Origin of the sequence: Citrobacter sp. Colony219 (genome assembly GCF_019382635.1) — a bacterium.
Lineage (GTDB): Bacteria > Pseudomonadota > Gammaproteobacteria > Enterobacterales > Enterobacteriaceae > Citrobacter > Citrobacter youngae.
The window spans coordinates 3,542,915-3,585,197 of the sequence record NZ_CP080033.1 but is presented as its reverse complement, the minus strand read 5'-3'; the positions used below and the strand labels follow the sequence as shown (position 1 = coordinate 3,585,197).

Genomic DNA, 42,283 nt, shown 5'->3' with positions numbered 1-42,283 from the left:
GCGGTCTACCAACTGCTTTCCGGAGCGCATTATCGCACCTCGCCATTAGACCTGCGGCGAATGATGGATGCACCAGGTCAGCATTTTCTGCATGCTTCGGCTGCTGGCTCGGTCGCGGGAGCCGTCTGGCTGGTCGATGAAGGGGGACTATCCGCAGAATTAAGCCAGGCCGTTTGGGCAGGATATCGCCGGCCAAGAGGCAATCTGGTTGCGCAGTCACTGGCGGCGCATGGTGGTGACCCGTTGGCGGCGACGCTCGTCGGGAGACGAGTTAGTCGAATTGCGGTTCATCCCGCTCGCCAGCGGGAAGGTATCGGGCAGCAACTGATTATGCAGGCCCATCAGTATTCCTCGCAGTGTGACTATCTTTCCGTCAGTTTTGGTTATACGGCCGAATTGTGGCGTTTTTGGCAGCGATGCGGTTTTGTCATGGTGCGAATGGGGAATCATCGTGAAGCCAGCAGCGGGTGCTATACGGCAATGGCGTTGCTTCCCATAAGTGATGCCGGGCAGCGTCTGGCTGAGCGGGAGCATCAGCGATTGCGTCGCGATGCGGCGATCCTCGCACAATGGAATGATGAGTGTATCCCGGTCGTCCCACTGAAAGATTCTACGCTTAATGATGATGACTGGGATGAGCTGGCAGGGTTTGCCTTCGCGCATCGGCCGTTACTCACCTCACTCGGTTGCTTAAGCCGTCTTCTCCAGCACTGTGAACAGCCTCTCCCGGCGCTGCGTGGGCGTTTACAGGAAAAATGCAGTGACGCAGAACTGTGCAAGCGGCTGAAGGTCTCGGGGCGCAAAGCATTGCTGCTGGTTCAGCGTGAGGAGGCGGCACAGGCGTTAGCGCAATTGGATACCGAACGTCAGCAACGGTTACGTAATCGCATTATGCAATGGCAATTTTTTCACTAACTTCTTCAATTTCCTGGCATGGTCATTGCGGTTAAGCGGCGTAGAATAATTCTCATCAGTTAAGGAGATCGCCATGAAACATGACCATTTTGTTGTTCAAAGTCCCGATAAACCCGCTCAACAGCTACTGTTGCTGTTTCATGGCGTCGGCGATAACCCGGTTGCCATGGGCGAAATTGGTTCCTGGTTTGCACCACTGTTTCCGGACGCGCTGATTGTCAGTATTGGTGGCGCTGAGCCTTATAGCGCTGCCGGTGGGCGTCAATGGTTTTCTGTTCAGGGTGTAACAGAAGAGAACCGTCAGGCGCGTATTGATGCCATCATGCCGGTGTTTATCGAAACCGTTCGCTATTGGCAGAAACAGAGTGGTGTGTCACCTCAGGCCACCGCGCTGATTGGCTTTTCGCAAGGGGCGATTATGTCACTCGAGAGTATTAAAGCTGAGCCAGGGCTGGCATCGCGGGTCATTGCCTTTAATGGTCGTTACGCCACCTTGCCGGAAGCCGCTACCACCGCTACCACAGTGCATTTGATTCACGGCGGTGAAGATCGGGTGATTGAGTTATCTCATGCGGTTGCTGCGCAGGAAGCGTTAATTCGTGCAGGTGGGGATGTGACTCTGGATATCGTCGAAAATCTGGGGCACGCCATTGATGAGCACAGCATGCAGTTCGCGCTTGATCATCTGCGCTTTACCGTACCGAAGCACTACTTTGATGAAGCGCTGAGCGGTGGTAAGCCTCACGATGATGATGTGATTGAAATGATCTGATTGATAACCGTAGGCCGGATAAGGCGAAGCCGCCATCCGGCATGACAGTCAGTGATAGTGCCGGATAGCAACGTGATATGTGTTATCCGGCCTACAAATTATTTCTTCGGCTGATCCTTATTCGGCCAATCGTCGTCGTCATCCCATTTATCGTTAAAATCACGATGCGGGGGAAGTTCCGGCTTATTGGCGAGAAACTTCTTGTGGTCGACACGCTTAAGATCTTTGATCACATTCAGCAGTACCCCCACCAGAAACACCAGCACTAAAATCCACCAATATTTTGCCAGCCAGTCCATGCTCATTTCCTCTTGCAGGAACACTCATCAGGCGACGAGTTGTTCCATGATACGTTGATACATACGGGCAAGCAGCTGCAGGTCGGCGGCATTGACGCATTCATTTATTTTATGAATGGTGGCATTGACCGGCCCAAGTTCCACCACCTGTGCCCCCATGCGGGCAATAAAGCGCCCGTCGGATGTCCCGCCTGTCGTCAGTAACTGCGGTTTAATCTCATTATAGTGCTCAATGGCGTTCACCACTGCATCCACCAGTTTACCGCGTTCGGTCAGGAACGGTTGACCGGAAAGCCACCAGTCTATTGTGTAACGCAGTTGGTGCTTGTCCAACAGTTCCAATACCCGCGACTTAATCATTTCGTCGTTTAATTCGGTGCTGAAACGGAAGTTGAACTGAATAAACAGTTCGCCAGGGATGACGTTGTTGCTGCCCGTGCCCGCCTGAATATTGGCAATCTGCATGCTGGTTGCCGGGAAGAACTCATTGCCTTGATCCCACTCAATCGCCACCAGCTCATTGAGCATTGGCGCAGCCCGGTGCACCGGGTTATCGGCCAGATGTGGGTAGGCTACGTGGCCCTGCACGCCATGAATGGTCAGGTTGCAGGTCAGTGAACCACGACGTCCATTTTTCACCACGTCACCGACGATTTCGGTGCTGGACGGCTCACCGACCAGGCAATAATCCAGCCGCTCATTACGCGCCATCAGCGTTTCAACCACCTTCACGGTGCCGTTTTTAGCGCTGGCTTCTTCGTCAGAGGTTATCAAAAACGCCAGACGACCCTGATGGTCTGGATGCTGTGCGACAAAACGCTCTGCGGCCACGACCATTGCCGCCAGCGAACCTTTCATATCGGCCGCACCGCGTCCGAACAGCATGCCGTCGCGAATGGTCGGTTCAAACGGCGGATTGATCCACCGATCAACATCGCCTGCGGGCACTACGTCGGTGTGACCGGCAAATGCCAGGGTCTCACCTTTTCCGCGCCATGCCCAAAAATTCTGTGTGTCACCAAAATCCATTCGCTCAACGGTAAAACCTACCGCACGCAGGCGTTCAATCATTAACGCCTGGCACCCGGCATCATCCGGGCTCAGAGATGGACGGCGAATAAGCTGCTGTGTCAGCTCAATAACCGGGCACGACATAGATTACACCTCATTAAAAAACTGCGTATAACTGGATTCGCTGAAACCAAGCAGCATAGGCTTACCCGGCGCGCAGAGCAATGGGCGTTTGATAATTGCAGGCATTTCAATCATCAATGAGGCGGCAGCAGTGGCATTAGTGATTTGATTACGCGTTGCTTCATCCAGTTTGCGCCAGGTGGTTCCCCGCGTATTGAGCAGCGCCTCCCAGCCTAACTCGTTGATAAAGGACTGTAACAGCGTGTTGTCCAGACCGTCGACACGATAATCATGGAAGCGGTAGTCAATACCCTGCGTTTCCAGCCAGCGTCGGGCCTTTTTAATTGTATCGCAATTCTTAATGCCGTAGAGGGTGATCATGTGAATCCTTATTAACGTATTTTGAATACTTATTCTTGTATTCTCGCGTTTCTGATAATACATATTGTCATTCATTCGTTATAGAAAAATATAACATTGTTGAACAACGGTGAATAATGATTCCTGAAAGTTCCAAAATTTCACGTCGATCGGTATTTCAGAATTAACCTGTTTGCATCAGTCTGTTTTTCCATCAAAATTGTCAAAGTCGTAGATTATGTGTGAATATTTCAAAATATTGCAGTGAGTCACATAAAATTTATGGGTATAGCGCATAGTGATGACATGACCCCAAGCACTGGAGGATGTAATCACAACCATCGGTTAAATTATCTTCTTTTAATGAGGATGATTTCGTAGAATGCCCATAATAATAAGAGAGGTTGTTATGATTGAACGTGAACTGGGGAACTGGAAAGACTTTATCGAAGTGATGCTTCGTAAATAATTTTCTGGAAGAAATTCATATCCTGCAAAGGATGAAAAAGGCGACTCATCGTAAGTCGCCTTTTTTGTGCCCGATTATTCCGGGCGTGGTTTCAACGGGAAGCGTCTGCGTACCAGCACAAAGAACAGAGGCACGAAGTAAATCGCCAGGATCGTGGCTGAAATCATCCCGCCCATTACGCCAGTCCCCACCGCATGCTGGCCGCCGGAGCCAGCACCGCTGCTGATTGTCATCGGCAGTACCCCGAAGATAAACGCCAGTGACGTCATCAGAATCGGACGCAAGCGCTGGCGACAGGCATGCAGTGTGGCATCGAGCAGATCGTGTCCTTTTTCGTTCATCTCATTGGCGAATTCAACAATCAATATCGCGTTCTTTGCCGAAAGCCCGATAACGGTGAGTAACCCGACCTGGAAGTACACATCGTTTTCCAGACCACGCATCCAGGTCGCCAACAGCGCGCCAATGACACCCAACGGTACGACCAGCATAACGGAGAACGGTACCGACCAGCTCTCGTACAGCGCAGCCAGACACAGGAACACGACCAACAGTGAAATAGCGTACAGGGCAGGAGCCTGAGATCCCGATAACCGTTCCTGATAAGACATCGCTGTCCATTCGAGGCCGAATCCGGTCGGCAACTGATGGACCAGCGATTCCATGATGTCCATCGCAGTACCAGTGCTGACGCCGGGGGCTGCTTCGCCGACGATCTCGACGGCGGAGTAGCCGTTATAGCGTTCCAGACGCGGTGAACCGGTTTCCCAGCGCGATGTGGCAAAGGCCGAGAAAGGCACCATGCCGCCGCTATTGTTGCGCACGTACCACAGGTTTATATCGTCCGGGAGCATGCGGTATTTTGCCGCAGCCTGGACGTAAACCTTCTTCACGCGGCCCCTGTCCATAAAGTCGTTTACGTAACTGGAGCCCCACGCCGTTTGCAATGTGTCGTTGATGTCATCAATGGAAACGCCCAGCGCCTGAGCTTTACGCTGATCGATATCAATTTGCAGTTGCGGACTGTCATCCAGGCCGTTATGACGAACACGGGTCAGTGAAGAGTCGTTCCCGGCAAGCTCAATTAATTTGTCGCGTGCGGCCATTAACGCGTCATGTCCCGCACCGGCGTGGTCCTGCAGCTCCATATCGAAACCAGCAGAGCTTCCGAGGCCACTGATAGCCGGAGGGCTACTGGCGAAGACGCGGGCTTCTTTAATCTTATTGAAGGCTTTGGTTGCACGCTCGATAATGGCAAAGGAGGTACCGGTAGTGGTATCGCGCTCATCCCAGTCTTTTAAGCGGACAAACATACGCGCCACGTTTTGACCGTTCCCGCCAGGGCCGGAACCGACCGTGGAGAAGACGGACATAATGTTGTCTTTTTCGTGGGTGAAGTAGTACTTCTCGACTTCCTCAACGACTTTTAATGTTTGCTGCTGCGTGGAGCCGCTCGGCAACTGTACCGAGGTGGTAAACATCCCGCGGTCTTCTAACGGCAAGAAGGACGTTGGCAGGCGCAGGAACAGGAACACCATGCCGCCAAGCAGCAGTCCGTAGATCAGTATCCAGCGCAGGCTGCGATGCAGGATCCGCGCAACGCCTTTTTCGTAACGCTCAGCGTTGCGGTTAAACATCCGATTAAACCAGCCGAAGAAGCCTGTTTGACCATGATGCTCACCTTTATGCAGCGGTTTAAGTAGCGTAGCGCACAGGGCAGGGGTCAGGATCATCGCCACCAGAACAGACAGCACCATTGCGGAGACGATAGTAATTGAGAACTGGCGGTAAATAGCCCCTGTCGTGCCACCGAAGAAGGCCATCGGGATAAACACCGCCGACAGCACCATGGCGATACCGACCAGCGCTCCCTGGATTTGCCCCATCGATTTTCGCGTCGCTTCACGCGGTGAGAGGCCTTCCTCACTCATAATACGCTCGACGTTTTCCACCACCACGATGGCATCATCGACCAGCAGGCCAATTGCCAGCACCATTGCAAACATTGTTAAGGTGTTAACGCTGTAGCCAAAACCATAAAGCACGGAGAAGGTGCCCATCAGGACGACGGGAACGGCGATGGTCGGGATAAGCGTGGCGCGGAAGTTTTGCAGGAACAGATACATCACGAGGAATACCAGCGCGATGGCTTCCAGCAGCGTTTTCACCACGTCGATAATTGAGGCTTTAACAAAGGAGGTGGTTTCATACGCGACCTTGTATTCCAGCCCGTGCGGGAAATACTGTGACAGTTCGTCAAGGCGGTTAAGCACCAGCTCTGCCGTTGCCATTTCATTGGCGCCGGAGGCCAGTTTCACCCCCAGACCGGAAGCCGGGTTGCCATTAAACCGGCTAAGGTAGTCGTACTTTTCCGCACCCATTTCAACCGTGGCGACGTCGCCCAGTTTAACTTCAGACCCGTCCTGGTTAACGCGAAGCGTAATTGCACGGAATTCATCCGGCGTTTGCAGCAGGGACTGGGCGTTGATCGTCGCATTTAGCGCCTGTTTGTCCACCGAAGGCGTACCGCCAAGCTGCCCAACCGCAATTTGCGCATTCTGTGATTCAATAGCGTCAGTCACATCTTTGGCGGTCATCTGAAAGCTGTTAAGTTTGGCCGGGTCGAGCCAGATACGCATCGAGTACTGTGAACCGTAAGCATCAATATCCCCTACACCGTTAATACGGCTAAGCGGGTCCTGAATATTACTCGCCACGTAGTCGGCGATGTCCTGCTTATCCATTGAGCCATCGGTGGAAACAAAGGCGATTGTCAGAATATTGGTGTCCCCGGTCTTACGCACCGTGACCCCCTGATCCTGTACCGCCTGCGGCAGCTTACGCATTGCCGATTGCAGCTGGTTTTGCACCTGCTGGACGGCCTCGTCAGGATCGGTTCCGGCAACGAAGCTAAGCGTCACCGTAGCCTGGCCTGTCCCGCTGCTCTGCGACGACATGTACATCAGGTTATCGAGACCGGTCATGTTCTGCTCGATCACCTGGGTGACGGTGTTTTCCAGAGTCTGAGCCGATGCGCCAGGATAGTTGGCGGTGACCCGCACGTTTGGCGGTGCCAGGTCGGGATATTGCTCAACGGGCAGCGAAAAAATAGCCAGGGCTCCTGTCAGGCACAACAGGATAGCTAACACCCAGGCAAAAATGGGGCGATCGATGAAAAAATTCGCCATTAAAAGAGGACCTCGTGTTTCTGCGTATCGTTATGGGTATGGCTTGCTTCACTTTAGCGGCAAGGTACGGGTCAAACGTGGAGAAAAAAAGAAGATAATGTAAATTATCATGCCCGTTTACAGCATACCTTTCGTGCCAACGCCATCAGGCCTGGATCCAGACCCGACGGCGCTTTGCGGTTCTTTACGTTAGCTCACTGTCTGATTCAGCTGAACGGAAACTGATACTCACCAGCGTTCCCCCGCCGGAAGGTTGCGAGAAGGTCAGCGTACCGCTGAGTCTCTCTGCACGCTCACGCATGATATTCAGACCGTAGTGCCCCGTAGGCTCATGAGGCTCACCGATACCGACACCGTTATCACGGATATAAACGGTATGATTACCATCCGGCGCGGTCACACAGCTGACAGCAATTTCGCTGGCATTGGCATGCTTAATGGCATTCAGCACCGCTTCACGGACGATTTGTAACAGATGCACCTGCATTTGCGCGTCCAGTGCCAGTGTTGGCAGTCGACAATCGAGAGTCAGTTTAGCCGATGTTTGATTTTGCAACGTTTCCAGCATTTCATGCAGGGCAGAAGGCAAATCGGCCTGCTGTAAGGTCAGGCGGAAGGTGGTAAGCAGTTCGCGCAATTGGCGATAAGCATCATTCAGCGCCTGGGAGAAGTCCGCCATGATGCTTTGCGCCGGAACGTTATCCTGCGGAATAGCGCGTTTCAGTAGCGTAAGCTGAATACGTAAATAAGAGAGCACCTGCGCCAGCGAGTCGTGCAGCTCGCGGGCGATAGTTGCTCGCTCTTCCATTAGCAGCAGTTGCTGAAAATGCTTTTGCGCCTGGTTGAAGTACAGCCCGCGCCCGAGCATAGTTGATACGCTGTTGAGCAGTGGTGTGGAAGCATTCACATTCGGGCTTTGCCAGTGCAGTTCACCGTAAACTGTATCTTGCATCGTGACGGGCAGGATCTGCATTGGCAGTTCAGGGCTTGCCGTTCCTTCGCTGATTCGCCAGTTATCACCGACGGTGAGCTCCAGGAAATACGCGGCGTCATGTTCGCGGACAATCTGTAAAATATGGCGGAAGCAGTACACATCAATCTGGCTGGTATTCAGTGCCTGGGAACATTGATATAACACTTCCAGACGGCGATTGGCTTCGTGGAGATCGTGGGTTTTCTCGGCGACGGAGGCTTCCAGTGAACGGTACAGCTTATGCAACTCACTCGACATCTGGCTAAACGTTTTTGCCAGTAATCCCAGTTCGTTGGGGAGTTGTGTATCCAGCGGTGAGATATCAAACCGACCGTGTTCAATATGCTGGCTGGCCATCACCAGCTTATTCAGCGGACGCACCACCTGCTGGCGAATACGCCGTAGCGTAAAGAAGACGAGGGTGAAGATGCCGATCCCGCCCGCCAGCGAGATGCCAAATACCAGCATGACTTTACGCTCGGCATAATGTTGCAACGCCAGCACGAAGAGATCGATTTGATCGACGTAGTTGTTGATATTGGTCTGGTACCATTTTAAATCGCCGTCGATCAGGCGGGCATTCATTTCCAGCCAGTTAGCATGCAGACGTCCATAACGGCTTTTTACCGCTTGTGGCACATACCATGCGTTCAGATTTTGTAATGCGGGCGAGTTTAACGCCTGCTGGAAAAGCTGGCGGTGAGCGTTGAGCTGTGGGCTTTGGCTTTGCAGATCGTAACCCAAACGGTAGCTTTGCATGCGCAATGAGCCCGCAACGTTGATGGCCTCAGCATCCCGCAAGCTGCTGGTCAGCGTAAGCAGTGCAATACCCGTTGAGAGAATCGACAGCAACACTATATAGAAAAAAGCCTTAGCCAGGCTGGCTGAGACCGGACGCTTTACCGTCACTTGCGCACCCTCACACAATTCACGCCACGCTCCGACTCAACCTGAACGATTCAGCGTATTTGATAAATGTTAAAAAAGTAATCATGAAACTGATTGTTAAATGAAACACAATTTCATATTCGATGAAATAAATTGATCTGCCACAGGTTCTGGATAAATAGTTGTGCTTCCTGGGCAAATGAACATTGCCGCCCTCTTCAGGGTCGGTTAATAACAACAGTCATATAAAGAATAAGGTTTTCGCAACCAAAAAAGAAGGAAGCCATGAATCGTTTTATTATGGTCAATAGCCAACAGTGCCTGGGATGCCACGCCTGTGAGGTCGCCTGTGTCATGGCCCACAACGGCGAGCAGCATGTCCTGAGCCAACGGCATTTTCAGCCCCGAATTACTGTCATCAAGCATCAGCAACAACGCAGTGCAGTCACCTGCCACCACTGTGAAGATGCCCCCTGCGCCAGAAGTTGCCCGAATGGGGCCATTAGTCATGAGTACGACAGCGTTCAGGTAAATGCGCAAAAGTGTATTGGCTGCAAATCGTGCGTCGTGGCCTGTCCTTTTGGTACGATGCAGATCGTACTCACTCCGGTCGCTAAAGGAAAGGTAAAAGCAACGGCGCACAAATGCGACCTGTGTCATGGGCGTGAAGAGGGCCCGGCTTGCGTGGAGAACTGTCCGGCGCAGGCGTTGCAACTGGTGACGGAGAATTCGCTTACCGGTCTGTCAAAAGCGCGCAGGTTGCGTACCGCCAGTCTGGAAAGCCAGCCATGGCATACCAGCGCTACCGATTTTGTTCCACATATCATCACCAAACGTGAGCAAATGCAGGCGACGCCTGCGCGTGGCGAGCCGGATAAACTGCCGATTGAGGCGCGTAAAACCAGTTTTGAAGAGATCTATCTGCCGTTTCGCACAGTGCAGGCTGAACGGGAAGCGTCCCGCTGCCTGAAATGCGGCGACCACAGTATTTGCGAATGGACCTGCCCGCTGCATAACCACATCCCGCAGTGGATTGAACTGGTAAAAGCCGGGAATATCGATGCGGCGGTTGAGCTTTCTCACCAGACCAACTGCTTACCCGAAGTGACCGGGCGCGTGTGCCCGCAGGACCGACTCTGCGAAGGAGCCTGTACCGTGCGTAACGAGCATGGCGCGGTGACTATCGGTAATATTGAGCGTTACATCTCCGATCGGGCGCTGAGCAAAGGATGGCGACCCGACTTAAGCCATGTGCAGAAAGTCGATAAACGCGTTGCCATCATCGGCGCAGGTCCGGCGGGCCTGGCCTGCGCCGATGTGCTGGCGCGTAGCGGTATCAGCACTACCGTGTACGATCGCCACCCCGAAATCGGCGGTTTGCTGACGTTCGGCATTCCGGCCTTCAAACTGGACAAATCGCTGCTGACGCGTCGCCGTGAAATCTTCAGCGCCATGGGTATTCATTTCGAGCTGAACTGTGAGGTCGGCAAGGACGTGGCACTGGCCGCGTTACTCGAGGACTACGATGCCGTGTTCGTGGGGGTGGGAACCTATCGTTCCATGAAGGCGGACCTGCCAAATGAAGACGCGCCTGGCGTATATGATGCGCTGCCGTTCCTGATTGCCAACACCAAGCAGGTGATGGGGCTGGATGAACTGCCTGAAGAGCCCTTTATTGATACCGCCGGACTGAACGTGGTGGTTCTGGGCGGAGGCGATACGGCAATGGATTGCGTGCGCACTGCGCTACGCCACGGTGCAAGCCAGGTGACCTGCGCCTATCGTCGTGATGAAGCCAACATGCCGGGTTCGAAAAAAGAGGTGAAGAATGCCCGGGAAGAGGGGGCAAACTTTGAATTTAACGTCCAGCCGGTCGAGCTGGTGTTGCATGCCGATGGGCGAGTCAGCGGCGTGCGTTTCTTACGTACCCAACTTGGCGAACCTGATGCGCAGGGGCGTCGTCGCCCGGTTCCCGTCGCCGGGAGTGAGTTTGTGATGCCCGCAGATGCGGTGATCATGGCGTTTGGTTTTCACCCACACGGCATGCCGTGGCTGGAGTCGCATGGCGTTAAGGTCGATAACTGGGGGCGCATTGCCGCCGATGTTGAAAGCGCATACCGTTACCAAACCAGTAACCCGAAAATCTTTGCCGGTGGCGACGCTGTACGCGGTGCGGACCTGGTGGTGACGGCCATGGCGGAAGGGAGGCACGCCGCCCAGGGGATCGTCGACTGGCTGGGCGTAAAATCAGTCAAATCTCACTAATCAGCGTCCAGGCCGGATAAAACGCGTTAGCGTTGCCATCCGGCAATGTGCCGGATGAATGCCTGATGGCGCTTTGCTTATCAGGCATTCATAGTTCCAGGACAAACCCGGTTTCACGGCGTAGTATTATTTCTCACTTCTCACCGTGGAGTCGGTATGTCGCAAAAAATCACCCTCATCAAAGATAAAGTCCTGTCCGATAACTACTTCATCCTGCGCAATATCACCTATGACCTGACCCGCAGCAATGGCGAGGTCATTCGCCACAAACGTGAGGTTTACGATCGCGGTAACGGCGCCACAGTTTTGCTGTATAACCCGGAGAAAAAAACCGTCGTGCTGACCCGTCAGTTTCGTATTGCGACCTGGGTTAACGGCAATGAAAGTGGACAATTGATTGAAGCCTGCGCCGGGTTGCTGGACAACGATGAGCCGGAAGTTTGCATTCGTAAAGAAGCCATTGAAGAGACTGGCTATGAAGTGGGCGAAGCACGGAAACTTTTTGAGTTATATATGTCGCCGGGTGGCGTGACGGAGATAATCCACTTTTTTATCGCGCAATACAGTGACAGTCAGCGCGCAAATGCGGGTGGCGGTATTGAAGATGAGGATATTGAAGTACTGGAATTGCCTTTTGAACAGGCACTGTCGATGATCAAAACGGGCGAGATTCGCGACGGGAAAACGGTGCTGCTACTGAACTACCTGCAATCGTCGCATCTTATGGATTAGCGATCAGGGCTTATATTTCTTTACAAAGATACAGGCCAATCCGACGATTCTTATTGAGCCTCATTAGTCGCGCAAGGAAGATACCGCCTGGGCTGTGTGTTTTGATTTCGGAGTTGTACCGTCCATGCGCTATCGCATTATTTTCGTGTTCCTGCTCGGCCTGCTACCGGCCCATTTGCTGTGGGCGGCGCCTGCGCAACAGGCGTTTGCTGACTGGCAGGTGACGTGCAATAACCAAAACTTCTGCGTGGCGCGAAATACGGGAGATCATCACGGTCTGGTGATGACCCTGAGCCGCAGCGCCGGGGCACATACCGATGCCGTGTTGCGTATTGAACTTGGCGGTATGGATTCTCCTGATGTCAAAGAGGCAGATATTGCGCCGCGCTTGCTGCTGGACGGCGCGCCACTCCCACTGGCCGGTGAACACTGGCGTCTTACGCCCTGGCATTTGATGACGGATGATCCGGCTACCATCGCTACATTTTTACAAGCCGTGCAGGATGCGAAAGCCATTACCCTGCAAAAAGGTACGCAAACGCTTTCTCTGTCTGGGCTGAAAGCAGCATTGTTGTTTATTGATGCGCAACAAAAGCGCGTCGGTAGCGAAACCGCCTGGATTGAGAAAGGTGACGAGCCGCCGCTCAGCGTTCCGCCAGCTCCCGCTCTGAAAGGTGTGGCGGTGGTTAATTCCACGCCAACGCCACTCACTCAACAGGAGCGTAATGAGCTGTTGGATTATGGCAACTGGCGGATCAATGGCATCCGCTGTTCACTCGATCCCATGCGTCGTGAGATGCGGGTTTTCGCCTTAACGGACGACAAAGCTCTGCTGATGATCGGCTGCGAAGCAGGGGCATACAACACGATCGATCTGGCATGGACCGTTTCTCGTACCACACCGTTTACCTCTCGCGCAGTACGTCTGAGCCTGCCATTTAAAACCGATGCTGACAGTACCGACATGGAGCTGACCAACGCTACGTTTGACGAGAAATCTCGCGAATTGGTCACTCTCGCCAAAGGGCGAGGTTTATCGGACTGCGGGATCCAGACTCGCTGGCGGTTTGACGGCCAGCGCTTTCGTTTGGTGCGTTACGCACAAGAGCCAAGCTGTGATAACTGGCATGGACCAGATGCCTGGCCCACGCTGTGGATTACGCGTTAATTTAATGCCGGATGCGACTGCGCCTTATACGGCCTGATGGTGATAGATGTCGTAGGCCTGATAAGACGCGTGAGCGTCGCCATCAGGCGTTCAGCACCTTATGCGCTTTGTCGACGATGTTCTCCACCGTAAAGCCGAAGAACGGGAACAGCTTGTCTGCCGGGGCAGATTCCCCATAACCGGTCATGCCGACAATAGCCCCTTTCAGGCCGACATATTTGTACCAATAGTCGGCAATACCCGCTTCTATCGCCACGCGTGCGCTGACGTTTGCCGGCAGGACCGACTCCCGGTACGCCTCATCCTGGGCGTCGAAGATATCAGTTGAGGGCAGAGAAACTACCCGTACGTTACGGCCTTCACCGGTCAGTTTTTCCGCCGCCAGCAATGTAATTTCCATTTCTGAACCTGTGGCAATCAGGATGACATCCGGCTTACCGCCGCTATCCTTCAGCACATAGCCGCCGCGGGCAATCTGCTGCACCTGCTCAGGCGTGCGTTCAACCTGTGCCAGATTCTGCCTGGAGAGGATCAGCGCCGTAGGGCCGTTATGACGCTCGACTGCCAGCTTCCAACCCACTGCCGCCTCAACCTGATCGCACGGTCGCCAGGTGCTGAAATTCGGCGTCAGTCGCAGGCTGGCGAGCTGTTCGACGGCCTGATGCGTGGGACCGTCTTCCCCCAGACCAATTGAGTCGTGGGTATAAACCATAATTTGTCGGGCTTTCATCAGCGCCGCCATGCGCGCGGCATTACGGGCATATTCAACAAACATCAGGAACGTTGCGGTGTACGGTACGAAGCCACCGTGGTGCGCGATACCGTTGGCAATGGCGGTCATGCCAAATTCACGCACGCCGTAGTGGATGTAGTTTCCTGCGTGTTCCTCTTTAAGAGAAGTGGAGCCTTTCCAGATGGTCAGGTTGCTGGGCGCAAGATCCGCCGAGCCGCCAAGCAGTTCGGGCAGTATCGGTCCGTAGGTGTTCAGGGTATTTTGCGAGGCCTTACGGGTGGCGATTTTGGCCGGGTTGGCCTGCAGGTCGGTAATATATTTCCGGGTCGTTTCTTCCCATGCTTCCGGCAGTTCTCCGCTCATCCGGCGGGTAAACTCTGCCGCCAGTTCCGGATGCGCTTGTCGATACGCCGCGAATTTCTCATTCCAGCTCTGTTGCGCTTTTTCGCCTTTCTCACGTGCGTCCCACGCCCGATAAATCTCTTTCGGGATCTCAAAAGCTGGATGATGCCAGCCCAGTTTCTGTCGGGCCAGGGCCACTTCTTCTTCACCTAACGGCGCACCGTGCGCTTCCTCTTTCCCGGCTTTATTCGGTGATCCAAAACCAATCACCGTGCGGCAGATAATCAGCGACGGCTTGTCGGTAACGCTTTGCGCTTCCTGAATCGCTTTTTTCACCGCTTCAGGATCATGACCGTCAATATCGTGTATCACATGCCAGTGGTAGGCTTCAAAGCGTTTCGCGGTATCGTCGGTAAACCAGCCTTTGGTTTCGCCATCAATTGAGATGCCGTTGTGATCGTAGAAGCCGATGAGTTTGCCCAGTCCCAGCGTGCCCGCCAGCGAACAGACTTCGTGGGAAATCCCCTCCATCAGACAACCGTCGCCCATAAAAACCCAGGTGAAGTGGTCGACAATCTCATGGTCCGGCTGGTTAAACTGCGCCGCCAGCGTGCGTTCAGCAATCGCCATTCCGACAGCGTTGGCTAAACCCTGGCCCAGCGGCCCGGTGGTGGTTTCCACGCCCGGTGTGTAGCCAAGCTCAGGGTGGCCGGGCGTTTTTGAATGCAACTGGCGGAAGTTCTTTAATTCTTCCAACGGCAGGTCATAGCCGGAAAGATGCAGCAGGCTGTAAAGCAGCATTGAGGCGTGGCCGTTGGACAAAATAAACCGATCGCGATCGTACCAGTGAGGATCGCTCGGATTATGGCGGAGAAAATCGTTCCACAGCACTTCGGCGATATCTGCCATTCCCATCGGTGCGCCGGGATGGCCTGAGTTGGCTTTTTGGACGGCATCCATACTCAGCGCACGAATGGCATTGGCAAGCTCTTTACGGGTCATAGGAAATACTCCTTGAAAAGTAAAGCGTTAGAGCGTGTGTTAATTCACACTTTTGGAGAATTTGCAGGCGTTGTCAGCAAAAAGCATAGCAGACAGGCATGGTATTGCTGGCTTAAGCAGGTAACATGGCTGTTATAAATTGATAACAAATTCTTTCTTTGAGTAGTGAGAGTTTGGGGACCTTCAAAGTTTGCGCCGCTGACAGAGGTGATAATGTGCGGCTCAATAGAAGGGTTACCTGCGACACTTTTTTGATCGATACGTGAAAGGAACAACAAGATGGATGACCAGTTAAAACAAAGCGCCCTCGATTTCCACGAATTTCCAGTACCAGGCAAAATTCAGGTTTCTCCGACCAAACCGCTTGCCACTCAACGTGACCTTGCGCTGGCCTATTCACCCGGTGTTGCAGCTCCGTGTCTGGAAATTGAAAAAGACCCGCTGGCCGCCTACAAATACACCGCGCGCGGTAATCTGGTTGCGGTTATTTCCAACGGTACGGCGGTGCTGGGCCTGGGTAACATTGGCGCGCTGGCTGGCAAGCCAGTGATGGAAGGGAAAGGCGTTCTGTTTAAGAAATTCGCCGGAATTGACGTGTTTGACATCGAAGTTGATGAACTCGATCCGGATAAATTTATCAACGTGGTCGCGGCTCTTGAGCCGACGTTTGGGGGTATCAACCTCGAGGATATCAAAGCGCCGGAATGCTTCTACATTGAGCAAAAGCTGCGTGAGCGCATGAATATTCCGGTCTTCCACGACGATCAGCACGGCACGGCAATCATCAGTACCGCCGCCATTCTTAACGGTCTGCGGGTGGTGGAGAAAAATATCTCTGATGTGCGCATGGTGGTGTCCGGCGCAGGCGCGGCGGCGATTGCCTGTATGAACCTGCTGGTGGCGCTGGGCATGCAGAAACACAACATTGTGGTCTGCGACTCCAAAGGCGTGATTTATAAAGATCGTGAACCGAATATGGCCGAAACCAAAGCGGCCTACGCGGTGGTGGATGACGGTAAGCGCACGCTGGACGACGTGATTGATGGCGCAGACATTTTCCTCGGTTGCTCCGGCCCGAAAGTGCTGACCCAGGAAATGGTCAAGAAAATGGCGCGCGCGCCAATGATTCTGGCGCTGGCGAACCCGGAACCGGAAATTCTGCCGCCGCTGGCAAAAGAGGTACGTCCCGACGCCATCATCTGCACCGGCCGCTCTGATTATCCGAACCAGGTTAACAACGTGCTGTGCTTCCCGTTCATCTTCCGCGGCGCGCTGGACGTCGGTGCAACCGCCATCAACGAAGAGATGAAGCTGGCCGCGGTACATGCCATTGCGGAACTGGCGCATGCCGAGCAGAGCGAAGTTGTGGCCTCTGCCTATGGCGATCAGGACCTGAGCTTTGGCCCGGAATACATTATTCCTAAACCGTTCGACCCGCGCCTGATCGTCAAAATAGCGCCTGCGGTGGCGAAAGCGGCGATGGACTCTGGCGTGGCGACGCGCCCGATTGCCGACTTTGATGCTTACATCGATAAGCTGAGTGAGTTTGTCTACAAAACTAACTTGTTCATGAAGCCGATTTTCTCGCTGGCACGCAAAGCGCCGAAGCGCGTGGTATTGACGGAAGGGGAAGAGGCGCGTGTGCTGCACGCCACCCAGGAATTGATCACTTTAGGTCTGGCGAAGCCGATCCTGATTGGTCGTCCGAGCGTGATCGAGATGCGCATCCAGAAACTGGGTCTGCAGATCAAAGCGGGCGTTGATTTTGAAATAGTCAACAATGAATCCGATCCGCGCTTTAAAGAGTACTGGAGTGAGTATTATCAGATCATGAAGCGCCGTGGGATCACCCAGGAGCAGGCGCAGCGGGCGGTGATTGCTAATACCACGGTGATCGGTGCGATCATGGTGCAGCGCGGTGAAGCGGATGCGATGATCTGCGGTACGATCGGCGACTACCACGAGCACTTCAGCGTGGTGAACGCGGTATTTGGTCACCGTGACGGAGTGCATACGGCGGGGGCAATGAACGCGCTGCTGCTGCCAAGCGGTAATACCTTTATCGCCGATACCTACGTCAACGACGACCCGACGCCGGATCAACTGGCTGAAATCGCCATTATGGCGGCAGAAACCGTGCGTCGCTTTGGTATCGAACCGAAGGTAGCGTTGCTGTCGCACTCCAACTTTGGCTCATCTAACTGCCCGTCGGCCAGCAAAATGCGCGAAGCGCTGGCGCTGATTAAGGCACGTGCGCCAGAACTGATGATTGACGGTGAAATGCACGGTGACGCCGCGCTGGTGGAAAGTATTCGTAATGACCGGATGCCGGACAGCCCGCTGAAAGGCTCCGCCAATATTCTGGTTATGCCGAATATGGAAGCCGCGCGTATTAGTTACAACTTACTACGTGTTTCAAGTTCCGAGGGCGTAACGGTTGGCCCTGTACTGATGGGCGTAGCGAAACCGGTTCACGTATTAACACCGATCGCCTCTGTTCGTCGTATCGTTAATATGGTGGCGCTGGCGGTCGTTGAAGCACAGACTCAGCCGCTGTAATTTCACTTTAATTAATTCCGGCGCGGGTTTCTCCCGCGCCTTTTTATTTCCCTTTTCTTAGTGATCCACTTCACCTTTTAAACCTGGTTGCCGAATTTTGTTATTTACTCTGACAAAAAATTGCCACGATGGGGGCAGTTTTAGCGGAGGCGGTGAGCAATGGAAAAAGAACGCATTATTCAGGAATTTGTGCCGGGGAAACAGGTCACGCTGGCGCATCTCATTGCGCACCCCGGTGAGGAACTGGCGAAAAAGATCGGCGTTCCCGAAGCGGGCGCTATCGGCATTATGACGCTGACGCCAGGTGAAACCGCAATGATTGCCGGTGACTTAGCCATGAAAGCGGCGGATGTACACATCGGCTTTCTCGATAGATTCAGCGGCGCGCTGGTGATCTACGGCTCGGTTGGCGCGGTAGAGGAAGCGTTATTACAGACGGTAAGCGGTCTGGGGCGATTATTAAATTTCACTTTGTGCAACCTGACAAAAAGTTAATCAGAGGCGGCGATGAAACGTATTGCATTCGTCGGTACGGTGGGGGCGGGGAAAACAACGCTCTTTAATGCGCTACAGGGGAATTATTCCCTCGCCAGAAAAACACAGGCCGTGGAGTTTAATGAAAACGGCGATATCGATACGCCAGGAGAATATTTTAGCCATCCGCGCTGGTATCACGCCTTAATTACCACGCTGCAGGATGTCGATACGTTGATTTATATACATGCGGCAAATGATAAAGAAAGTCGCTTACCTGCCGGGCTGTTGGATATCGGCGCCAGTAAACGACAAATCGCCGTTATCAGCAAAACGGATGTGCCGGATGCCAATGTCGCCGCAACGCGACAATTACTTCGCGGGCTAGGGTTTCAGGAGCCGATTTTTGAGCTCAATAGCCACGACCCAAGCAGTGTGCAGCACCTGGTGGATTATCTGACTGAGCTCAGCCAAAAGGAGGAAAGGGCAGGTGAAAAAACTCATCACAGCTAACGATATTCGTGCGGCCCACGCACGCGGCGAACAGGACGTATCGGTTGTTCTGCGCGCCAGCATCATCACCCCGGAGGCGCGCGAAGTTGCGGCGCTGCTCGGCGTCACTATCACTGAATGCGATGAATCCGCGCCAACTGCCACCGCACCTGCTGCGGTGGATGACGGCAAAACGGAAAGCCAGCGTATTCGTGAAACCATCATTGCACAACTGCCGGAAGGACAGTTTACCGAAAGCCTGGTCGCGCAGCTGATGGACAAAGTGATGAAAGAAAAGCAGTCGCTGGAGCAGGGCGGAATGCAGCCGAGCTTTAACTCGGTGACCGGCAAAGGCGGCGTGAAAGTTATCGACGGCAGCAGTGTGAAGTTTGGCCGTTTTGATGGCGCGCAACCGCACTGCGTCGGCTTAACCGACTTAGTCACTGACCAGGACGGTAGCAGCATGGCCGCCGGGTTTATGCAGTGGGATAACGCATTTTTCCCATGGACGCTGAACTACGACGAAATCGACATGATTCTGGAAGGCGAGCTGCACGTTCGCCATGAAGGCGAAACCATGATTGCCAAAGCCGGGGACGTGATGTTTATCCCGAAAGGCTCCAGCATCGAATTTGGTACGCCATCAACAGTGAAGTTCCTGTATGTGGCCTGGCCTGCGAACTGGCAGTCCTGCTAAGGCGGATGTATGAAGGATTTCATTACCGAAGCATGGCTCAGAGCGAATCATACGCTCAGCGAAGGGGCTGAAATTCATCTTCCCGCTGATGCCCGCCTGACGCCGTCTGCCCGGGAGCTGCTGGAAAGCCGTCGTCTGCGCATTAAGTATATCGACGAGCTGGGAAGCTTGTTTGTTGACAACGAGGAACAGCAGCCGCAGCCGGTACATGGTTTGACCAGCAGCGATACACATCCGCAGGCGACCTGTGAACTGTGTCATCAACCGGTGGCGAAGAAACCTGACACGCTGACACATCTGACGGCGGACAAAATGGTCGCCAAAAGTGACCCCAGACTTGGATTTCGCGCCGCGCTGGACAGCACCATTGGTCTGGCCGTGTGGTTGCAAATTGAACTGGCGGAACCCTGGCAGCCGTGGCTGGCGGATATTCGCTCGCGCCTGGGCAACATTATGCGTGCTGATGCTGTGGACGAACCGCTGGCCGCACAGGCCATCGTTGGCTTAAGCGACGAAGATTTACACCGGCTTTCGCATCAGCCGCTGCGTTACCTGGACCACGATCATCTGGTGCCGGAAGCCAGCCACGGACGTGATTGCGCGCTGCTTAATCTGCTGCGTACCAAAGTCCGCGAAACGGAAACGGTGGCCGCTCAGGTGTTTATCACCCGCAGTTTTGACGTTATGCGGCCGGACATTCTGCAGGCGCTCAACCGTCTTTCCAGCACGGTTTACGTGATGATGATTCTGAGCGTAGCGAAGCATCCGCTAAGCGTCAGCCAAATCCAACAGCGACTGGGGGAGAAGTCATGATCATTGAACGTGCTCGCCAACTCGCTAAACAAACGCCGGCTCGGGTGGTGTTCCCGGATGCGCTGGATGTACGGGTGCTGAAAGCCGCCAATTACCTGCACCAGCATGGTCTGGCACGCCCCATTCTCGTCGCCAGCCCGTTTGCGCTGCGTCAGTTTGCGCTCAGCCATCGCGTAGCCATGGACGGTATTCAGGTTATTGATCCACAAAGCAATGTACAGATGCGTGAAGAGTTTGCTCTGCGCTGGCTGGCCCGCGCGGGCGAAAAAACACCGCCAGATGCGCGAGAGAAGCTCAACGATCCGCTGATGTTTGCCGCCGCGATGGTCAGCGCCGGTAAAGCCGATGTGTGTATTGCGGGCAACCTGTCGTCAACGGCAAATGTGCTGCGTGCAGGATTGCGCATTATTGGATTACAACCTGGTTGCAAAACGCTGTCGTCAATTTTCCTGATGCTGCCGCAGTATCTCGGGCCGTCATTAGGGTTTGCAGATTGTAGCGTTGTGCCGCAGCCCACCGCTGCACAGCTGGCGGACATCGCCATCGCCAGCGCTGAAACCTGGAAAGCGATTACCGGTGAAGAACCGCGTGTCGCCATGCTGTCGTTTTCCAGCAACGGCAGTGCTCGTCATCCCAATGTCGCTAACGTGCAGCAGGCGACCGAGATCGTTCGTGAGCGCGCTCCACAGCTTACCGTGGATGGGGAACTGCAGTTTGATGCTGCCTTTGTGCCGGATGTCGCCGCGCAAAAAGCGCCCGCCAGTCCGTTAAAGGGCAATGCCAATGTGATGGTTTTCCCATCGCTGGAGGCAGGCAATATTGGTTATAAAATCGCCCAGCGTTTGGGAGGGTATCGTGCCGTTGGCCCCTTGATTCAGGGACTTGCCGCACCACTCCACGACCTCTCTCGCGGCTGTAGCGTACAGGAAATTATCGAACTGGCGTTGGTGGCAGCTGTGCCGCGCCAGACTGACGTGAGCCGTGAAAGCGTCTCGCAAACACTGGTTGAATGAACGGTCCCGTTCTGGACCCCTTTGATTAAGAGGAAAGCACAATGGAAGCATTAGGAATGATTGAAACCCGGGGCCTGGTTGCACTGATTGAGGCTTCTGACGCGATGGTTAAAGCGGCACGCGTGAAACTGGTTGGCGTGAAGCAGATCGGTGGCGGCCTGTGTACTGCCATGGTTCGTGGTGATGTTGCAGCCTGCAAAGCGGCTACGGATGCCGGTGCTGCTGCCGCGCAGCGTATCGGTGAACTGGTTTCTGTACACGTTATCCCGCGTCCGCATGGCGATCTGGAAGAAGTGTTCCCGATCAGCTTCAAAGGCGACAGCAACGATATGTAAGTCGTCCATGTGACGCCACTGGATCGTTAAGAGAAAGCTGGCGTCACCCTCTCTCCTTTTCACATTACCTTCTGCGGAGGGTAGGGGGAGGTTTTACCTGAAATATGCCACGGAGGCGGGTATGAAACTGGCAATCGTCACAGGACAAATTGTTTGTACCGTTCGCCATCAGGGGCTCGCGCACGACAAGTTGCTGATGGTGGAAATGATTGATGCCCAGGGAAATCCCGACGGGCAGTGCGCTGTTGCGATAGACAGCATCGGGGCGGGAACCGGAGAGTGGGTGCTGCTGGTCAGTGGAAGCTCAGCCCGCCAGGCGCACCATAACGACTCATCGCCTGTCGATCTGTGCGTGATTGGCATCGTCGATGAAGTGGTGGCAGGTGGGAAAGTGGTATTTCACAAATAAGGCAGAAAATCATGAATCAACAGGATATTGAACAGGTCGTGAAAGCGGTGCTGCTGAAAATGAAAGACAGCAGTCAACCCGTCAGTGCCGTTCAAGAAATGGGCGTCTTTGCCTCCCTGGATGACGCAGTGGCGGCAGCAAAACTGGCCCAGCAGGGGCTGAAAAGCGTCGCTATGCGCCAACTGGCCATTCACGCCATTCGTGAAGCGGGCGAAAAACACGCCAGAGAATTAGCGGAATTTGCCGTCAGTGAAACCGGCATGGGACGCGTTGAAGATAAATTTGCCAAAAACGTGGCGCAGGCTCGCGGTACCCCGGGCGTGGAATGCCTGTCTCCACAGGTATTGACCGGCGATAACGGCCTGACGCTGATTGAAAACGCACCGTGGGGCGTGGTGGCTTCGGTAACGCCGTCCACCAACCCGGCGGCGACCGTCATTAACAACGCCATCAGCCTGATTGCCGCGGGTAACAGCGTCGTCTTTGCGCCGCATCCGGCAGCAAAAGGCGTTTCTCAGCGCGCGATCGGCCTGCTTAACCAGGCGGTAGTCGCCGCAGGTGGTCCGGCAAACCTGCTGGTTACCGTTGCTAACCCGGATATCGAAACCGCACAGCGTCTGTTCAAATACCCGGGCATCGGACTGCTGGTCGTCACCGGTGGTGAAGCGGTGGTGGAGTCTGCGCGTAAGCATACCAACAAGCGTCTGATTGCCGCTGGTGCTGGTAATCCGCCGGTGGTGGTGGATGAAACGGCCGATCTGACCCGCGCCGCGCAGTCCATCGTCAAAGGCGCATCGTTTGATAACAACATTATCTGTGCCGATGAAAAAGTGCTGATTGTCGTGGATAGCGTTGCTGATGAACTGATGCGTCTGATGGAAGGCCAGCACGCGGTCAAACTGACGACCGCCCAGGCTGAACAGCTGCAACCGGTACTGCTGAAAAATGTCGATGAGCGCGGTAAAGGCACAGTCAGCCGTGACTGGGTCGGGCGCGATGCGGCAAAAATCGCCGCGGCGATCGGCCTGAATGTTCCGGAGCAAACCCGCTTGTTGTTCGTCGAAACCTCCGCCACGCATCCGTTTGCTGTGACTGAACTGATGATGCCGGTGCTGCCGGTGGTGCGGGTGGCTAACGTTGACGAAGCCATTGCGCTGGCCGTTACGCTCGAAGGTGGTTGCCACCATACGGCGGCGATGCACTCACGCAACATCGACAACATGAACCGTATGGCTAACGCCATTGATACCAGCATCTTCGTTAAGAACGGACCGTGCATTGCCGGCCTTGGGCTTGGCGGCGAAGGCTGGACGACCATGACCATTACCACGCCAACCGGGGAAGGGGTGACCAGTGCGCGCACGTTTGTACGCCTGCGTCGCTGTGTGCTGGTGGATGCGTTTCGCATCGTATAAGGAGTGAAAGAGATGGCGCATGACGAACAACTGTGGCTCACACCCAGACTGCAAAAAGCGGCATCGCTGTGTAACCAGACGCCTGCCGTAAGCGATTCACCGCTGTGGCTGGGCGTTGATTTGGGGACCTGTGATGTGGTGTCGATGGTTGTTGACAGCGATGGGCAGCCGGTTGCGGTTTGTCTGGACTGGGCTGACGTCGTGCGCGATGGCATCGTCTGGGATTTCTTCGGTGCTGTGACCATTGTTCGTCGCCATCTCGATACGCTCGAGCAACAACTGGGTTGCCGTTTTACTCATGCGGCTACCTCATTCCCGCCGGGCACTGACCCGCGTATCTCCATCAACGTGCTGGAGTCTGCCGGGCTTGAGGTGAGCCATGTGCTGGATGAGCCAACCGCCGTGGCGGATCTGCTGGCGCTTGATAACGCCGGAGTCGTCGATATCGGCGGTGGTACGACCGGTATCGCCATTGTGAAACAGGGCAAAGTGACTTACTCCGCCGATGAAGCGACCGGTGGGCACCACATTTCCCTGACGCTTGCCGGGAACCGTCGTATTCAACTGGAAGAAGCCGAGCAGTTCAAACGCAGCAACGGCAAAGAAATCTGGCCGGTGGTTAAGCCGGTTTACGAAAAGATGGCGGAAATCGTCGCCCATCATATTGCCGGACAAGGGATAACGGATTTATGGCTGGCCGGTGGGTCCTGTATGCAGCCGGGTGTTGATGAGCTTTTTCGTAAGCGTTTCCCGGAGCTGCAGGTGCATTTACCGCAGCACAGTCTGTTTATGACCCCGCTGGCGATTGCCAATAGCGGAAAAGTAAAAGCGGAAGGAATCTATGCAAGCTGAATTGCAGACCGCGCTCTTTCAGGCATTCGATGCCCTGAATCTGCAACGCGTAAAAACGTTCAGCGTTCCACCGGTCACATTATGCGGACTGGGAGCGCTCAGCACCTGCGGACAGGAAGCGCAAACGCGCGGACTGACGCATATGTTCATCATGGTTGATAGCTTCCTGCATCAGGCGGGGATGACCGCCGCTCTGGAACGTAGCCTGGCGATGAAAGGCGTGGCAATGACGCTGTGGCCATGTCCGGTCGGCGAACCGTGTATTACGGACGTCTGCGCGGCGGTCGCGCAACTGCGTGAATCGAAGTGCGATGGCGTGGTGGCCTTTGGCGGCGGCTCTGTACTGGATGCCGCTAAAGCAGTGGCGCTGCTGGTGACCAACCCGACGCAAACACTGGCTGACATGACGGAGCACAGCGTGCTGCGCCCGCGTCTGCCGCTGATTGCCGTGCCAACCACCGCCGGGACCGGGTCAGAAACCACCAACGTTACGGTGATTATCGACGCCGCCACCGGACTCAAAAAAGTGCTGGCCCACGCAACCCTGATGCCGGACGTCGCCATTCTGGATGCCGCGGTAACGGAAGGCGTTCCGGCGCACGTGACGGCAATGACCGGCATTGACGCGCTGACCCATGCCGTTGAAGCGTACAGCGCCCTGAACGCGACGCCGTTTACCGACAGCCTGGCGATTGGCGCGATTGCGATGATCGGCAAATCGCTGCCGAAAGCGGTGGGCTACGGCCACGATCTGGCGGCGCGTGAAAGCATGTTACTGGCGTCCTGCATGGCGGGAATGGCGTTTTCCAGCGCGGGGCTGGGCCTGTGTCACGCGATGGCGCACCAGCCGGGTGCGACGCTGCACATCCCACACGGACAGGCTAACGCCATGCTGCTACCCACGGTAATGGGATTCAACCGCATGGTGTGTCGTGAGCGTTTCAGCCATATCGGCAGGGCGTTAACCAATAAGAAATCAGACGATCGTGACGCCATCAGCGCGGTCAGCGAGCTGATCGCCGAAGTGGGCCAGACCAAACGGCTCGCTGACGTTGGGGCAAAACCCGAGCATTACAGCGCATGGGCACACGCCGCGCTGGAGGATATTTGTATTCGCAGTAACCCACGCACCGCCACGCAGGCCGAAATTATCGCGTTGTATGCGGCGGCACAATAAATACACATATGACAGGGAGTGAAGGCTATGGGAATTAACGAAATCATCATGTACATCATGATGTTCTTTATGCTGATTGCCGCCGTGGACAGGATCCTGTCGCAGTTCGGCGGTTCGGCGCGCTTCCTCGGTAAGTTCGGTAAGAGCATTGAGGGATCGGGCGGTCAGTTTGAAGAAGGTTTTATGGCAATGGGCGCGCTGGGCCTGGCGATGGTCGGTATGACCGCGCTGGCGCCGGTACTGGCGCATGTGCTCGGGCCGGTGATTATTCCGCTGTATGAAATGCTGGGCGCGAACCCGTCGATGTTTGCCGGAACGCTGCTGGCGTGCGATATGGGCGGCTTCTTCCTGGCGAAAGAACTGGCGGGCGGCGACGTGGCGGCATGGTTGTACTCTGGCCTGATCCTTGGCGCGATGATGGGACCGACGCTGGTCTTCTCCATTCCGGTTGCGCTGGGAATTATTGAACCGTCTGACCGTCGTTATCTGGCGTTGGGCGTGCTGGCTGGTATCGTCACCATTCCGATTGGCTGTATTGCGGGTGGTCTGGTCGCGATGTACTCCGGCGTGGAAATCAACGGTCAGCCGGTGGAGTTCACCTTTGCGCTGATCCTGATGAACATGATCCCGGTGCTGATCGTGGCCGTGCTGGTGGCGCTGGGACTGAAATTCATCCCGGAAAAAATGATCAACGGCTTCCAGATCTTCGCCAAGTTCCTGGTAGCGCTGATCACCCTCGGTCTGGCTGCGGCAGTCATCAAGTTCCTGCTCGGCTGGGAGCTGATCCCGGGTCTTGATCCTATTTTCATGGCACCAGGCGACAAGCCGGGTGAAGTGATGCGCGCCATCGAAGTTATCGGTTCTATCTCCTGTGTGCTGCTGGGTGCCTACCCGATGGTGCTGCTGCTGACCCGCTGGTTTGAAAAACCGCTGATGAGCGTCGGCAACCTGTTAAAAGTCAATAACATTGCGGCTGCGGGTATGGTGGCAACGCTTGCCAACAACATCCCAATGTTCGGCATGATGAAAAACATGGATACCCGCGGCAAAGTGATCAACTGCGCGTTCGCGGTCTCAGCGGCCTTCGCGCTGGGTGACCACTTAGGCTTCGCCGCTGCCAACATGAACGCCATGATCTTCCCGATGATTGTCGGCAAGCTGATTGGCGGCGTGACGGCGATTGGCGTGGCTATGCTGTTAGTACCGAAAGACGAAGATGTTCCGGCACCAGCAGAAACCAATCCGGAGGCGCAATCGTGAATACTCGCCAGCTACTCAGCGTCGGTATCGATATCGGCACCACCACCACTCAGGTGATCTTCTCGCGCCTTGAGCTGGTTAACCGTGCGGCAGTGTCGCAGGTGCCGCGCTACGAATTCATCAAACGCGAAATTAGCTGGCAAAGCCCGGTGTTCTTTACCCCCGTTGATAAGCAGGGCGGGTTGAAAGAGGCCGAACTGAAAGCCCTGATCCTCGCCCAGTATCAGGCGGCGGGGATTGCGCCAGAGACCGTCGATTCCGGCGCGATCATCATTACCGGGGAAAGTGCCAAAACGCGCAACGCGCGCCCGGCGGTGATGGCGCTCTCCCAGTCGCTGGGGGATTTCGTGGTTGCCAGCGCCGGTCCGCATCTGGAATCGGTGATTGCCGGTCACGGTGCGGGGGCACAAACCCTGTCCGAGCAGAAGTTGTGCCGCGTACTGAATATCGACATCGGCGGCGGTACGTCGAATTACGTCCTGTTCGATGCGGGAAAAGTCAGCGGCTCGGCCTGCCTGAACGTCGGCGGGCGGCTACTGGAAACGGACGGTCAGGGGCGCGTAGTACATGCGCATCAGCCGGGGCAGATGATTGTTGATGACGTATTTGGTCCAGGCACTGATGCCCGAACCCTCAATGCGGCGCAGCTTGTTCAGGTGGCCCGACGGATGGCGGCGCTGATTGTGGAGGTGATTGACGGCACGCTTTCACCGTTGGCGCAGGCGCTGATGCAAACCGGTCTGCTGCCTGTTGGCGTGAAGCCTGAAGTGATTACGTTGTCCGGCGGGGTGGGCGAGTGCTACCGCAACCAACCTGCCGATCCGTTCTGTTTTTCCGACATTGGGCCGCTGTTAGCAACGGCGCTACATGAACATCCGCGCCTGCGTGAGATGAACGTGCAGTTTCCGGCGCAAACCGTGCGCGCCACGGTGATTGGCGCCGGGGCGCATACGCTGTCGCTTTCAGGCAGCACTATCTGGCTGGAGGGTGTGGCGCTTCCGCTGCGCAATCTGCCGGTGGCGATTCCGGTTGATGAGGCTGATCTGGTGGCGGCCTGGCAGCAGGCGCTGCTGCAGCTCGATCTGGACCCGCAAACCGACGCCTACGTGCTGGCGCTGCCCGGTTCTCTGCCGGTGCGCTACGCCGCGCTGTTAACGGTGATTGATGCGCTGCTGGCCTTTGTCGCGCACTATCCGAATCCGCATCCCCTGCTGGTGGTAGCCGAGCAGGATTTTGGTAAAGCCCTGGGCATGCTGTTACGCCCACAGTTACAGCAACACCCGCTGGCGGTCATCGATGAGGTGGTTGTCCGGGCGGGGGACTATATCGACATTGGTACGCCTCTTTTTGGCGGATCGGTTGTGCCGGTGACGGTGAAATCACTCGCATTTCCTTCCTGAGGGAACGACTTATGAAACTAAAGACCACATTGTTCGGCAATGTTTATCAGTTTAAGGATGTTAAAGAGGTGCTGGCAAAAGCCAACGAACTGCGTTCGGGGGATGTGCTGGCAGGCGTGGCTGCAACCAGTTCGCAAGAGCGCGTGGCGGCTAAGCAGGTATTGTCGGAAATGACGGTGGCGGATATCCGCAACAACCCGGTGATTTCCTATGAAGAGGACTGCGTGACGCGTCTTATTCAGGATGACGTCAACGAAACGGCCTATAACCGCATCAAAAACTGGAGTATCAGCGAGCTGCGCGAGTACGTGCTGAGCGATGAAACCTCCGTGGATGACATTGCGTTTACGCGTAAAGGGTTAACGTCGGAAGTGGTCGCTGCGGTAGCAAAAATCTGCTCTAACGCGGACCTGATCTACGGCGGTAAGAAAATGCCGGTGATCAAAAAGGCTAACACCACCATCGGTTTGCCGGGCACCTTCAGCTGTCGTTTACAGCCGAACGACACCCGTGATGACGTGCAGAGTATTGCTGCACAAATCTATGAAGGGCTGTCCTTCGGGGCGGGCGATGCGGTAATTGGCGTCAACCCGGTCACGGATGACGTGGAAAACTTAAGCCGCGTGCTCGATACCGTGTATGGCGTTATCGACAAGTTCAATATTCCGACCCAGGGCTGTGTACTGGCGCACGTGACCACCCAGATCGAAGCGATTCGTCGCGGCGCACCGGGCGGGCTGATTTTCCAGAGTATCTGCGGCAGTGAGAAAGGTTTAAAAGAATTTGGCGTTGAGCTGGCGATGCTGGATGAGGCGCGTGCAGTGGGCGCGGAGTTCAACCGCATCGCCGGGGAAAACTGCCTGTACTTTGAAACCGGGCAAGGGTCTGCGCTCTCCGCTGGCGCTAACTTTGGTGCCGATCAGGTGACGATGGAAGCGCGTAACTACGGGCTGGCGCGTCACTACGATCCGTTCCTGGTGAACACCGTGGTGGGCTTTATCGGGCCGGAATATCTCTACAACGACCGTCAGATTATTCGCGCGGGCTTAGAAGATCACTTCATGGGCAAGCTGAGCGGCATCTCAATGGGCTGCGACTGCTGTTACACCAACCATGCTGATGCTGACCAGAACCTCAACGAAAACCTGATGATTCTGCTCGCCACCGCTGGCTGCAACTACATCATGGGCATGCCGCTCGGTGACGACATCATGCTCAACTACCAGACCACCGCCTTCCACGACACCGCGACCGTGCGTCAGTTGCTGAACCTGCGCCCGTCGCCGGAGTTTGAACGCTGGCTGGAAACCATGGGCATTATGGCAAACGGTCGCCTGACCAAACGGGCGGGCGATCCGTCACTGTTCTTCTGATGACGCGGAGATGACATACGATGGATCAAAAACAGATTGAAGAAATTGTACGCAGTGTAATGGCGTCAATGGGGGAGTCACAGCCGCAGGCTCAAGCGCCGTCACCAGAAGCGAAATGCAGCACTACGCAGTGCGCCGCACCAACGGGTGAAAGCTGTGCGATGGACTTAGGTTCAGCCGAAGCGAAAGCGTGGATTGGTGTTGAGAACCCGCATCGTGCAGAAGTGCTGACCGAGCTGCGCCGCAGCACCGCCGCGCGTGTATGTACCGGTCGTGCCGGTCCGCGTCCGCGCACTCAGGCGCTACTGCGCTTCCTGGCCGACCACTCGCGTTCAAAAGACACAGTGTTGAAAGAAGTCCCGGAAGAGTGGGTGAAAGCGCAAGGCTTGCTGGAAGTACGCTCAGAAATCAGCGACAAAAACCTGTATCTGACGCGCCCGGACATGGGGCGTCGTCTGAGCGCAGAAGCCATTGAAGCGCTGAAATCACAGTGTGTAATGAACCCGGATGTGCAGGTGATTATCTCTGATGGCCTGTCTACCGACGCCATCACCGCTAACTACGAAGAGATCCTGCCGCCGCTGTTGTCAGGCTTAAAACAGGCCGGATTAAAAGTCGGGACACCGTTCTTTGTTCGCTATGGCCGCGTGAAAATTGAAGATCAGATCGGTGAACTGCTCGGTGCAAAAGCGGTGATCCTGCTGGTTGGGGAACGTCCGGGCCTCGGCCAGTCGGAAAGTCTTTCTTGCTATGCCGTCTATTCGCCACGCGTGGCGACAACCGTTGAAGCTGACCGTACCTGTATCTCGAATATTCACCAGGGCGGTACGCCACCGGTTGAAGCGGCGGCGGTGATTGTGGATTTGGCCAAGCGCATGCTGGAGCAAAAAGCATCCGGCATCAATATGACCCGTTAAGGAGGCATCATGCCAGCATTAGATTTGATTAGACCTTCAGTCACCGCAATGCGCGTGATTGCCTCGGTAAATGACGGTTTTGCCCGTGAACTTAAATTACCGCCACATATACGTAGTCTCGGACTCATCACAGCAGATTCTGATGACGTGGCGTATATTGCTGCAGACGAAGCGACAAAACAGGCGATGGTGGAAGTGGTTTATGGCCGCTCGCTGTATGCCGGCGCGGCGCACAGTCCCTCTCCAACCTCGGGCGAAGTGCTGATCATGCTCGGTGGACCTAACCCGGCCGAAGTTCGCGCCGGCCTGGACGCGATGGTCGCCAATATCGAAAGCGGCGCGGCGTTCCAGTGGGCCAATGACGCAGAAGATACCGCCTTCCTTGCGCACGTGGTTTCGCGTACCGGTTCGTATCTCTCGGCGACCGCAGGATGCCGACTTGGCGATCCGATGGCGTATCTGGTGGCTCCGCCGCTGGAAGCAACGTTTGGTATTGATGCTGCGCTCAAATCTGCCGATGTACAGATTGTCACCTACGTGCCGCCGCCGTCAGAAACCAACTACTCAGCGGCGTTTTTAACTGGTAGCCAGGCTGCCTGTAAAGCTGCCTGTAATGCTTTCGCTGATGCTGTTCTGGATATTGCCCGGAATCCGGTACAACGCGCGTAAGAGAGGTTGTGATGATCAATGCACTGGGATTACTGGAAGTGGATGGCATGGTGGCTGCCGTAGACGCGGCAGATGCCATGCTGAAAGCCGCGAACGTGCGTCTGCTCAGTCACCAGGTGCTGGATCCTGGCAGGCTGACTCTGGTGGTGGAAGGCGATCTGGCCGCGTGTCGTGCAGCGCTGGATGCCGGAAGCGCAGCCGCAGCGCGTACAGGACGTGTTGTCAGCCGCAAGGAGATAGGGCGGCCGGATGATGACACCCAGTGGCTGATCGGCGGTTTTACGCGCCAGCCGAAGAAACCCGCACCGAAGCCAGAAATGATGCCAGAAGACAAAGCGGAAAAGACGCAGGACACGCCTGTGACATCTGAATCTTCTGATGAACTCCTGGCGTTGTTGGCATCAACCCGTCAAGGAATGACGGCAGGGGAAGTGGCCGCGCACTTTGGCTGGTCACTTGATGAAGCCAGAAAGGCGCTGGAACAGCTCTTTTCTGACGGAGCGTTGCGTAAACGCAGTAGTCGCTATCGCTTAAAAAATTAACCTGTCGGAGGGCCGGGGGCTTCGTTGAAGCTTCCGGCTTAAAAGATCATGAAAAAGACCCGTACTGCAAACCTGCACCATCTTTATCATGAAGCATTACCCGAAGACGTTAAACTTACGCCGAAGGTCGAGGTGGACAACGTTCACCAACGGCGAACAACAGATGTGTATGAGCATGCCCTGACGATTACCGCCTGGCAGCAGATTTACGATCAACTGCATCCGGGAAAATTTCATGGCGAGTTCACGGAAATCCTGCTTGATGATATTCAGGTGTTCCGTGAATACACCGGTCTTGCGCTGCGCCAGTCATGCCTGGTCTGGCCGAACTCGTTCTGGTTTGGTATTCCGGCCACCCGCGGCGAGCAGGGATTTATTGGTACGCAATGCCTTGGCAGTGCTGAAATTGCGACCCGCCCAGGCGGAACGGAGTTTGAGCTGAGCACACCCGATGATTACACCATTCTTGGGGTCGTTATCTCTGAAGACACCATTGCGCGTCAGGCTAACTTCCTGCATAACCCGGAAAGGGTGCTGCATATGCTGCGCAACCAGTCGGCGCTGGAGGTAAAAGAACAGCATAAAGCCGCGCTATGGGGCTTTGTGCAACAGGCGCTGGCGACGTTTAGCGAGAATCCTGAGAACCTTCATCAGCCGGCGGTGCGCAAAGTGTTGGGTGATAACCTGCTGCTGGCGATGGGTACCATGCTGGAAGACGCTCAGCCGATTATGACCGCTGAAAGCATCAGCCATCAGAGCTATCGCCGCCTGCTGTCGCGGGCGCGCGAATATGTGCTGGAAAATATGTCAGAGCCGCTGACCGTACTCGACTTGTGCAACCAGCTACATGTGAGTCGTCGCACGCTGCAAAACGCGTTTCACGCAATCCTCGGTATCGGACCGAATGCCTGGTTAAAACGTATTCGTCTGAATGCCGTGCGCCGGGAGCTTATTAGCCCGTGGTCGCAAAGTGCGACGGTGAAAGACGCTGCGATGCAGTGGGGATTCTGGCATTTAGGGCAGTTTGCTACCGATTACCAGCAGTTGTTTGCGGAGAAACCGTCGCTGACGCTGCATCAGCGCATGCGTCAGTGGGCGTGATGAGATTATTGTGCCGGATGCGACGCTAACACGTCTTATCCGGCCTACGGGTTTTGCCGTTGCTTATCCGGCCATTACACCCAGTCGCGGACCTGAATAAATTCGCTAAGGGCGGCTTCCGGGCTGTTCGCTTCCGGCTGCCAGTCATATTCCCAGCGTACCAGCGGCGGCATCGACATCAAAATCGATTCCGTGCGCCCGCCGGTCTGTAAACCGAATAACGTGCCGCGATCCCACACCAGATTAAATTCCACATAGCGTCCGCGACGATAAAGCTGGAAGTTTCGCTCGCGCTCGCCCCAGCTCATCGCTTTGCGGCGTTCGACGATCGGCAGATACGCTTCGGTGTAACCTTGCCCGACCGCCTGCATAAAGGCGAAGCAGTGGTCGAAATCTGGCGTATTTAAATCATCGAAAAACAGTCCGCCGATGCCGCGCTGCTCGTTACGGTGCTTGAGAAAGAAGTAGTCATCGCACCACTTCTTGTAACGTGGGTAAACGTCATTTCCGAACGGCTGGCACAGATCACGCGCGGTGCGATGCCAGTGAATCGCATCCTCATCAAAGCCGTAGTAGGGCGTTAAATCAAAGCCGCCGCCAAACCACCACACCGGGTCGGCGCCCGGTTTTTCCGCGATAAAAAACCGTACGTTGGCATGGCTGGTCGGAATGTAAGGATTCTGCGGATGCACCACCAGCGAGACACCCATCGCCTCAAAGCTGCGCCCGGCAAGCTCCGGGCGATGTGCAGTAGCCGATGCTGGCATTGCATCGCCGTGGACGTGGGAGAAGTTAACGCCCGCTTGCTCGAAAATACCACCGTTACGCAGCACCCGGCTACGACCGCCGCCGCCCGCTTCACGCTGCCAGTTATCTTCAACAAACTCTGCGCCATCGACGGCGGATAACTGCTGACAAATATCATCCTGCAGGCTAAGCAGGAACTGTTTTACGCGCTGTGCATCGGGCTTCATGATTAACGTTTCTTCGAGTGTGCTTTCTGGTTATCAAACCAGTGGAAATAGCTAATGATGCCATTGGCGATAGCGGTAGCGATTTTTTGACGAAACGCCGTCGTGCCCAGCAGTCGCTCTTCTTCCGGGTTGGTAATGAACGAGGTTTCGACCAGTACCGACGGAATTGACGGTGATTTTAGCACCACGAAGGCGGCCTGTTCCGTGCTACGACTGTGCAGACGATGTACTGGCTTGATCTTCTTGAGAATATGCGAGCCTAAGGTCAGGCTGTTTTTAATGGTGTCGGTTTGCACCAGATCGAACAATACCTGCTGCAGCAAATGGTCTTTGTCGGTGGCCTTCTTCCCGGCGACTTCATCGGCCCGGTTTTCACGATCGGACAAATATTTCGCCATGGCGCTACTGGCACCGCGATTGGATAAGGCAAAGACCGACGCACCTGCAGCGCTCGGATTGGTGAAACCGTCGGCGTGAATCGACATGAACAGATCGGCGCCATGCTTATGGGCTATCTCGACGCGATCGTACAGTGGAATGAACGTATCGCCGGAGCGGGTCAGGCGTGCATCAATCCCCTGGTTGCGTAGAATCGAGCGCACGTTTTTGGCAATCGCCAGCACCACGTGCTTCTCCTTTGAACCGTTGCGACCAATGGCGCCGGTATCAATCCCGCCGTGACCCGGATCGAGGACAACTACGCGCTTAGCGCCGGCTTTTTTCGCTTTCGGTTTGCTGTGACCATTGCTGGTCTTAAGCGCTTCTTCTTTAGCGATGGCTTGCGACATGCCTGACAGCGTCAGGGCGGCCAGCCCGGCTTTCAACACCTGGCGGCGCGATGTGAGTGTTTTTAGTGGTTTAAAAGTGCTCATACGGCCTGAGTTGTAAAAAAAAGGTTCTAAACGTTATATCGTATCGCGTTGTCCGTTGCGACGGATCGGGATAAGAATTGTTTTACTTTTCATTTCAATACGTGACAATTCCGTATTATGCCATTTTTTCCGTCGCTTCGCGTCAGATATTGGCTAAATCAGTGGTTCGCGCCATAATCGCTTTTTAACGTCCTGAAAAGGAAACCAATACCATGGAAATACGCGTATTTCGCCAGGAAGATTTCGAAGAGGTGATCACCCTCTGGGAGCGCTGTGATCTGCTGCGTCCATGGAATGACCCGGAAATGGACATTGAACGCAAGGTCAATCATGACGTCAGCTTGTTTCTGGTCGCAGAAGTGAACGGCGAGGTGGTCGGCACAGTGATGGGGGGCTATGACGGGCATCGCGGTTCCGCCTATTACCTTGGCGTGCATCCTGAGTTCAGGGGGCGCGGTATTGCTAATGCGCTGCTGAACCGACTGGAGAAAAAGCTCATTGCCCGTGGTTGTCCAAAGATTCAAATCATGGTGCGTGACGATAATGACGTTGTGCTGGGTATGTATGAGCGTCTGGGCTATGAACATACCGATGTACTCCATCTGGGTAAACGTTTAATCGAAGATGAAGAGTACTGAGTTCCATCCCGCCGACTATGACGGTCATGGGCGTCTGCGCCTGCCATTTCTGTTCTGGTGCGTGCTGCTGCTGCAGGCACGCACCTGGGTTTTGTTTGTGATTGCCGGTTCTTCCCGTGAGCAGGGCAACACGTTGCTGAATCTGTTTTATCCCGATCATGACGCGTTCTGGCTGGGGTTACTTCCCGGTGTTCCGGCCGTGCTTGCGTTTTTACTCAGCGGGCGGCGTTTTGCGTTCCCCGTTTTGTGGCACAGGCTGCGCGGATTATTGATTCTCGCTCAACTGGTGCTGCTGTGCTGGCAGCCGATGCTGTGGTTGGGGGGCGATCCTGTCAACGGCGTTGGTCTGGCGCTGCTGGTGGCGGATATCGTCGCACTGATCTGGCTGTTAACCAATCAACGTTTGCGCGCCTGTTTTTCCCCCGAGAAAGAATAACGGCACTTTTTAGTGAAACCGGACTCAAAGCAGCGTTGATAAATATGGAAGGAAGTGAAATGAAATCACTGCGTTTGACGTTATGCGCGATACCGCTTGTGCTGACCGGGTGTTCAACCCTCTCATCGGTGAACTGGTCCGCCGCTAATCCGTGGAACTGGTTTGGTTCTTCGACCGAGGTCACTGAGCAAGGCGTGGGAAAACTCACGGGTGCGACGACATTGGATGAAAAGACCATTGCTGATGCGCTGGATGGCGATTATCGCCTGCGTAGTGGCATGAAAACCAATAACGGCACTGTCGTGCGCTTTTTTGAGGCAATGAAAGGTGACAAGCTGGCAATGGTGATCAATGGCGACCAGGGAACGATCAATCGCATTGATGTATTGGACAGCGACATCGCATCAGCCGCGGGTGTCGAAATCGGTACACCGTTTAGCGACCTTTACACTAAAGCTTTTGGTCATTGCCAGAAAGCAACCGGTGATGATAGCGCGGGCGTTGAGTGTAAAGCCGAAGGAAGTCAGCATATTAGCTATATTTTTTCCGGTGACTGGAGCGGCCCTGAAGGCATAATGCCGTCTGACGATACGCTACAAGAGTGGAAAGTAAGCAAAATTATCTGGCGGCGTTAATTTGCGTCTGAACAAATCGACTTACTAAAAAAACAGGTAGAATAACGCCCAGCAATGCCACGATGTCGTGGCAGCTTTTTTCAGGAGGAACAATGTCTCAGGTTCAGAGTGGCATTTTGCCAGAACATTGCCGTGCGGCGATTTGGATTGAAGCCAATGTAAAAGGTGATGTTGAGGCCCTGCGAGCGGCCAGCAAAACGTTTGCCGATAAGCTGGCGACCTTTGAAGCGAAATTTCCGGATGCGCATCTGGGCGCGGTAGTCGCTTTTGGCAACAACACCTGGCGCACATTGAGCGGCGGCGTGGGCGCGGAAGAGCTGAAGGACTTCATCCCCTACGGTAAAGGTCTGGCTCCGGCGACCCAGTATGACGTACTGATCCATATTCTCTCGCTGCGCCATGACGTGAACTTCTCCGTTGCGCAGGCGGCAATGGAAGCATTTGGCGATTGCATTGAGGTTAAAGAAGAGATCCACGGTTTCCGCTGGGTGGAAGAGCGTGACCTCAGCGGCTTTGTTGATGGCACTGAAAACCCGGCAGGCGAAGAAACGCGCCGTGAAGTCGCTGTTATTAAAGATGGCGTCGATGCCGGTGGCAGCTATGTATTCGTGCAGCGTTGGGAACATAACCTGAAGCAGCTTAACCGCATGAGCATCCATGACCAGGAAATGATGATTGGCCGTACCAAGGAAGCCAACGAAGAGATCGACGGTGACGACCGCCCGGTCACCTCTCACCTGAGCCGTGTGGATCTGAAAGAAGATGGCAAGGGGCTGAAAATTGTGCGTCAGAGCCTGCCATACGGTACAGCCAGCGGTACGCATGGTCTCTATTTCTGCGCCTACTGCGCCCGTCTGCACAATATTGAGCAGCAACTGCTGAGCATGTTTGGTGATACCGACGGTAAACGTGACGCGATGCTGCGCTTCACTAAACCGGTCACCGGTGGCTATTACTTTGCACCGTCGCTGGATCGACTGATGGCGCTGTAACCCCAGTGTTGCCTGGTAGCGCTCACGCTTACCAGGCCTACCGCGTTCTTATCTGTCATGAAATTGAAAATCCCCGCCCCGACGGGGATTTTTTTTACCTGAAATTAACCTGATTTAGTGAGCTATTCCTCAGCATGAATTTGTTAATGCTGTATCTTCTGCGTGAATGAAGTGAAGGCTTCATATTCAAAAGGAGAATATTGAAATGGGAAAACTCACGGGCAAAACAGCATTGATTACGGGCGCATCTCAGGGTATTGGCGAGGGGATCGCCAGAACGTTTGCCCGCCATGGCGCGAACTTAATCCTGCTGGATATCTCCGATGAGATTGAAAAGCTGGCGGATGAACTGGCAGGGCGCGGGCATCGCTGCACAGCGGTTCACGCAGACGTCAGAGATTTTGCGTCGGTTACGGAAGCGGTAAAACGCGCGAAGAAAATTGAAGGCAAAATCGACATTCTGGTCAACAATGCAGGCGTATGCCGCCTTGGCAACTTCCTTGAAATGAGCGATGAAGATCGCGACTTCCACATTGATGTCAACATTAAAGGCGTCTGGAACGTGACGAAGGCCGTTCTGCCGGAGATGATTGCGCGCAAAGACGGGCGCATCGTGATGATGTCATCGGTAACTGGCGATCTGGTGGCCGACCCGGGTGAAACGGCGTATGCGTTGTCGAAAGCCGCTATTATCGGCTTAACCAAGTCCCTGGCGGTTGAGTACGCGCAATCGGGGATTCGTGTAAATGCCATTTGCCCGGGCTACGTTCGTACGCCAATGGCGGAAAATATTGCACGTCAGTCTAACCCGGATGATCCTGAATCGGTATTAGTCGACATGGCGAAAGCGATCCCGATGCGCCGTCTGGCCTGTCCGCTTGAAGTGGGTGAACTGGCGGCGTTCCTGGCGTCGGATGAATCCAGCTACTTAACTGGCACGCAAAACGTGATTGATGGCGGCAGCACCCTGCCTGAAAGCGTCAGCGTCGGCATCTGATTGATGCCAGTCTCCTCCCCGGTGAACCTGGGGAGGGGTTTCCCCTTATTCTCTTTTCAACTTTCAAATCATCAAACGGTATATAAAACCGTTACTCCTTTAGTGCCGGTTATAAATATGATGACCATAAGAAAGTCATTAAATTTATAAGGGTGCGCAATGGCCGTTAACTTACTGAAAAAAAGAACTCTGACGCTGGCGGCGCTGCTGTTGCTGGTGGGTCAGGCGCAGGCAACAGAACTGTTGAACAGTTCATACGATGTGTCTCGCGAGCTGTTTGCCGCCCTTAATCCCCCGTTTGAACAGCAATGGGCGAAGGATAACGGCGGTGACAAACTGACGATAAAACAATCTCATGCCGGGTCATCAAAACAGGCGCTGGCGATTCTGCAGGGGCTGAAAGCCGATGTGGTGACCTATAACCAGGTGACCGACGTGCAGATCCTGCATGACAAAGGCAAGTTGATCCCCGCCGACTGGCAAAGCCGTCTGCCGAATAACAGTTCGCCATTCTATTCCACCATGGGCTTCCTGGTGCGTAAGGGGAACCCGAAAAACATTCATGACTGGAATGACCTTGTGCGTTCTGATGTGAAACTGATTTTCCCGAATCCAAAAACCTCCGGTAACGCGCGCTATACCTATCTGGCGGCGTGGGGTGCTGCGGATAAAGCTGACGGTGGTGATAAAACCAAAACCGAACAGTTCATGACCCAGTTTCTGAAAAACGTCGAAGTGTTTGATACCGGCGGCCGCGGCGCAACCACCACTTTTGCCGAGCGTGGGCTCGGTGACGTATTGATCAGCTTCGAGTCAGAAGTGAATAACATTCGCAAGCAGTATGAAGCGCAGGGTTTTGAGGTTGTTATTCCGAAAACCAATATTCTTGCCGAGTTCCCGGTTGCCTGGGTAGATAAGAATGTGCAGGCCAACGGGACAGAGAAAGCGGCTAAAGCGTATCTGAACTGGCTGTACAGCCCGCAGGCGCAAACCATCATCACCGACTATTACTACCGTGTGAATAACCCCCAGGTGATGGACAAGCTGCAAGATAAATTCCCGCAGACTGAATTGTTCCGCGTAGAAGACAAGTTCGGCTCCTGGCCTGAAGTGATGAAAACACACTTTGTCAGCGGTGGAGAGCTGGACAAACTGCTGGCGGCGGGGCGCAAGTAAATGTTTGCTGTTTCTTCCCGACGCGTGCTGCCCGGCTTCACCTTAAGCCTGGGCACCAGCTTACTGTTTGTGTGCCTGATATTGCTTCTGCCGCTGAGCGCGCTGGTGATGCAACTGGCGCAGATGAGCTGGGCGCAATACTGGGATGTGATTACTAACCCGCAGGTCGTGGCGGCCTATAAAGTCACGCTGCTGTCGGCGTTTGTGGCATCGATTTTTAACGGCGTGTTTGGTCTGTTAATGGCGTGGATCTTAACCCGCTATCGTTTTCCGGGCCGCACGCTGCTGGATGCGCTGATGGACCTGCCATTTGCGCTGCCTACGGCGGTAGCGGGTCTGACGCTGGCGTCGCTGTTTTCGGTTAATGGCTTCTACGGCGAGTGGCTGGCGAAGCTGGATATCAAGGTGACCTACACCTGGCTTGGTATCGCGGTGGCGATGGCGTTTACCAGCATTCCGTTTGTGGTACGTACCGTACAGCCGGTGCTGGAAGAGTTAGGTCCGGAGTATGAAGAAGCGGCGGAAACGCTGGGTGCTACGCGTTGGCAGAGTTTTCGTAAAGTGGTGCTGCCGGAGTTGTCTCCCGCACTGGTGGCGGGCGTTGCGCTCTCGTTTACCCGAAGCCTCGGTGAGTTTGGCGCGGTTATTTTTATCGCCGGGAATATCGCGTGGAAAACGGAAGTCACCTCGCTGATGATTTTCGTTCGCTTGCAGGAGTTTGACTACCCGGCCGCCAGTGCGATTGCGTCAGTAATCCTTGGGGCTTCGTTGTTGCTGCTGTTTTCGATTAACACCCTGCAGAGTCGCTTTGGTCGACGCGTGGTAGGTCACTGATGGCAGAGATTACCCAATTGAAACGCTATGGGGCGCCCCGCATTAACTGGGGTAAATGGTTTCTGATCGGCACGGGCATGCTGGTGTCCGCATTTATTTTGCTGGTGCCGATGATTTACATCTTCGTGCAGGCGTTCAGCAAGGGATTAATGCCGGTATTACAGAACCTGGCCGACCCGGACATGCTGCACGCTATCTGGCTGACGGTGCTGATTGCGCTGATTGCAGTACCGGTGAACTTGGTGTTTGGCGTATTGCTGGCCTGGCTGGTGACCCGCTTTAACTTCCCAGGACGCCAGCTGTTGCTGACCTTACTGGACATTCCGTTTGCCGTCTCGCCGGTGGTCGCCGGTCTGGTGTATCTGCTGTTTTACGGCTCTAACGGTCCGCTGGGTGGATGGCTGGATGAACACAATCTGCAAATTATGTTTGCCTGGCCGGGAATGGTGCTGGTCACAGTGTTCGTCACCTGTCCGTTTGTGGTGCGTGAACTGGTGCCGGTTATGTTAAGCCAGGGCAGCAATGAAGACGAAGCGGCGGTTCTGCTTGGCGCATCCGGCTGGCAAATGTTCCGCCGCGTGACGCTGCCGAATATCCGTTGGGCGTTGCTGTATGGCGTAGTGCTGACGAATGCCCGCGCGATTGGCGAGTTTGGCGCGGTATCGGTGGTTTCCGGCTCGATTCGCGGCGAAACCCTATCGCTACCGCTACAAATTGAATTACTGGAGCAGGACTACAACACGGTCGGCTCCTTTACCGCCGCGGCGCTGTTAACGCTGATGGCGATTATTACCCTGTTTTTGAAGAGCATGTTGCAATGGCGTCTGGAGAACCAGGAGAAACGCGCGCAGCAGGAGGAAAATCATGAGCATTGAGATTGCCAATATTAAGAAGTCTTTTGGTCGCACCCAGGTGCTGAACGATATCTCGCTGGATATTCCTTCAGGTCAGATGGTCGCGCTGTTGGGGCCATCCGGCTCGGGCAAAACCACGCTGCTGCGAATTATTGCCGGGCTGGAACATCAGTCCAGTGGTCATATCCGTTTTCATGGCACCGATGTCAGTCGCTTACATGCGCGTGACCGTAAAGTTGGCTTCGTCTTTCAACACTATGCGCTGTTTCGCCATATGACCGTTTTCGACAATATCGCCTTTGGCCTGACGGTTTTGCCACGGCGTGAGCGTCCGAATGCGGCGGCCATCAAAGCGAAAGTCACCAAATTGCTGGAGATGGTGCAGCTTGCCCATCTGGCGGATCGCTTTCCGGCGCAGCTTTCCGGTGGACAAAAACAGCGTGTGGCGTTGGCGCGTGCGCTGGCGGTAGAGCCGCAGATCCTGCTGCTCGATGAGCCATTTGGCGCGCTCGATGCGCAGGTGCGTAAAGAGCTGCGTCGCTGGCTGCGTCAGTTGCATGAAGAACTGAAATTCACCAGCGTGTTTGTTACCCACGATCAGGAAGAGGCGACAGAAGTGGCCGATCGCGTGGTGGTGATGAGTCAGGGTCATATCGAACAAGCCGATGCGCCGGACCAGGTCTGGCGTGAACCGGCTACCCGTTTTGTCCTGGAATTTATGGGGGAGGTTAACCGCCTGCAGGGGACGATTCGCGGCGGCCAATTCCACGTCGGCGCACATCGTTGGCCATTGGGCTATACGCCAGCGTATCAAGGTCCGGTCGACCTGTTCCTGCGTCCGTGGGAAGTGGATGTGAGCCGTCGTACCAGCCTGGATTCCCCGTTGCCGGTACAGGTACTGGAAGCCAGCCCGAAAGGTCACTACACCCAATTAGTTGTGCAACCGTTGGGGTGGTATAACGAACCGCTGACGGTCATCATGCAGGGCGATGATTCCCCAAGCCGCGGCGAGCGGCTGTTTGTTGGGCTGCAAAATGCACGTCTGTATAACGGCGACCAGCGTATTGAAACGCGTGAAGAGGAACTTGCTCTGGCGGAATCTGCCTGATAGGTTAATTTGCAGGTTTATCGCCCGGT

41 protein-coding genes are annotated in these 42,283 nt (G+C 54.9%); 33 read left to right on the top strand and 8 right to left on the bottom strand.

What is annotated here, in order from left to right; genetic code table 11:
* Positions 1-915, top strand: a 915-nt coding sequence (locus tag JTI85_RS21530; RefSeq protein ID WP_255574832.1) for a GNAT family N-acetyltransferase, incomplete at its 5' end; no start/stop codon positions are given.
* A 73-nt stretch (positions 916-988) separates the two neighbouring features.
* Positions 989-1,687, top strand: coding sequence for an esterase (gene ypfH / locus JTI85_RS16095; RefSeq protein WP_048210950.1), 699 nt, complete (start codon positions 989-991; stop codon positions 1,685-1,687).
* A gap of 98 nt (positions 1,688-1,785) precedes the next feature.
* On the opposite strand, the gene JTI85_RS16090 is transcribed toward ypfH, so the two are convergent.
* The 3 genes from JTI85_RS16090 to JTI85_RS16080 are packed head-to-tail and all read right to left on the bottom strand — an operon-like array spanning position 1,786 to position 3,501.
* On the bottom strand, positions 1,786-1,986 hold the full coding sequence (locus JTI85_RS16090) for a YpfN family protein (RefSeq protein WP_003835080.1): 201 nt from the start codon (positions 1,984-1,986) through the stop codon (positions 1,786-1,788).
* Positions 1,987-2,013: 27 nt separating this feature from the next.
* On the bottom strand, positions 2,014-3,141 hold the full coding sequence (dapE, locus tag JTI85_RS16085; RefSeq protein ID WP_116360853.1) for a succinyl-diaminopimelate desuccinylase: 1,128 nt from the start codon (positions 3,139-3,141) through the stop codon (positions 2,014-2,016).
* 3 nt (positions 3,142-3,144) lie between these two features.
* Positions 3,145-3,501 (bottom strand): ArsC family reductase, encoded by a 357-nt coding sequence (locus JTI85_RS16080; RefSeq protein ID WP_115601680.1) that lies wholly within the window; start codon positions 3,499-3,501, stop codon positions 3,145-3,147.
* A 388-nt stretch (positions 3,502-3,889) separates the two neighbouring features.
* Between JTI85_RS16080 and ypfM the strand changes: the two genes are divergently transcribed.
* On the top strand, positions 3,890-3,949 hold the full coding sequence (ypfM, locus tag JTI85_RS16075; protein WP_001386977.1) for a protein YpfM: 60 nt from the start codon (positions 3,890-3,892) through the stop codon (positions 3,947-3,949).
* 74 nt (positions 3,950-4,023) lie between these two features.
* Here the strand turns inward: ypfM and acrD are convergent, their stop codons facing one another.
* Together acrD and narQ are read right to left on the bottom strand one after the other, a co-directional pair.
* Positions 4,024-7,137 carry a multidrug efflux RND transporter permease AcrD gene (gene acrD, locus JTI85_RS16070; protein WP_101742249.1) on the bottom strand — a complete coding sequence of 1,038 codons (3,114 nt, stop codon included), beginning with the start codon at positions 7,135-7,137 and terminating at the stop codon, positions 4,024-4,026.
* A 184-nt stretch (positions 7,138-7,321) separates the two neighbouring features.
* Complete coding sequence (narQ, locus tag JTI85_RS16065) at positions 7,322-9,019, bottom strand: nitrate/nitrite two-component system sensor histidine kinase NarQ (RefSeq protein ID WP_115643107.1); 1,698 nt, start codon at positions 9,017-9,019, stop codon at positions 7,322-7,324.
* A 264-nt stretch (positions 9,020-9,283) separates the two neighbouring features.
* On the opposite strand from narQ, the gene aegA reads away from it, so the two are divergent.
* The 3 genes from aegA to JTI85_RS16050 all read left to right on the top strand — a co-directional run bounded on the left by aegA (position 9,284) and on the right by JTI85_RS16050 (position 13,163).
* Entirely contained in the window at positions 9,284-11,263 is a 1,980-nt protein-coding gene (aegA, locus tag JTI85_RS16060) for a formate-dependent uric acid utilization protein AegA (protein ID WP_219351736.1), read from the top strand.
* A gap of 156 nt (positions 11,264-11,419) precedes the next feature.
* Positions 11,420-11,995, top strand: a complete 576-nt coding sequence (gene nudK / locus JTI85_RS16055; RefSeq protein ID WP_061068315.1) for a GDP-mannose pyrophosphatase NudK — start codon at positions 11,420-11,422, stop codon at positions 11,993-11,995.
* A 124-nt stretch (positions 11,996-12,119) separates the two neighbouring features.
* Positions 12,120-13,163, top strand: coding sequence for a DUF1176 domain-containing protein (locus JTI85_RS16050; RefSeq protein ID WP_048212548.1), 1,044 nt, complete (start codon positions 12,120-12,122; stop codon positions 13,161-13,163).
* A gap of 82 nt (positions 13,164-13,245) precedes the next feature.
* On the opposite strand, the gene tkt is transcribed toward JTI85_RS16050, so the two are convergent.
* A complete protein-coding gene (gene tkt, locus JTI85_RS16045; protein WP_199981689.1) occupies positions 13,246-15,240 on the bottom strand; it encodes a transketolase in 1,995 nt (664 codons plus the stop codon).
* Positions 15,241-15,519: 279 nt separating this feature from the next.
* Between tkt and maeB the strand changes: the two genes are divergently transcribed.
* The 18 genes from maeB to eutR all read left to right on the top strand — a co-directional run bounded on the left by maeB (position 15,520) and on the right by eutR (position 32,738).
* Entirely contained in the window at positions 15,520-17,799 is a 2,280-nt protein-coding gene (gene maeB / locus JTI85_RS16040; protein WP_048210958.1) for an NADP-dependent oxaloacetate-decarboxylating malate dehydrogenase, read from the top strand.
* Positions 17,800-17,958: 159 nt separating this feature from the next.
* Entirely contained in the window at positions 17,959-18,294 is a 336-nt protein-coding gene (gene eutS, locus JTI85_RS16035; RefSeq protein ID WP_003037995.1) for an ethanolamine utilization microcompartment protein EutS, read from the top strand.
* A gap of 12 nt (positions 18,295-18,306) precedes the next feature.
* Positions 18,307-18,786 (top strand): ethanolamine utilization acetate kinase EutP, encoded by a 480-nt coding sequence (gene eutP / locus JTI85_RS16030; RefSeq protein ID WP_048210959.1) that lies wholly within the window; start codon positions 18,307-18,309, stop codon positions 18,784-18,786.
* Positions 18,764-19,462 (top strand): ethanolamine utilization acetate kinase EutQ, encoded by a 699-nt coding sequence (gene eutQ / locus JTI85_RS16025; RefSeq protein WP_061068313.1) that lies wholly within the window; start codon positions 18,764-18,766, stop codon positions 19,460-19,462. The genes eutP and eutQ overlap by 23 nt, the downstream gene beginning before the upstream one ends.
* A 9-nt stretch (positions 19,463-19,471) precedes the next feature.
* Complete coding sequence (gene eutT / locus JTI85_RS16020; RefSeq protein ID WP_199953906.1) at positions 19,472-20,275, top strand: ethanolamine utilization cob(I)yrinic acid a,c-diamide adenosyltransferase EutT; 804 nt, start codon at positions 19,472-19,474, stop codon at positions 20,273-20,275.
* A complete protein-coding gene (gene pta / locus JTI85_RS16015) occupies positions 20,272-21,288 on the top strand; it encodes a phosphate acetyltransferase (RefSeq protein WP_048210962.1) in 1,017 nt (338 codons plus the stop codon). The genes eutT and pta overlap by 4 nt, the downstream gene beginning before the upstream one ends.
* A gap of 41 nt (positions 21,289-21,329) precedes the next feature.
* Positions 21,330-21,623 (top strand): ethanolamine utilization microcompartment protein EutM, encoded by a 294-nt coding sequence (gene eutM / locus JTI85_RS16010; protein ID WP_005121908.1) that lies wholly within the window; start codon positions 21,330-21,332, stop codon positions 21,621-21,623.
* Between the two features lie 121 nt (positions 21,624-21,744).
* Positions 21,745-22,032 carry an ethanolamine utilization microcompartment protein EutN gene (gene eutN, locus JTI85_RS16005; RefSeq protein WP_005121909.1) on the top strand — a complete coding sequence of 96 codons (288 nt, stop codon included), beginning with the start codon at positions 21,745-21,747 and terminating at the stop codon, positions 22,030-22,032.
* Between the two features lie 11 nt (positions 22,033-22,043).
* Positions 22,044-23,447 carry an aldehyde dehydrogenase family protein gene (locus JTI85_RS16000; RefSeq protein ID WP_048210963.1) on the top strand — a complete coding sequence of 468 codons (1,404 nt, stop codon included), beginning with the start codon at positions 22,044-22,046 and terminating at the stop codon, positions 23,445-23,447.
* Positions 23,448-23,459: 12 nt separating this feature from the next.
* Positions 23,460-24,299 carry an ethanolamine utilization protein EutJ gene (gene eutJ, locus JTI85_RS15995; protein ID WP_061068310.1) on the top strand — a complete coding sequence of 280 codons (840 nt, stop codon included), beginning with the start codon at positions 23,460-23,462 and terminating at the stop codon, positions 24,297-24,299.
* Entirely contained in the window at positions 24,289-25,476 is a 1,188-nt protein-coding gene (gene eutG / locus JTI85_RS15990; protein ID WP_219351734.1) for an ethanolamine utilization ethanol dehydrogenase EutG, read from the top strand. The genes eutJ and eutG overlap by 11 nt, the downstream gene beginning before the upstream one ends.
* 27 nt (positions 25,477-25,503) lie before the next feature.
* A complete protein-coding gene (gene eutH / locus JTI85_RS15985; protein WP_003038023.1) occupies positions 25,504-26,736 on the top strand; it encodes an ethanolamine utilization protein EutH in 1,233 nt (410 codons plus the stop codon).
* The gene (gene eutA / locus JTI85_RS15980; RefSeq protein ID WP_219351732.1) at positions 26,733-28,136 is read left to right on the top strand and encodes an ethanolamine ammonia-lyase reactivating factor EutA; all 1,404 of its coding nucleotides are present in this window, start codon (positions 26,733-26,735) and stop codon (positions 28,134-28,136) included. The genes eutH and eutA overlap by 4 nt, the downstream gene beginning before the upstream one ends.
* Before the next feature lie 11 nt (positions 28,137-28,147).
* Complete coding sequence (gene eutB, locus JTI85_RS15975; RefSeq protein ID WP_003038029.1) at positions 28,148-29,509, top strand: ethanolamine ammonia-lyase subunit alpha; 1,362 nt, start codon at positions 28,148-28,150, stop codon at positions 29,507-29,509.
* Between the two features lie 20 nt (positions 29,510-29,529).
* Positions 29,530-30,426, top strand: coding sequence for an ethanolamine ammonia-lyase subunit EutC (eutC, locus tag JTI85_RS15970; RefSeq protein WP_048210968.1), 897 nt, complete (start codon positions 29,530-29,532; stop codon positions 30,424-30,426).
* 9 nt (positions 30,427-30,435) lie between these two features.
* A complete protein-coding gene (eutL, locus tag JTI85_RS15965) occupies positions 30,436-31,095 on the top strand; it encodes an ethanolamine utilization microcompartment protein EutL (protein WP_040233508.1) in 660 nt (219 codons plus the stop codon).
* A gap of 11 nt (positions 31,096-31,106) precedes the next feature.
* Positions 31,107-31,637, top strand: a complete 531-nt coding sequence (eutK, locus tag JTI85_RS15960) for an ethanolamine utilization microcompartment protein EutK (RefSeq protein ID WP_048210969.1) — start codon at positions 31,107-31,109, stop codon at positions 31,635-31,637.
* 48 nt (positions 31,638-31,685) lie between these two features.
* Positions 31,686-32,738, top strand: a complete 1,053-nt coding sequence (eutR, locus tag JTI85_RS15955; RefSeq protein ID WP_061068308.1) for an HTH-type transcriptional regulator EutR — start codon at positions 31,686-31,688, stop codon at positions 32,736-32,738.
* A gap of 74 nt (positions 32,739-32,812) precedes the next feature.
* On the opposite strand, the gene hemF is transcribed toward eutR, so the two are convergent.
* Both hemF and amiA read right to left on the bottom strand, forming a co-directional pair.
* Positions 32,813-33,712, bottom strand: a complete 900-nt coding sequence (gene hemF / locus JTI85_RS15950; protein WP_124021391.1) for an oxygen-dependent coproporphyrinogen oxidase — start codon at positions 33,710-33,712, stop codon at positions 32,813-32,815.
* 2 nt (positions 33,713-33,714) lie between these two features.
* Positions 33,715-34,584 carry an N-acetylmuramoyl-L-alanine amidase AmiA gene (gene amiA, locus JTI85_RS15945; RefSeq protein ID WP_219351730.1) on the bottom strand — a complete coding sequence of 290 codons (870 nt, stop codon included), beginning with the start codon at positions 34,582-34,584 and terminating at the stop codon, positions 33,715-33,717.
* A gap of 212 nt (positions 34,585-34,796) precedes the next feature.
* Here amiA and JTI85_RS15940 point away from each other — a divergent pair, with 212 nt between their 5' ends.
* The 9 genes from JTI85_RS15940 (at position 34,797) to cysA (ending at position 42,254) form a co-directional block, all read left to right on the top strand.
* Positions 34,797-35,222 carry a GNAT family acetyltransferase gene (locus JTI85_RS15940; protein ID WP_048210972.1) on the top strand — a complete coding sequence of 142 codons (426 nt, stop codon included), beginning with the start codon at positions 34,797-34,799 and terminating at the stop codon, positions 35,220-35,222.
* The gene (locus JTI85_RS15935; RefSeq protein ID WP_219351729.1) at positions 35,209-35,658 is read left to right on the top strand and encodes a DUF2919 domain-containing protein; all 450 of its coding nucleotides are present in this window, start codon (positions 35,209-35,211) and stop codon (positions 35,656-35,658) included. The genes JTI85_RS15940 and JTI85_RS15935 overlap by 14 nt, the downstream gene beginning before the upstream one ends.
* Positions 35,659-35,717: 59 nt before the next feature.
* Positions 35,718-36,293: an RpoE-regulated lipoprotein gene (locus JTI85_RS15930; protein ID WP_061068305.1), complete on the top strand. Its 576-nt coding sequence runs from the start codon at positions 35,718-35,720 to the stop codon at positions 36,291-36,293.
* Positions 36,294-36,385: 92 nt separating this feature from the next.
* Positions 36,386-37,285: a porphyrinogen peroxidase gene (yfeX, locus tag JTI85_RS15925; protein ID WP_048210975.1), complete on the top strand. Its 900-nt coding sequence runs from the start codon at positions 36,386-36,388 to the stop codon at positions 37,283-37,285.
* A 205-nt stretch (positions 37,286-37,490) separates the two neighbouring features.
* The gene (ucpA, locus tag JTI85_RS15920) at positions 37,491-38,282 is read left to right on the top strand and encodes an SDR family oxidoreductase UcpA (RefSeq protein WP_048210976.1); all 792 of its coding nucleotides are present in this window, start codon (positions 37,491-37,493) and stop codon (positions 38,280-38,282) included.
* A 159-nt stretch (positions 38,283-38,441) separates the two neighbouring features.
* Entirely contained in the window at positions 38,442-39,458 is a 1,017-nt protein-coding gene (gene cysP / locus JTI85_RS15915; protein ID WP_061068304.1) for a thiosulfate/sulfate ABC transporter substrate-binding protein CysP, read from the top strand.
* Complete coding sequence (gene cysT, locus JTI85_RS15910; protein WP_003038061.1) at positions 39,459-40,292, top strand: sulfate/thiosulfate ABC transporter permease CysT; 834 nt, start codon at positions 39,459-39,461, stop codon at positions 40,290-40,292.
* On the top strand, positions 40,292-41,167 hold the full coding sequence (gene cysW, locus JTI85_RS15905; RefSeq protein ID WP_048210978.1) for a sulfate/thiosulfate ABC transporter permease CysW: 876 nt from the start codon (positions 40,292-40,294) through the stop codon (positions 41,165-41,167). Before cysT ends, cysW begins: the two co-directional genes overlap by 1 nt.
* Positions 41,157-42,254, top strand: coding sequence for a sulfate/thiosulfate ABC transporter ATP-binding protein CysA (cysA, locus tag JTI85_RS15900; protein WP_115601695.1), 1,098 nt, complete (start codon positions 41,157-41,159; stop codon positions 42,252-42,254). Before cysW ends, cysA begins: the two co-directional genes overlap by 11 nt.
* Positions 42,255-42,283: the final 29 nt, after the last annotated feature.

Excerpts from the sequence above, each read along its gene's own strand:
- eutJ (WP_061068310.1), top strand. The coding sequence starts at position 23,460 with ATGGCGCATGACGAACAACTGTGGCTCACACCCAGACTGCAAAAAGCG.
- cysW (WP_048210978.1), top strand. The coding sequence starts at position 40,292 with ATGGCAGAGATTACCCAATTGAAACGCTATGGGGCGCCCCGCATTAAC.
- eutC (WP_048210968.1), top strand. The coding sequence starts at position 29,530 with ATGGATCAAAAACAGATTGAAGAAATTGTACGCAGTGTAATGGCGTCA.
- JTI85_RS15935 (WP_219351729.1), top strand. The coding sequence starts at position 35,209 with ATGAAGAGTACTGAGTTCCATCCCGCCGACTATGACGGTCATGGGCGT.
- eutG (WP_219351734.1), top strand. The coding sequence starts at position 24,289 with ATGCAAGCTGAATTGCAGACCGCGCTCTTTCAGGCATTCGATGCCCTG.
- tkt (WP_199981689.1), bottom strand. The coding sequence starts at position 15,240 with ATGACCCGTAAAGAGCTTGCCAATGCCATTCGTGCGCTGAGTATGGAT.
- pta (WP_048210962.1), top strand. The coding sequence starts at position 20,272 with ATGATCATTGAACGTGCTCGCCAACTCGCTAAACAAACGCCGGCTCGG.
- aegA (WP_219351736.1), top strand. The coding sequence starts at position 9,284 with ATGAATCGTTTTATTATGGTCAATAGCCAACAGTGCCTGGGATGCCAC.
- ucpA (WP_048210976.1), top strand. The coding sequence starts at position 37,491 with ATGGGAAAACTCACGGGCAAAACAGCATTGATTACGGGCGCATCTCAG.
- eutR (WP_061068308.1), top strand. The coding sequence starts at position 31,686 with ATGAAAAAGACCCGTACTGCAAACCTGCACCATCTTTATCATGAAGCA.
- JTI85_RS16080 (WP_115601680.1), bottom strand. The coding sequence starts at position 3,501 with ATGATCACCCTCTACGGCATTAAGAATTGCGATACAATTAAAAAGGCC.
- eutL (WP_040233508.1), top strand. The coding sequence starts at position 30,436 with ATGCCAGCATTAGATTTGATTAGACCTTCAGTCACCGCAATGCGCGTG.
- eutS (WP_003037995.1), top strand. The coding sequence starts at position 17,959 with ATGGAAAAAGAACGCATTATTCAGGAATTTGTGCCGGGGAAACAGGTC.
- JTI85_RS15930 (WP_061068305.1), top strand. The coding sequence starts at position 35,718 with ATGAAATCACTGCGTTTGACGTTATGCGCGATACCGCTTGTGCTGACC.
- JTI85_RS16090 (WP_003835080.1), bottom strand. The coding sequence starts at position 1,986 with ATGGACTGGCTGGCAAAATATTGGTGGATTTTAGTGCTGGTGTTTCTG.
- eutN (WP_005121909.1), top strand. The coding sequence starts at position 21,745 with ATGAAACTGGCAATCGTCACAGGACAAATTGTTTGTACCGTTCGCCAT.
- amiA (WP_219351730.1), bottom strand. The coding sequence starts at position 34,584 with ATGAGCACTTTTAAACCACTAAAAACACTCACATCGCGCCGCCAGGTG.
- eutM (WP_005121908.1), top strand. The coding sequence starts at position 21,330 with ATGGAAGCATTAGGAATGATTGAAACCCGGGGCCTGGTTGCACTGATT.
- eutP (WP_048210959.1), top strand. The coding sequence starts at position 18,307 with ATGAAACGTATTGCATTCGTCGGTACGGTGGGGGCGGGGAAAACAACG.
- cysT (WP_003038061.1), top strand. The coding sequence starts at position 39,459 with ATGTTTGCTGTTTCTTCCCGACGCGTGCTGCCCGGCTTCACCTTAAGC.
- JTI85_RS16050 (WP_048212548.1), top strand. The coding sequence starts at position 12,120 with ATGCGCTATCGCATTATTTTCGTGTTCCTGCTCGGCCTGCTACCGGCC.
- cysP (WP_061068304.1), top strand. The coding sequence starts at position 38,442 with ATGGCCGTTAACTTACTGAAAAAAAGAACTCTGACGCTGGCGGCGCTG.
- cysA (WP_115601695.1), top strand. The coding sequence starts at position 41,157 with ATGAGCATTGAGATTGCCAATATTAAGAAGTCTTTTGGTCGCACCCAG.
- JTI85_RS15940 (WP_048210972.1), top strand. The coding sequence starts at position 34,797 with ATGGAAATACGCGTATTTCGCCAGGAAGATTTCGAAGAGGTGATCACC.
- hemF (WP_124021391.1), bottom strand. The coding sequence starts at position 33,712 with ATGAAGCCCGATGCACAGCGCGTAAAACAGTTCCTGCTTAGCCTGCAG.
- eutB (WP_003038029.1), top strand. The coding sequence starts at position 28,148 with ATGAAACTAAAGACCACATTGTTCGGCAATGTTTATCAGTTTAAGGAT.
- yfeX (WP_048210975.1), top strand. The coding sequence starts at position 36,386 with ATGTCTCAGGTTCAGAGTGGCATTTTGCCAGAACATTGCCGTGCGGCG.
- dapE (WP_116360853.1), bottom strand. The coding sequence starts at position 3,141 with ATGTCGTGCCCGGTTATTGAGCTGACACAGCAGCTTATTCGCCGTCCA.
- ypfH (WP_048210950.1), top strand. The coding sequence starts at position 989 with ATGAAACATGACCATTTTGTTGTTCAAAGTCCCGATAAACCCGCTCAA.
- acrD (WP_101742249.1), bottom strand. The coding sequence starts at position 7,137 with ATGGCGAATTTTTTCATCGATCGCCCCATTTTTGCCTGGGTGTTAGCT.
- eutK (WP_048210969.1), top strand. The coding sequence starts at position 31,107 with ATGATCAATGCACTGGGATTACTGGAAGTGGATGGCATGGTGGCTGCC.
- JTI85_RS16000 (WP_048210963.1), top strand. The coding sequence starts at position 22,044 with ATGAATCAACAGGATATTGAACAGGTCGTGAAAGCGGTGCTGCTGAAA.
- maeB (WP_048210958.1), top strand. The coding sequence starts at position 15,520 with ATGGATGACCAGTTAAAACAAAGCGCCCTCGATTTCCACGAATTTCCA.
- nudK (WP_061068315.1), top strand. The coding sequence starts at position 11,420 with ATGTCGCAAAAAATCACCCTCATCAAAGATAAAGTCCTGTCCGATAAC.
- eutH (WP_003038023.1), top strand. The coding sequence starts at position 25,504 with ATGGGAATTAACGAAATCATCATGTACATCATGATGTTCTTTATGCTG.
- eutT (WP_199953906.1), top strand. The coding sequence starts at position 19,472 with ATGAAGGATTTCATTACCGAAGCATGGCTCAGAGCGAATCATACGCTC.